This is a genomic window from Micromonospora sp. GCM10011541, from assembly GCF_042650725.1.
Lineage (GTDB): Bacteria > Actinomycetota > Actinomycetes > Mycobacteriales > Micromonosporaceae > Micromonospora > Micromonospora sicca.
In genome coordinates, this window is record NZ_JBHSBP010000072.1 from 1 (window position 1) to 57671 (window position 57671).

Annotated in this window: 35 protein-coding genes (1 of these 35 running past the window's edge); 20 read left to right on the forward strand and 15 right to left on the reverse strand. The window is 67.2% G+C overall.

Annotation, left to right across the window (positions count from 1 at the left end):
* Both ACFOYX_RS28070 and ACFOYX_RS28075 read left to right on the forward strand, forming a co-directional pair.
* Positions 1-1388, forward strand: a 1388-nt coding sequence (locus ACFOYX_RS28070) for a hypothetical protein (RefSeq protein ID WP_377534541.1), incomplete at its 5' end; no start/stop codon positions are given.
* Positions 1385-4027, forward strand: a complete 2643-nt coding sequence (locus ACFOYX_RS28075; protein WP_322443732.1) for a DEAD/DEAH box helicase — start codon at positions 1385-1387, stop codon at positions 4025-4027. The genes ACFOYX_RS28070 and ACFOYX_RS28075, both read left to right, overlap by 4 nt.
* Here ACFOYX_RS28075 and ACFOYX_RS28080 read toward each other — a convergent pair.
* The gene (locus ACFOYX_RS28080; RefSeq protein WP_322443733.1) at positions 4004-5110 is read right to left on the reverse strand and encodes an IS630 family transposase; all 1107 of its coding nucleotides are present in this window, start codon (positions 5108-5110) and stop codon (positions 4004-4006) included. The genes ACFOYX_RS28075 and ACFOYX_RS28080 overlap by 24 nt on opposite strands.
* A 155-nt stretch (positions 5111-5265) precedes the next feature.
* Here ACFOYX_RS28080 and ACFOYX_RS28085 point away from each other — a divergent pair, with 155 nt between their 5' ends.
* From ACFOYX_RS28085 to ACFOYX_RS28110, 6 genes are all read left to right on the forward strand, one after another.
* A complete protein-coding gene (locus ACFOYX_RS28085) occupies positions 5266-7485 on the forward strand; it encodes a Zn-binding domain-containing protein (RefSeq protein WP_322443735.1) in 2220 nt (739 codons plus the stop codon).
* A gap of 162 nt (positions 7486-7647) precedes the next feature.
* On the forward strand, positions 7648-8016 hold the full coding sequence (locus ACFOYX_RS28090; protein ID WP_322443754.1) for a hypothetical protein: 369 nt from the start codon (positions 7648-7650) through the stop codon (positions 8014-8016).
* A 43-nt stretch (positions 8017-8059) separates the two neighbouring features.
* On the forward strand, positions 8060-13231 hold the full coding sequence (locus ACFOYX_RS28095; protein ID WP_322443736.1) for a DEAD/DEAH box helicase: 5172 nt from the start codon (positions 8060-8062) through the stop codon (positions 13229-13231).
* On the forward strand, positions 13231-16077 hold the full coding sequence (locus ACFOYX_RS28100) for a helicase-related protein (protein WP_322443737.1): 2847 nt from the start codon (positions 13231-13233) through the stop codon (positions 16075-16077). The genes ACFOYX_RS28095 and ACFOYX_RS28100 overlap by 1 nt, the downstream gene beginning before the upstream one ends.
* A gap of 134 nt (positions 16078-16211) precedes the next feature.
* A complete protein-coding gene (locus ACFOYX_RS28105) occupies positions 16212-20078 on the forward strand; it encodes an Eco57I restriction-modification methylase domain-containing protein (protein WP_322443739.1) in 3867 nt (1288 codons plus the stop codon).
* 294 nt (positions 20079-20372) lie between these two features.
* On the forward strand, positions 20373-20717 hold the full coding sequence (locus ACFOYX_RS28110) for a hypothetical protein (protein WP_322443740.1): 345 nt from the start codon (positions 20373-20375) through the stop codon (positions 20715-20717).
* A gap of 147 nt (positions 20718-20864) precedes the next feature.
* On the opposite strand, the gene ACFOYX_RS28115 is transcribed toward ACFOYX_RS28110, so the two are convergent.
* Genes ACFOYX_RS28115 through ACFOYX_RS28125 form a run of 3 tightly spaced genes read right to left on the reverse strand, consistent with a single transcriptional unit; the run spans position 20865 to position 23084 of the window.
* A complete protein-coding gene (locus ACFOYX_RS28115) occupies positions 20865-21245 on the reverse strand; it encodes an isochorismatase family cysteine hydrolase (protein WP_322443741.1) in 381 nt (126 codons plus the stop codon).
* Between the two features lie 58 nt (positions 21246-21303).
* The gene (locus ACFOYX_RS28120) at positions 21304-21825 is read right to left on the reverse strand and encodes a flavoprotein (protein WP_377534542.1); all 522 of its coding nucleotides are present in this window, start codon (positions 21823-21825) and stop codon (positions 21304-21306) included.
* Between the two features lie 11 nt (positions 21826-21836).
* Positions 21837-23084 carry a helix-turn-helix transcriptional regulator gene (locus ACFOYX_RS28125; protein ID WP_322443743.1) on the reverse strand — a complete coding sequence of 416 codons (1248 nt, stop codon included), beginning with the start codon at positions 23082-23084 and terminating at the stop codon, positions 21837-21839.
* 244 nt (positions 23085-23328) lie between these two features.
* On the opposite strand from ACFOYX_RS28125, the gene ACFOYX_RS28130 reads away from it, so the two are divergent.
* Genes ACFOYX_RS28130 through ACFOYX_RS28145 form a run of 4 tightly spaced genes read left to right on the forward strand, consistent with a single transcriptional unit; the run spans position 23329 to position 25149 of the window.
* Entirely contained in the window at positions 23329-23583 is a 255-nt protein-coding gene (locus ACFOYX_RS28130; protein ID WP_322443744.1) for a hypothetical protein, read from the forward strand.
* Positions 23580-23819, forward strand: coding sequence for a hypothetical protein (locus ACFOYX_RS28135; RefSeq protein WP_322443745.1), 240 nt, complete (start codon positions 23580-23582; stop codon positions 23817-23819). The genes ACFOYX_RS28130 and ACFOYX_RS28135 overlap by 4 nt, the downstream gene beginning before the upstream one ends.
* Positions 23816-24901, forward strand: coding sequence for an FAD-binding oxidoreductase (locus ACFOYX_RS28140; protein WP_322443746.1), 1086 nt, complete (start codon positions 23816-23818; stop codon positions 24899-24901). The genes ACFOYX_RS28135 and ACFOYX_RS28140 overlap by 4 nt, the downstream gene beginning before the upstream one ends.
* Positions 24901-25149, forward strand: a complete 249-nt coding sequence (locus tag ACFOYX_RS28145; RefSeq protein ID WP_322443748.1) for a DivIVA domain-containing protein — start codon at positions 24901-24903, stop codon at positions 25147-25149. Before ACFOYX_RS28140 ends, ACFOYX_RS28145 begins: the two co-directional genes overlap by 1 nt.
* A 21-nt stretch (positions 25150-25170) precedes the next feature.
* Here ACFOYX_RS28145 and ACFOYX_RS28150 read toward each other — a convergent pair whose 3' ends face one another.
* Complete coding sequence (locus ACFOYX_RS28150) at positions 25171-25842, reverse strand: exonuclease domain-containing protein (RefSeq protein ID WP_322443749.1); 672 nt, start codon at positions 25840-25842, stop codon at positions 25171-25173.
* Between the two features lie 482 nt (positions 25843-26324).
* On the opposite strand from ACFOYX_RS28150, the gene ACFOYX_RS28155 reads away from it, so the two are divergent.
* Positions 26325-30335, forward strand: a complete 4011-nt coding sequence (locus ACFOYX_RS28155; RefSeq protein WP_322443750.1) for an Eco57I restriction-modification methylase domain-containing protein — start codon at positions 26325-26327, stop codon at positions 30333-30335.
* A 19-nt stretch (positions 30336-30354) separates the two neighbouring features.
* On the opposite strand, the gene ACFOYX_RS28160 is transcribed toward ACFOYX_RS28155, so the two are convergent.
* From ACFOYX_RS28160 to ACFOYX_RS28175, 4 genes are all read right to left on the reverse strand, one after another.
* Positions 30355-30906: a hypothetical protein gene (locus ACFOYX_RS28160; protein ID WP_322443751.1), complete on the reverse strand. Its 552-nt coding sequence runs from the start codon at positions 30904-30906 to the stop codon at positions 30355-30357.
* Positions 30903-31997, reverse strand: coding sequence for an XRE family transcriptional regulator (locus tag ACFOYX_RS28165; protein ID WP_322443752.1), 1095 nt, complete (start codon positions 31995-31997; stop codon positions 30903-30905). The genes ACFOYX_RS28160 and ACFOYX_RS28165 overlap by 4 nt, the downstream gene beginning before the upstream one ends.
* A 47-nt stretch (positions 31998-32044) precedes the next feature.
* A complete protein-coding gene (locus ACFOYX_RS28170) occupies positions 32045-35626 on the reverse strand; it encodes an AAA family ATPase (RefSeq protein WP_377534543.1) in 3582 nt (1193 codons plus the stop codon).
* A 374-nt stretch (positions 35627-36000) separates the two neighbouring features.
* Positions 36001-36684 (reverse strand): DUF429 domain-containing protein, encoded by a 684-nt coding sequence (locus tag ACFOYX_RS28175; protein ID WP_322443798.1) that lies wholly within the window; start codon positions 36682-36684, stop codon positions 36001-36003.
* A 56-nt stretch (positions 36685-36740) separates the two neighbouring features.
* Here ACFOYX_RS28175 and ACFOYX_RS28180 point away from each other — a divergent pair, with 56 nt between their 5' ends.
* Genes ACFOYX_RS28180 through ACFOYX_RS28195 form a run of 4 tightly spaced genes read left to right on the forward strand, consistent with a single transcriptional unit; the run spans position 36741 to position 42282 of the window.
* Positions 36741-38813, forward strand: a complete 2073-nt coding sequence (locus tag ACFOYX_RS28180; RefSeq protein WP_322443799.1) for an AAA family ATPase — start codon at positions 36741-36743, stop codon at positions 38811-38813.
* Positions 38804-39997, forward strand: a complete 1194-nt coding sequence (locus ACFOYX_RS28185; RefSeq protein WP_322443800.1) for a restriction endonuclease — start codon at positions 38804-38806, stop codon at positions 39995-39997. The genes ACFOYX_RS28180 and ACFOYX_RS28185 overlap by 10 nt, the downstream gene beginning before the upstream one ends.
* 41 nt (positions 39998-40038) lie before the next feature.
* Complete coding sequence (locus ACFOYX_RS28190) at positions 40039-41766, forward strand: AIPR family protein (protein ID WP_322443801.1); 1728 nt, start codon at positions 40039-40041, stop codon at positions 41764-41766.
* 9 nt (positions 41767-41775) lie between these two features.
* Positions 41776-42282, forward strand: coding sequence for a hypothetical protein (locus tag ACFOYX_RS28195; RefSeq protein ID WP_322443802.1), 507 nt, complete (start codon positions 41776-41778; stop codon positions 42280-42282).
* Here ACFOYX_RS28195 and ACFOYX_RS28200 read toward each other — a convergent pair.
* Complete coding sequence (locus ACFOYX_RS28200) at positions 42221-44422, reverse strand: UvrD-helicase domain-containing protein (RefSeq protein WP_322443803.1); 2202 nt, start codon at positions 44420-44422, stop codon at positions 42221-42223. The two genes, ACFOYX_RS28195 and ACFOYX_RS28200, sit on opposite strands and share 62 nt — an antisense overlap.
* A 470-nt stretch (positions 44423-44892) precedes the next feature.
* Between ACFOYX_RS28200 and ACFOYX_RS28205 the strand changes: the two genes are divergently transcribed.
* Together ACFOYX_RS28205 and ACFOYX_RS28210 are read left to right on the forward strand one after the other, a co-directional pair.
* Complete coding sequence (locus ACFOYX_RS28205) at positions 44893-47961, forward strand: SNF2-related protein (protein WP_322443804.1); 3069 nt, start codon at positions 44893-44895, stop codon at positions 47959-47961.
* Positions 47951-51055 (forward strand): sacsin N-terminal ATP-binding-like domain-containing protein, encoded by a 3105-nt coding sequence (locus ACFOYX_RS28210; protein WP_322443806.1) that lies wholly within the window; start codon positions 47951-47953, stop codon positions 51053-51055. Before ACFOYX_RS28205 ends, ACFOYX_RS28210 begins: the two co-directional genes overlap by 11 nt.
* Before the next feature lie 315 nt (positions 51056-51370).
* Here the strand turns inward: ACFOYX_RS28210 and ACFOYX_RS28215 are convergent, their stop codons facing one another.
* The gene (locus tag ACFOYX_RS28215; RefSeq protein WP_322443807.1) at positions 51371-53605 is read right to left on the reverse strand and encodes a UvrD-helicase domain-containing protein; all 2235 of its coding nucleotides are present in this window, start codon (positions 53603-53605) and stop codon (positions 51371-51373) included.
* A 664-nt stretch (positions 53606-54269) separates the two neighbouring features.
* Between ACFOYX_RS28215 and ACFOYX_RS28220 the strand changes: the two genes are divergently transcribed.
* A complete protein-coding gene (locus ACFOYX_RS28220) occupies positions 54270-55103 on the forward strand; it encodes a helix-hairpin-helix domain-containing protein (RefSeq protein WP_322443808.1) in 834 nt (277 codons plus the stop codon).
* Between the two features lie 327 nt (positions 55104-55430).
* Here the strand turns inward: ACFOYX_RS28220 and ACFOYX_RS28225 are convergent, their stop codons facing one another.
* The 4 genes from ACFOYX_RS28225 to ACFOYX_RS28240 form a co-directional block, all read right to left on the reverse strand.
* The gene (locus ACFOYX_RS28225; RefSeq protein ID WP_322443809.1) at positions 55431-55568 is read right to left on the reverse strand and encodes a hypothetical protein; all 138 of its coding nucleotides are present in this window, start codon (positions 55566-55568) and stop codon (positions 55431-55433) included.
* A complete protein-coding gene (locus tag ACFOYX_RS28230) occupies positions 55510-55743 on the reverse strand; it encodes a fumarylacetoacetate hydrolase family protein (RefSeq protein WP_369292990.1) in 234 nt (77 codons plus the stop codon). Before ACFOYX_RS28230 ends, ACFOYX_RS28225 begins: the two co-directional genes overlap by 59 nt.
* Before the next feature lie 142 nt (positions 55744-55885).
* Complete coding sequence (locus tag ACFOYX_RS28235) at positions 55886-56692, reverse strand: inositol monophosphatase family protein (RefSeq protein WP_322443810.1); 807 nt, start codon at positions 56690-56692, stop codon at positions 55886-55888.
* Positions 56689-57671, reverse strand: partial view of a DUF5919 domain-containing protein gene (locus ACFOYX_RS28240; RefSeq protein ID WP_322443811.1) — the 3' portion only. Its footprint extends 37 nt past the window's final position; the window shows 983 of its 1020 coding nt (coding positions 38-1020); its start codon lies beyond the right edge, outside the window; it ends in the stop codon at positions 56689-56691. Before ACFOYX_RS28240 ends, ACFOYX_RS28235 begins: the two co-directional genes overlap by 4 nt.

The window sequence follows — 57671 nt, forward strand, 5'->3', positions numbered from 1 at the left end:
CAGCGGAACATCCTGTCCCACCCAACCGCCAAGATCAAATGTTACGACCGGCTGAACCTGCCGCGCGCATCGCCGAAACGGTCCAGCATCTCGGCACGGCGCAACTCAGAGTCGACCTTGAAGGCCTGCAGTTTCCGGTGGCGAGGTGTGTACCTCGTAGCCTCGCCAACGGCGTGAGCGTCGACGATGAGAGTGGCTGCCTTGTGGTGGAGGGCGGCGTCGTTGCCGAGGGCTTGACGGCCGGCATCTATCTGCCGTCCGCCCCATGGCGGGAGCCCCACGTTGTTGCGGTGGGCGATGGCTTTCGTACGCCTCCGTTGCCGGACGTCGTCACATCGGCAGGGAATCTCGTCGTTCATCTGCGGATCGAGGACCCGTGGATCCCGCAGGAGTGGCCCCGGTGGCCCGAGGCGTCCAACACGTTCATCATTCGCGGCCGAGAGTGGCGGGACATCGGCGGCGACAGCGACGAGGCTGCGCTGTCGCGATACCTTGCGAGCGCTGGGCCGCTGCCTAACTCGTCGGGCGTTATCAAGCTGGCGTTCGACCTCTATCAACGCGCGGACGACGTCAAGGGATTCGGAATCCACGGAGACCTCCGCGCCGTTGCCGCGACGCTTCTCACCGCAGATCCTCGTGCCGCCTTAACCTCCATACTTCAAGAGCGCCTGTCACCGTCGGTGACGGTAGCGCCGCTTGTGAGCTCCGGTCTCATCATGCTCGCGCCGCAGCGCTACCTCTCTGACGACGACGAGATCGTGTTGTGGGGCCACAGCCCGGTCGCGGCTGCCATCGCCTCCGCACATCAGCTCGGGACGATGACGGTCCGCTCAGCGCTGTACGAGCGGATCGCAGCGGTGTGCGGCGCCCAGATGGTCGATACCTTGCTCATGGCCGACCAGGATCCGTACGCCGGTGTCGGCGCGTTCGGTGCCGAGGCCGAGCAGCTTGCTGCGATGGAACCGGAGCGGTTGGATGCGCTCTGGTTGGCCGCTCCGGTCGTGCCGGGTGGAATTCTCGACGGTGACGAGCGCTGGAGTGCGGCGCGCGAGCTGTTCGACGGTCGACTTCGGCCCGGCCTGGTCAGCCTCGCAGGTAAGACGGAACGACACCTGCGGCTGCTCGTGCGCTCTCTCGAGCGCGTCGGCGGACCCGAACTCGCGGCGGCCGTACGCGCTCGTGAACAGGGCCCGGGATGGCGTTCGCTGCCCGCGCTGTCGATCGCGCTGTGTCTCGCGTCGAGGCTTGCCGCGCGAGGGCACGAGCCGCTGGCGAGCGACATGCCGCGGCTAGTCAAGGCCCACGGCGTACTCGCCCGACGCGCGCCCCGGCTTACCACTGTCGATGTCGTACTGGCCGAACTCCTCGTGACGGGATTGGACCTATGAGCAAGCTCGACCCCATCGCGACGACCAAAGCCATGGTGGACGCGTACCAGCGGTACCTGCACACCCTGATCGAACCTCGCGACCCAAAGCTCGCCCGGGCGCTGGACGCGGCGATCGCCGCAGCGATCCAGGACGGCGTCACGAAAGGGCCGATCCTGGAGGTAACCCCGCCGTACGCGCAGGGGCGGTCGCTCCGTGAGCTGATCGGGGAAGGGGTGCTCCATCCGGAGTTCGCCAGCTTGGCCGGGGGGCTTCCGCTGGATCGGCCGCTCTACGTCCACCAGGAGCAGGCCCTTCGGAAGGCGACCCAAGGCCGTAACCTCGTCGTGGCAACTGGTACCGGCTCGGGCAAGACCGAGAGCTTCCTGATCCCAATCCTCAATCAGCTCATCGCTGAACGGGCAGCGGGCACCCTCGGGCCCGAAGTTCGCGCGCTGCTGCTCTACCCGATGAACGCCCTGGCGAATGACCAGATGAAACGCCTCCGGGTGCTGCTCCGCGACATGCCCGACATCACCTTCGGCCGTTATACGGGGGAAACGAAGCACACCATCCGGGCTGCCACCAGTGTCTTCGAGCAGCAGAACCCAGGAGAGCCACGGGTCCCGAACGAGTTGCTCAGCCGCGAGGAGATGCGGGCAAAGCCGCCCCACATCCTGCTGACCAACTACGCGATGCTGGAGTACCTGCTGCTGCGCCCGCTGGACATGGACCTGTTCGAGGGGGACTTCGCCGGTAAGTGGCGGTTCATCGTTGTGGACGAGGCGCACGTATACGACGGTGCCCGGGGCGCCGAGCTCGCCATGCTGCTGCGCCGCCTTCGAGATCGGGTGGCACGAGATGGCGTAATGCAATGCATCGCAACCAGCGCCACGGTCGGAGGCGATCCGGGTGCAGCGGCTCATTTCGCCTCGTCGCTGTTCAACGTCCCGTTTGAGTACGACGCCATGGACGCCTCTCGCCAGGACGTCGTCGGCGCCACCAGAATCGACCACCCCCGAGGCCAAGAGTGGGGGCCGATGCCAAGCGTCGCGTACGCACGTCTACTCGATGCCGACGATCCAGCGGCCGGGATTCTCGCCCATGCAGCCAAGGCCGGCTTCACTACCAGCGATGCTGGCGAAGCACTGGCGCACGAGCAGCGGGTCATGCGCCTACGCAGCCTGTTGGCTCGAGGGCCGGTGCCGCTGCCTGACGTTGCGCGGGAACTGCTGCCCGCAGATGAGCAGGCCCTCCCCGTGACGGCCGCCCTCGTCGCGCTAGCGAACTCAACACGAGACAAGACCGAGACGCCGGTGTTGTCCGCCCGGTACCACCTCTTTGCCCGTGCGACAGAAGGAGCATTTGGCTGCCTGGGGGGCAACGGCCCTCACGTCAGCTTGAACCGACGTGAACGCTGCGACTGCGGCGACGCCAGCTTTGAATTTGGATGCTGCCGCCGCTGCGGCACGGTCTACCTCTCGGGGGCGCTGGAGCGAGTAGGCGCGAATAGCATCTTCAGGTCCCGACGCACTTTTGATGAGCGCCGGGTGTGGCTGGCCCTGGCCGACGTGCTGAGTGCGGGAGCCGACGAGGACGACCTCACCCTGAACCCGCTCAAGGCAGTCGCCGGGAACGAAGGTGGGCTTTGCGCACGATGCGGCACCTTCAAGGTGGGACCGGCGGGCACGTGTCCGGCCGAGGGCTGCACCGGAGCCGAGATGCGGTCCGTGCGATTCATTAAGGACGTACAGGAAGAGCTGACGTCCTGCCTCACCTGCGGCGGCCGGGCCTCATCGCTGGTTCGGCTGTTCCAGACCGGCAACGAGGCGGCGGTCTCCGTCCTGGCCACCGCCCTTTACCAACTGTTGCCACCAGCGCCCGAGATGGAACAGGCGAATCGGCCAGGTGGTGGTCGGAAGCTACTGCTGTTCAGCGACAGCCGACAAGCGGCGGCGTACTTCGCGCCTTATCTCGACCAGTCCTACGGCCGCCTGCAACGACGGCGGCTGCTGTACCGCGGCATCCTCAACAGCCTCGCCATTGACGGCGACGTGCGGCTCACCGACGTGGTGACGCATGCCGCTGTTGAGGCCAACCAGTTCGGCGTCTTTGAGACGTACGACTCCAAGCAGGCTCGGGAACGGCGGGTTGCGCTCTGGGCCCAACAGGAGGTCGTTGGCCTTGATGAGCGGTTGAGCCTTGAAGGGTCCGGTCTTGTCCGCTGGAGGATGTGGCGTGATCCGGCTTGGCAAGCCCCGCCACCTCTGCGGGCGCTTGGTTTGTCAGAGGACGAAGTCTGGGACTTGCTGAACGAGTTGGTGCGCTCTGTCCGCACGCAGGGCGTCGTGGCGCCCCTTGAAGGCGTAGATCCACGTGACGAGGCTTTCGACCCACGGCGGGGACCGATCTACATCCGTGAGACGGGGGCGGAAGCCAAGCGGAAGGTGATCAGCTGGAGTCCGACCAGCGGCGTGAATAGGCGACTCAACTACCTGACCCGGCTGCTCAACCGGCTCGGCTCAACCACCGATCCAGCCGTCCTGCTCACGAACATCTGGAGGTTCCTCACGCTGGCGTCTCCCAAGGCATGGTTCCGCACGACCAACGACGCCAAGCTTGGTGTGGTGCACCAACTAGTGCTCCGAGTCGTTGGTTAGTTGATTAATTCTTGTGCAGTAGTTGGCGAGGCTGTCCAGGATCTCGTCGGCGGTCTTGGTCCAGACGAAGGGCTTCGGATCGGCGTTCCACGCCTCGATCCAGGTGTTGACGTCGGTTTCGAGGTCTTTGACGCTGCGGTGGCTGCTGCGGCGTAGCTTGCGGCGGGTCAGTTCGGCGAACCAGCGTTCGACGAGGTTGAGCCAGCTGCCCGAGGTGGGGGTGAAGTGCAGGTGGAAACGGGGGTGCGCGGCGAGCCAGGTCTTGATCGCTGGGGTCTTGTGGGTGGCGTAGTTGTCGCAGATCAGGTGCAGGTCCACATCGGGCGGGGTGTTCGCGTCGATGGTCTTGAGGAACCGCAGGAACTCCTGGTGGCGGTGGCGGCGCTGGTGCTGGCTGATCACCTGGCCGGTGGCGACGTCCAAGGCGGCGAACAGGCTGGTGGTGCCGTAGCGGACGTAGTCGTGGGTCTGCCGGCCGGGCACCCCTGGCATCATCGGCAGCACCGGGGCGCTGCGGTCGAGGGCCTGCATCTGCGACTTCTCATCCACCGCGAGGACCATCGCCTTGTCCGGCGGGTCCAAGTACAACCCGACCACGTCGCGGACCTTCTCGATGAACTGTGGGTCCTTCGACAGCTTCCACGTGTCCACCACATGCGGTTTGAGGCCGAACGCCCGCCAGATCCGCGAGACCGCGGTCTGGTTCAACCCGACCGCCTTGGCCATCGACCGGGTCGACCAGTGCGTGTCGTTGTTGATCGGCGCCTCTTCCAGGGTCTTCACGATCACCGCCTCGACCTGCTCATCGGTGATCTTGCGGGCGGCGCCCGGACGAGGCTCGTCCGACAGTCCCTCCAGGCGGTCACGCACGAACCGGGCCCGCCACTTGTTCACCGTCTGCGGCCACACCCCCAACGCCGCGGCCACGTCCTTGTTCGTCGCGCCTTCCGCACACGCCAACACGATCCGCGCCCGCAACGCCAACGCCTGCGCGGTCTTCGCCCGACGCGACCAGGACACCAGGGTCTGACGCTCCACATCGGACAAAACCAGCTCGGCCTTCGGGCGCCCTGTTCGTGGCATACCACGAAGCCTACTCGAATTCAGCAGCTAATCAACGACTCAGGACACTAGAGCCGCGTTTGCTGATGTGTGAGTCGGCGGAGGGCACAACCCTGTGGCAGTGCACGGTGTGTCGGAAACTCGTACCCGTCGGGGTGCGTGGGGTGTGTCCGACGATGAACTGCACCGGGGAGTTGCTGCCCTGGACGTTGCCGGCTGTCGAGGCGGACGGCGACCATTACCGGGCCATCTACCGGTCGATGAAGCCGATCCCGCTCGCAGTACGTGAGCACACCGCTCAGTGGAGGGGTGAGCAGGCGGCGGAGATCCAGCAGCAGTTTGTCCGCGGCGAGATCAACGCGCTGTCGTGCTCGACGACATTCGAGCTCGGCGTGGACGTCGGTGAGCTTCAGGCCGTCCTCCTCCGAAACGTCCCGCCAGCTACCGCCAACTACGTACAGCGTGCTGGGCGCGCTGGGCGACGAACCGACTCGGCCGCGCTGGTGGCCACCTACGCCCAGCGAAGGTCCCACGACCTGTCGAGGTTCGCGGAGCCTAGCCAGATGATCGCCGGGCAGGTGCGGGCTCCCTACATCCCCTCGGGGAACGTGCGCATCGACCGCCGGCACGCGCACTCAGTGGCCCTGGCGGCGTTCTTCCGGGACCAGTTCCGGGTGTTCGGGACCGTCTGGCGCCAGGTCGGGGAGTTCTTCCTACCCTCTGACGGGCAGCCTGCGCCGGTCGGCGTGGTCGCCGATTACCTACGACCAGTCCCTGATGCGGTGACCGAAGCACTCGCCAACGTCCTGCCGCTGACAGTGCAGCGGGAAATCGGCCTGGACTCCGGGGCGTGGGTTGACCACCTCGTGGACCTGCTCGAGACCGTCCGCGTCGAGGTGGAACATGACTTCGCGATTTACGCCGACAAGCGCGACGAGGCGGTCGAAGCCCGGAATTATCGTCAGGCAGATCTTTTCACGCGGTTGATGAACACGATCACGTCCCGTGAGCTCCTCGGCTTCCTCGGTAACCGGAACGTGCTTCCGAAGTACGGCTTCCCCGTCGACACGGTCGAGCTCAAGCTCGGCTTCGCCGATCCAGAGGAGGCCAAGAAACTCGAGTTGTCGAGAGACCTCAGCAGCGCGATCTACGAGTACGCGCCGGGTTCGGAGATTGTCGCCGGCGGCCGGCTCTGGCGCTCGGGAGGCATCTACCGCCTCCCGGAGCGGGAGCCCGAGCGCCGGTACTACGCGGTCTGTGGAACCTGCAACTACTACCGGGAAGACCTCGACCGACTCGACTCGGTGTGTCCCTCGTGTGGGGCGCAGCTGACCGGTGCACCCCGCCGCTACATGGTGCCGCTCTTCGGCTTTGTGGCAAGTCGCGAGGCGTCACGCGCCCCTGGTGGCAAGCCCCCGGTGCGTTCCTGGCACGGTGGCACCTATGTCGTCTCTCCAGGTGCGGAGGTCGAGGAGAGCATCCACGACTTGCCAGGAGGGAAGATTACTGCTCGAAGCGGCACCCGAGGTGAACTGATTGCCATCAGCGACGGCCGGGGTGGGAGCGGGTTCCTCATCTGCAGCTGGTGCGGCTTTGGCCTGCCGAACGGGAACAGGGCCCCGAGCAAGCACGAGAAGCCCGTCAATGGCAAGCCTTGCACGGGGCCATTTGAAAGTCTGTCGCTTGCACATAAGTACCAGACCGACGTACTGGAGCTGAGAACTGAGGGAGCCGCTGTTGTCGGACTAGACACCGACGCCTGGCGGTCGGTCCTGTACGCGATCGTCCAGGGCAGCAGCGAGGAGCTGGAGATCTCCCGGGATGACATCGATGGCACAGTCTTTGTGACTGACACCGGCGGCACCGCCCTGATGCTCTTCGACACCGTGCCCGGCGGCGCTGGGCACGTCCGCAAGATCGCGCAGAACCTCACGGCTGCTCTGGCGCGGGCGCTGAAGACCGTCAGTGACTGCGAGTGCGGGCCCGAAACGAGTTGCTACCGGTGTCTTCGCGTGTTCCGCAACGAGAAGCACCACGAGCGGTTACGTCGCGGCGCCGCGGCCGATGTTCTCGCCCGGCTCATCGGCAGAGCCCCCACCGCCACAGCTGGCCTGCTGCGGCTGAGCCTGGCTGAGCTGCCCCAAGCCGGCGCCATCGAGACGCGGTTTCTGCTCGATGAGGCCCCGGGGGAGGTGTTCGAGCCCGTGCCCAACAACCATCTCGACCTCTATGACGGCCGAGTGGTTATCGCGTCCATCTCCGGGGTGCCGGACGTTGGCAGGCTGTGGCTCCGCTACGACGACGCTGGCATCGCTGAGGCCGGTGTCCACCCACTCGATCGAGAGCCCCAGCAGGCGAAGGCTGAGGCAGTAGAGGTGATGGCGGTCTCGGTATAGCGGCGGCGTGGACGCCGTGAACTGCCCGCAATGACGGGCGCCCCTGACCGCGCAATCGTCGTGGGGTCAGCGGGAATCGCGGAAAGGCTGAGCGCTTGGGGGTCCCGCTGATAGGACTCCTGCCTGTAGTGTCCGGGGACGCCTTGTGGGGAGGTGGGGACGATGCTTGCTGGGCTGGAAGTGCCGCCCGCGGTCGAAGCGGAGCGGGTGATCACGGCCGTGCCGGCCGACCTGCGCTCCGGTGACCACCGCGGCGTCGTGGTCGACTCGCTGCTCAGGGTTGGCAAGTCAACCCTGGTGGCGCGAGCGGGGATCGCCGAGCTGCTGGACGCCCACCCGTCAACCGAGACGGTGCACCTCAACGTCCCGGTCAAGTTCCCGGACGGCTGGGAAGCCAATCAGTCGGGTGGTTGCGCTTCCGGCAAGACAAAGGGCGCGAATATGACCACTGCTGCCAGGCGCGGCCTAAGCAGCCGAAGAGGCGATTCCGGTCATCGGCACTCGCGTGCTTACCTGGCGGAAGTCAAGTGATTGAATCGTTCCTGCAGGTCGTCAGTGGTGTCGGGGAGAACAAGTGGATGTCTTCGATGTACGTGATCGGCTCATCGGAGACTACCGAGAGTTCACCTCAAGCTTCGTTGACCCGCGCGATGAGTGGGTCCGCGCCCACGTCCAGCGCCTGACCGCATCCGGCTACCAGTGGCCGGCGCCGTACCTATCGCTGAACCCGAACTTCGCGTCCGGCGGCACGGTCGACGGCCTGGTCGCCGAAGGGCTGCTGCATCCGGACAATGAGCGGATCTTCCGCATCAAGCACGACAAGTCGGATCCGGGTAGCCAGGTGCTCCGGCTGCATCAGCACCAGCGGGATGCGATCGCGACGGCGCGTGACGGTCACAGCTACGTCCTGACCACGGGCACCGGGTCGGGTAAGAGCCTGTCGTACATCGTGCCGATCGTCGACCGCGTGCTGCGAGCGAAGGCGGATGGGACGTACCGGCCAGGGGTGAAGGCGATCATCGTCTATCCGATGAACGCGTTGGCGAACAGTCAACTGCACGAGCTGGAGAAGTTCCTGTGCTGGGGCTTCCCGGACAACCGGCCGCTTGTCACCTTCGACCGCTACACCGGCCAGGAGAACGCCGAGGCCCGGCGCCGCATTCTCGCCGACCCGCCGGACATCCTGCTCACCAACTACGTGATGCTCGAACTGGTGCTGACCCGGCGCCGGGAACGGGACCGCCTGATCCGCGCCGCACGCGGACTGTGGTTCCTGGTCCTCGACGAGCTGCACACCTACCGGGGGCGGCAGGGCGCCGATGTGGCGTTCCTCGTGCGACGAACGAAGAACGCCTGCGAGGCGCCAGACCTCCAGTGCATCGGCACGTCGGCCACCATGACCACCGAGGGTGACGCGGCACACCAGAGGGCTGCAGTCGCGACGGTGGCCACCCGTCTGTTCGGCCAGCCGGTCCATGCCGAGCACGTCATCGGCGAGTCGTTGCGGCGGGCGACCACCGGCAGCGGCACAGTCGGGAACGCGCTCGCCGAACGGGTACGACACTGGCATCGGGACGGGCACGCGCCCGACCTCGAAGACTTCCGTCGAGACCCACTGGCCCACTGGGTGGAGAGCGCGTTCGGTGTGGAGCCGGAGGAGGGCACCGGCCGGCTGCTCCGCAAACGGGTCCCGCTCACCGTGCCGAAAGCGGCCGACGACCTGGCGGAGCTCACCGGCGAGTCAGCCGGGCACTGTCAGGCCGCCATCCAGGCGGTGCTCCAGGCGGGTGCGCAGATCATCGACCCGGAGACGGACCGGCCGGTCTTCGCCTTCCGGCTGCACCAGTTCCTCTCCAAGGGTGACAACGTCTACGTCACCATCGAGTCGCCCGCGCAGCGGCACATCACCAGCCGCTACCAGACCGTCTCGCCGGCGGGCGGCGAAACAGAGCGGAAGATCCTCGTCCCACTGGCGTTCTGCCGTGAGTGCGGCCAGGAATACCTCAGCGTGCGGCGCTCGGTGAACGGCTTCGAGGCACGGCAGGACTCGGATACCGGCGAGGACGGCGGCTACCTCTATCTCAGTGACGACCAGCCCTGGCCAGAGAGCCTGGAGATCGCCGTACAGGACGGCCGGCTGCCGTACTCGTGGACGGTGCTGGCCGACGACGGCACCACCGTGCCCGCGCAGGACAAGCTCAAATACCTGCCCGAGGTGGTGCACGTGGATACCGCCGGTAGCGAGGTCCAGGCGGGCAAGGGTATCGCTGCCGCCTGGGTCAGCACGCCCTTCCGGTTTTGCCTGCGCTGCCGGGTCTCCTACGAGCGCAGCCGGGGCAAGGACTTCGCCCAGTTGGCCAAGCTCTCGGCGGAGGGGCGCAGTTCCGCGCTCTCCGTCATCGGCGCCAGCGTGGTCCGCGCCCTCCGGGCCACGCCAAGCCTCGAGAAGCCGGCCCGCAAACTGCTGTCCTTCGTGGACAACCGCCAGGACGCCTCGCTGCAGGCCGGGCATTTCAACGACTTCGTCCAGGTGGTGCAGCTCCGGGGAGCGCTTTACCGGGCGGCCGAAAAGGAGCCGGAAGGCCTGACTCACGAGCGGGTCGCTCAGCGGGTCACCGAGGCCCTCGGCCTAGAGCTGAGAGAGTTTGCCCGCCGACCCGACGTGCGCTACGGCAAGGAAGAGATCTGGCGGGCGCTGCGCGAGGTGGTCAACTACCGCCTCTACCTCGACCTGGAGCGCGGTTGGCGGGTGACCATGCCCAACCTGGAGCAGACCGGCCTGCTGCGCATGGGCTACCGCTACCTGCACGAGGTCGCCGCCGACCAGGAGATCTGGGACCGCAGCCACCACCTGCTGCGCGACGACAACCCCGAGCACCGGTACGAGATCGCCGCCACCCTCCTCGACGAGTTGCGGCGCAACCTTGCCATCGATGTCCGCTGTCTCACCGAGGAGGGCTTCGACGAGATCCGCCGACTGTCGGCGCAGCACCTTGCTGAACCCTGGGCGCTGGGCATTCGTGAGCGGGCCATCGTCGCCGGGATCGCCTTCCCCAAGCCGAGCAGCAAGGGCCGGCCGCGCTCCTACCTGCACCTGTCTGGGCGGGGCGCGCTCGGCAAGTACCTCAAGCGGCAATACGACCGGCCGGGCCAGTCGTGCGGCGTCGCCGACGCGCAGGACATCATCCGTGATCTGATGGCGGTGCTGACGGAGGCCGGCCTGGTCATCGAGGCCATGCCCGGTGACGGTGACGACCTGATCGGCGGGTACCGGCTCCGGTCCGACGCGCTGCTGTGGCAGACCGGCGACGGCGAGGTGGGTGCGGAGGACCGGGTTCGTAAGCAGCTCTCTGGCGAGACGGGAGCCCGGGTCAACACCTTCTTCCGCGACCTCTACCGCGACACCTCGCACCTGCTGGCCGGCTTGCAGGCCAAGGAACACACAGCCCAGGTGACCCCGGCCGAGCGGCAGCAGCGGGAGGAGGAGTTCCGAGAGGGGGACCTGCCGTTGCTGTTCTGCTCGCCGACGATGGAGCTGGGCGTCGACATCAACGCGCTTAACGCGGTGGCGTTGCGCAACGTGCCACCAACGCCGGCGAACTACGCCCAGCGCGCCGGCCGAGCCGGCCGGTCCGGGCAGCCGGCCCTGGTGGTTACCTACTGTTCCACCGGCAGCGCCCACGACCAGTACTACTTCAAGCGGCCGACGCTAATGGTCGGCGGAGCGGTGCAGCCGCCCCGGCTCGACCTGGCCAACGAGGATCTCGTCCTGTCTCACCTGCAAGCGATCTGGCTCGCCGAGACGGGCGAGGAACTGCCCAGCTCGTTGGCAGGTGTGATGGAGACGGGGGGCGAGAGCCCGTCCCTGGAACTGCTGCCGAAACTGAAAAGGTCGATCGAGGATCCGGAACCCCGCCGCCGGGCCCTGGCCCGGGCCGAGGCGACGCTCGCCGCAGACCTGGCCGGCGAGCTGCCCGACGCGCCGTGGTGGCGGCCCAGCTGGGTGGCCGAGGCCATCGAGCGGGCGCCGCGCAGCTTCGAGGACGCCCTGGAACGGTGGCGCAGGCTCTACCGGGCGGCCCTCAGGGAGTACGAGGTGCAGGGTCGCCGCGCGGTGGACACGAACGTCTCGCACAAGGCTCGGGAGGAAGCGCGCCGCCGTGCCGACGACGCCCGCGTGCAGCTCAATCTGCTGCGCAACGAGGACTCCGACGAGCCCCAGACCGACTTCTACACCTACCGCTATCTCGCCTCCGAGGGATTCCTGCCCGGCTACTCGTTCCCCCGGCTGCCGCTGGCGGCGTACATCCCGGGGTTGAACGGGCAGCGGCAGGGCGACTACATCCACCGGCCGCGGTTTATCGGCATCAGCGAGTTCGGCCCGGGGGCGCTGATCTATCACGAGGGCGCCCGGTACATGGTGCGCAGCGTGCAGTTGCAGCAGGCGGCCACGCCCGGCCAGGAAGGCGTCCTCACCACGTCGGCCCGGCGCTGCCGTGCCTGCGGACACCAGCACGACGACGCCGTCGGCGTGGATCTCTGCGAGAGCTGTGGCCAACAGTTGGGTGCGGCGGACAGCAACCTGCTGCGCCTCTACACCGTCCGCACCCAGCGTCGGGAGCGGATCTCCTCCGACGAGGAAGAACGGCGCCGGTCCGGCTTCCAGATCGAGACGTCGTACCGCTTCCAGCACCACGGGGGCCGGCCGGGCAAGCTGACCGCCACCGTGGCCCCAGCTGGCGGCGGCCCGACCGTGGCAACCCTCGTCTACGGGGACGCGGCCACGGTACGCAGGGCAAACCTGGGCCTGAGCCGGCGCAAGGACGAGAACATCCGTGGCTTCTGGCTGGACACCACCAGTGGAGAGTGGCTGTCGGAGTCGAAGGCCGCCGAGAAGACCACCGACGAGGAGGATCTCCACACCGCCGACGAGACCAGGCGCAAGCAGCGGGTAATCCCTTACGTCGAGGACCGGCGCAACATCCTGGTGCTGCGGCTCGCCCGCAAGGCCAAGCGGGAGGAGGCGGTGTCGCTGCTCTACGCGCTGGAACGTGGCATCGAGGCGACCTTCCAGTTGGAAGACTCGGAGCTGACCGGCGAGCTGCTGCCCGACCCGGATGACCAGGGTCGGATGCTGTTCATCGAGAGCGCCGAGGGCGGCGCCGGGGTGCTGCGCCGGCTGATCGAGGAGCCGGACGCTCTGCCCACGGTGGCCGCGAAGGCGCTGGAGATCGCGCACTTCAACCCGGAGACCGGTGACGAGGCGGACCAGGCGGTCGCCGACGACGAGGACCGCTGCGTGCAGGGCTGCTACGACTGCCTGCTGTCGTACTCGAATCAGCCCCTTCACAAGCTGATCGACCGGCACCTGATCGTGGACCTGCTGCTCGACCTTGCGGACGCGGCGACCACGAAGACGGGCAGCCGGCGGGCCGCCGGCGGGCTGAGCGCAGACGGCCCGGCCGGGGAGTTCATGGCCTGGCTCGCGCAGGCTGGCTACCGTGCGCCAGACGGCGCCGGAGAGCGGGTCGCCGACGCGGTCGCCGACCTGGTTTACCGGGAGGACCGGGTGGCTGTGTTCGTCGACAGGCCAGGCGAGCCGTTTGGCGAGGGGCGTGACGTCGACGCCGAGGAAAGCCTCTACGACGCCGGTTGGACACCCATCCGGGTGACCGTCGGTGACTGGCAGAAAACCGTTGAGCGGTATCCGAGCGTGTTCGGACAGCACAGGGCAGGGAGCAACTGATGACGGTGACCGCGGAGCGGTTCGAGCCGGGCACGCTGGTCAAGGCGCGGGGCCGGGAGTGGGTGGTGCTGCCGGAGTCGGAGCCGGACCTGCTGGTGCTGCGCCCACTGGGCGGCTCGGACGACGAGCGGGCGGCCGTCCTGCCGGAGCTGGAGTCGGTCACCTCGGCGACTTTCACCTACCCCGATCCTGGCGATGCCGGCAACGCCAGTCGGGCCAGCTTGCTGCGTACCGCACTGCGGATCGGCTTCCGGTCGACCGGCGGCCCCTTCCGGTCCCTCGGTGGACTGGCTGTCGAGCCCCGGCCCTACCAGCTGGTGCCGCTGCTGATGGCGCTGCGGCAGGACACCGTCCGACTGCTGATCGCCGACGATGTGGGTATCGGTAAGACCGTCGAGTCCGGCCTGATCGCCACCGAGCTGCTGGCGCAGGGCGACGCGGACGGCCTGGCTGTGCTGTGCAGTCCGGCGCTGGCCGAGCAGTGGCAGCGGGAGCTGGCCGAAAAGTTCGGCATCGCCGCCGAGCTGGTGCTGCCCGGCACCGTACGCCGGCTGGAGCGGGACCTGGTCGGCGCGCAGTCGATCTTCGACCGGTACCGGCACGTGGTGGTCTCCACCGACTACATCAAGCGGCCGGAGCTGCGCGACCAGTTCCTGCGCGGCGCCCCCAACCTAGTCATCGTCGACGAGGCGCACTCCTGCGTGGTGGACGACAGCAACCGCGGCGGCCGCTCCCGGATGCTCCGCCACGAGCTGGTCCGCAAGCTCGCCGCCCGCGACGACCGGCATCTGATCCTGGTCACCGCCACCCCGCACAGCGGCAAGGAGGCCGGCTTCCGTAACCTGGTTGGCCTGCTCGACCCGCGGCTCGAGACCGTCGACCTGGAGCGCGTCGACGGCCGGGAGCTGCTTGCCCGGCATTTCGTGCAGCGCCGCCGGGTCGACATCCGCCGGTTCCTGGAGGACACCCCCTTCCCCGAGGACCGCGAGTCGACCGAACGCGCCTACCGGCTGAAGGACGACTACCGCAGCCTCTTCGACGACGTGGTCGCCTACGCCCGGCAGACCGTACGGGACCCGATCGGCGGGCAGGTGCGCCAGCGGGTCCGCTACTGGTCGGCGCTGGCGTTGCTGCGGGCGATGGCCTCCTCGCCGCAGGCCGCCGCCGCCACCCTGCGTACCCGGGCGGCGAACGCCGACGCCACCGACGCCGACGAGGCCGACGCGCTGGGCCGGGCGGCCGTGCTGGACCTGCCGGACGACGAGACCCAGGAGTCGGTGGACCTGGTGCCCGGCGCCGAGATCGAGGCGGATTCGGGCAGCCCGGAGCGGCGCAAGCTGCTCGCCTTCGCCCGCCGCGCCGAGGCGCTCGCCGCCAAGGGCGACGCCAAGCTCGACCTGCTGGTCAAGGAGGTCAAGACGCTGCTCGGCGACGGGTTCAACCCCGTCGTCTTCTGCCGCTACATCGACACCGCGGAGTACGTCGCGGACCGGCTGACCGCCGCGCTCGGCAAGAACTTTGCCGTGGGCTGCGTGACCGGAGCGCTGCCTCCCGAGGAGCGGATGGACCGGATCAAGGAGCTGGCCGCCGACGCGAAGCGTCGTCCGGTGCTGGTCGCCACCGATTGCCTCTCCGAGGGCGTTAACCTCCAGGAGCAATTCCAGGCGGTGGTGCACTACGACCTGGCCTGGAACCCGACCCGGCACGAGCAGCGGGAGGGGCGCGTCGACCGGTTCGGCCAGCGGGCGCCGAAGGTTCGCGCCGTGATGATCTACGGTACGGACAACCGCATCGACGAGATCGTGCTCAAGGTGCTGCTGCGCAAGCACGAGCAGATCCGCAAGGCGCTCGGCGTGTCCGTGCCGGTGCCGGACCGGAGCGACGACGTGTTGCAGACCATCGCCCAGGAGCTGCTGATCGCCCCCGACGCCCCGGAGCAGCTCACCATCGAGGGCCTGGGCACCGAGTCGCGCGAGGACCTGCACCGGGAGTGGGACAGTGCGGCGGCCCGGGAGAAGGAGTCCCGCACCAAGTACGCCCAGCGGGGCATCCAGCCCGCCGAGGTGGCCGCCGAACTGGCCGAGATCCGCGCCAGCCTCGGCTCGCCCGACGAGGTCGCCGACTTCGCCAAGGCCGGCTTCGCCGCGCTCGGCGCCGACGTCGTCCCGAAGGGCTACGGCTTCGACGCCACCACCAGCGGGCTGCCGCTGCCGGTCCGGGACGCCTTCCCGGCCGGCTACCCGGCGACCCTCGCCCTGCACAAGGATCTGCCCACTCCGCCGCGCGCCGCTCACCTGGACCGCACCGACCCGTACGTCTCCGCGCTGGCCCGCCACATCCTGGAGAGCGCGCTGGACCGGACGGTCGACGCCGACCAGCGGCCGGCCCGCCGGGCCGGGGTGATGCGCACCTCGGCGGTGACCAAGCGGACGACGCTGCTGCTGGTCCGGTTCCGGCTGCACCTGACCCTGCCCACCCGCACCGCGGACGCCGAGCCGCGCCGAATGGTCGCCGAGGAGGCGCGGATGCTGGCGTTTCGGGGCGCACCGGCCGCCGCCGAGTGGCTGCCCGACGAGGAGGTCGCCGCGCTGCTGTCGGCCGCCCCGACGGGCAACGTGCTGCCGGAGGCCGCCACGCCGCTGCTAGAGCGGGTGATCGGCAAGCTCGATGAGGTCACCGCCCACCTGGACGTCACCGCCGACGGCCTGGCCGAGGCGCTGCGTACCTCGCACATCCGGGTGCGGGAGGCGGCCGGGCAGCGGGTCCGCCGCCACATCACCGTCACCGCCCAGAAGCCCGCCGACGTGCTCGGCGTCTACGTCTACCTCCCGGAGGCCACCTCATGACGGCCGTGACCTATCCCGCCGTCCGGGTCGAGGGCGGGCTGCTCCCCGCCGGCCTGGCGCAGCGAGTCGGGGACGGCGCGGCCGACCTGCCCGGTGCGGAAGCCGCCAGCTACGGCCTCCAGTCCGGCGAGTCGGTGCGCCGCTACGCCAACCGCTCCTTCGCCTACCTCCAGGACGTGTGGCGGGACTTCACGCGGCAGCGTGAGCGCGCCGGTGACAACGCCCCGGCCCGGCTGACCCGGGAGCGGTGGCTGCTGATCCTGCTGCGCGAGCTGGGCTACGACGGCATCGAGTCGCTGCCCGGCGGCATCACCGTGGACGAGAAGGCGTTCCCGGTCACCCACCGCTTCGAGGCCGTACCGATGCATCTGCTCGGCTGGGGCACGGACCTGGACCGGCGGACGGCAGGGATGCGCGGCGCGGCCGCCGCCGCCCCGCACTCGCTGATGCAGCAGCTGCTCAACCGCTCCGACAAGCACCTGTGGGGGGTCGTCTCCAACGGTCAGCGGCTGCGGCTGCTGCGCGACTCGACCAGCCTGGTCGGCAGCGCGTACCTCGAATTCGACCTGGAGGCGATCTTCGAGGGTGACCTGTTCCCTGACTTCGTGCTGCTCTACCGGGTGGCGCACGCCAGCCGGCTCGCGGTCCGCGACGCGGCCGGCGGGCCGTCGTCCTGTCTGCTGGAGCAGTGGCGGGCGTACGGCGCGAAGCAGGGCGAGCGGGCCCTGGAGCAGCTGCGCGACGGGGTGGAGGCGGCGCTGGAGATCCTCGGCACCGGCTTCCTCGACCACCCCGACAACGCCGGGCTGCGGGAGCGGATCGAGGTCAGCCTGTCGCTGGAGGACTACAAGCGCTCCCTGCTGCGGCTGGTCTACAGGCTGCTGTTCTGGCTCGTCGCCGAGGACCGGGACGCGCTGCTCGACCCTGCGGCGGGACCCGAGGCGCGGCGGCGCTACGACACCTACTTCTCCGCGCGACGGCTGCGGGAGCTGGCGTTGCGCCGCCGGCACTCCGGCCACGGCGACCTGTGGGAGTCGGTGCGGCTGGTCTTCGACATCCTCGGCAAGGAGTCTGGGCAGCCGAGCTTGGCGCTGCCCGGCATCGGCGGCCTCTACGAGCCCGGCCCGCTGGACACCCCCATCGCCGAGGCCAGCCTGAGCAACACCGCGCTGCTGCGCGCGGTCGAGGCCCTGGCGGTGCTGCCGGGGCGCAAGGGCGCCGGCCGGCAGCGAGTCGACTTCCAGCACCTCGGCGCCGAGGAGCTGGGCAGCGTTTACGAGTCGCTGCTGGAGCTGCGCCCCCGCTGGGACGCAGCGGCCCGCCGCTTCCACGCCGAGCGGCTGGCCGGCAACGAGCGCAAGACCACCGGCTCTTACTACACCCCGTCGTCGCTGGTGGAGTGCCTGCTCGACTCGGCGCTCGACCCGCTGCTGGACGAGGCGACCGCACTGCCCACCCCGGAGGAGCGGGTCAAGGCGCTGCTGGACCTGACGGTCTGCGACCCGGCCTGTGGGTCGGGGCACTTCCTGATCGCGGCTTCGCGCCGGATCGCCAAACGGGTCGCCGCCGAGGAGACCGACGAACTGGAGCCGTCGCCGGCCGCGGTCCGCTCGGCGATGCGCCGGGTCGTCGCCCGCTGCATCTACGGCGTGGACGTCAACGAGATGGCCGCCGAACTGGCCAAGGTGTCGCTCTGGCTGGAGGCCATGGAGCCGGGCCGGCCGCTCGGCTACCTCGACGCCAACATCCGGGTCGGCAACTCCCTGCTCGGCGTAACGCCGCGCCTGCTGAAGGACGGCATCCCGGACGCCGCCTTCGCCGCCCTTACCGGCGACGACAAGAAGGTCGCCACCGAGTTGAAGAAGCAGAACGCCAAGGAGTTGGGTGGGCAGGACACCCTCTTCCGCGTTTCAGGTTTTGACGTCGGCAATACCGGGCTCGCAGAGCAGGCAAAGAAGATCGTCTACGCCGAGCCTCGCTCGCTGGCAGACGTGCATGTGCAGGGGCAGCGTGCCCGGTTGTTGGAGCAGGACCGCAAGCGCGTCAAGCTGATAGCTGACGCCTGGTGCGCTGCTTTCGTGCAGCCAAAGACTCCGGCGACCCGACTGACCGCAGTCACTCAAGGCGCCTTGGAGAGCCTGGCCAAGGGTGAAGCAACTCTGGAGATGCACAGGCTCGAGTCCACGGTGGAGGAGTTGACGCGGCAGTACCGCTTTTTTCATTGGCACATCGAGTTCCCGCACATCTTTCGAGTGCCGGAGTACGGCCCGGTGGACGAGGCCACCGGCTGGCAGGGCGGCTTCTCCTGTGTCCTCGGCAACCCGCCCTGGGAGCGGGTCAAGCTCCAGGAGCAGGAGTTCTTCGCCGCCAGAGACCCGGAGATCGCGGGAGCGAAGAACGCCGCCGCCCGCAAGAAGGCCATCGCCGCCCTCGCCGACAGCGAGGAGCCGAGCAAGCAGATGTTGTACGCGGAGTGGATTGCCGCCCTGCACGGGGCGGACGGGTTCAGCCACCTGCTGCGGTCGTCGGGGCGCCATCCGCTGACCGGCAAGGGTGACATCAACACGTACTCGGTGTTCACCGAGACGGCCCGGGTGGTGCTGCACCCGCGCGGCGCGCTCGGCATCATCGTGCCGACCGGCATCGCCACGGACGCGACCACCCAGGACTTCTTCAAGGACCTAGTGGTCACCAAGAGCCTGGTGTCGCTGTACGACTTCGAGAACGAGGAGAAGATCTTCCCGAATGTCCACCACGCATTCCGCTTCGCTCTGCTCTCGGTTAGCGGCCGTCACCGCGTGGCCGAGCGCGTCTCGCTGGTGTTCCGCGTCCGCCAAGCGAACCAGATTGCGGCCCGGGCCTACTCACTGACTCCCGACGAGATCACCCTGCTCAACCCGAACACGGGTACCTGTCCAGTGTTCCTGGCCCGCCGTGATGCCGAGGTCACGCTCGGGATCTATCGCCGAGTGCCGGTTCTGTGGCGTGAGGGGGCGCGCGATGGCAACCCCTGGGGTCTCTCCTTCATGTCCATGTTCCACATGGCCAATGACTCCGGCCTGTTCCGGACCGCTGGCGAACTGTCGGAAGAGGGTTGGCAACTCGTCGGCAATGTCTTCGTTCGGGGGGATAGTCGAATGCTGCCGCTCTACGAAGCGAAAATGATCGGTCATTGGGATCATCGTGCAGCCGACGTCGTTCATAACGCTGGTGCAACTCAGCGGCAGAATGTCCCCGCATATTTGTCTGATAGTGACCATCGAGACACGCTTCGCTCGCCGATCCCGATGTATTGGATCGCAGAAGATTCCGTTGAGCAGAGACTCGAAGTTCATGGAGACGTCCCCTGGCTTCTGACTTGGCGGGACGTAACCGCTTCAACAAATGAACGGACCCTGATTTCGACGGTGATCCCCCGTATGGGAGTGGGGCACACTAGCCCCATCGCTCTGCTTGCTGGTGGAAAGGCGTTCGCTGCTGGTCTGATTGCAAACCTTGGTGCATTTATTATGGACTATGCGGTGAGGCAAAAAGTGTCGGGCTTGCATCTAACCTATAGCTACATGAAGCAATTTCCGGTGCTACCCCCGGAGTGCTACGAGAGTTCAGTGCCGTGGGGCCGGAACGATGAGACACTGGGTTCCTGGGTCGAGGCGCGGGTGTTGGAGCTGACTTTTACGTCGAACGATCTGGCGCCCTACGCTCGCGATTTCGGCTACGACGGCCCGCCGTTCCGCTGGGATCCAGCACGACGCGAGTGGCTCCGCGCCGAGCTGGATGCGGCGTACTTCCACCTCTACGGCATCGACCGTGACGACGTGGACTACATCATGGACACCTTCAAGGTCGTCCGCCAGAAGGACGAGGCCGCCCACCGCGAATACCGAACCAAGCGCCTCATCCTCGACCGCTACGACGCCATGAGTTTGGCTGTTCGTGCCGAAGGGGGCTACGAGACCCCTCTGCAGCCCCCGCCCGGCGGCCGACAGGCGGCGACCTAAGTGGGGCGGCATTGGGTCCGCGGCCATTACGTCCGGGGCCATTTCCGAAATGGCTTCTGGGTAGAAGGCCACTGGCGTGGTGATCATTCAAGGCTGTCGACTGATAGTGACATGCCCCCGCCCCCACCGTCGCCCAGACCGATTCCGCCGCAGCGGCGGAAAGCAAGGGTCACTGCAAGTGTTGACCGTGCCCCGATGTCACCGCGCCCTGTTTGGCGTACTCCGCAGCCGGGCGAGTTGCCCTACAGACCGCCAGTCAGCCGGAAGCAATCCGGCGGTGCCGGTCGGGTAGTCATGTCTTTGTCGCTGGCCGTACTGCTGGGAAGTTTCCTGAGTTGGTGCGGCTCTTCTGAGGATGAAACGCTGGCTGCCAAAGAAGAGCGGCAGGAGCGTGCTCTAGCGATTCTCGAAGAGCAGTCTCGTTCCACTCCGCCTCCGTCGTCTTCTCCTATCACCGGGTGGGCTGATCCCTCTGCCAGCAGTTCTTGCCGCATCGAGAAAAATGCTTATGACGCCTGGCATCAGGGTCTCGATCCGATCACGAGCGGCTTTGACTCGCCTTCTCCCGTAGAACTTCGAAAGCTAAAGCGCGAGGCTGAGGCCTATAGCCTCGCGGTTGCGCCGTTGACGGAACGCTGATCAGTTGATCCTCGCTATCGCGTCGTACCGGGCGGCGGTGGCAACCGCGATTTCCGAACCCGACGGAATCCAATCGCTGGCGTCGATGGTCACGGCTGGTCTTGCCGTCAACGGCGAACATCGGTCATTTCAGGCCGCCTGTGCAGGTTAGCGTGGCGAGGGTTGATAGGAGTTGGCCCCGCCACAAAAGACGAGGTCGGTCCAACCCTCCCGAGCGGCGATGTTGGCTCCTTCGCTCGTGAAGTACGAGTAGATGCGTTTGTCGATCACTGCGTGTGCCCTTGTGGCATGTGGGACGAGTTCGGGCACCATCTCCGTCTCAGGTGGGTGCTGCACCGCCGGCCAGTGGATCAACCTTTCGAACGGGCTGCCTGGGTAGTTGTGGTAGTGAGTGAATAACACCGGCTGTCCTGTCGCCTCCCACCGCTCGACCAGTTCTACGACCTTGGGGATAACGTGTCGGCTCTTGTCATTGATGTAACCGTTCTGCATATCGATGACGACCAGTGCCGCCCGCGTGCTGCTCACATCAGCTGATTCTGCCACTCACCGGCTCTGCTTCGCGAAGCGCGGCTGAGGCAGCCCATCAAGCGGACTTCGGACTCGACAACAGCAATCCTTCCGCTCTTTCCGTGAGGCCGCGCCAGTGGAATGTCTCGCTCGCGGAGGAAGAGCTCAAAGCCTCACCATCAATCTCAACGCCGGCTGCCCTCAGGCGTTGAGTATGATCGCCGTACGCAGGGTGAGAAGCGAGGGTGTGCTTGGCGTATGGGAAGGCGAGGACTGGTAAGTCCGAGCCGATCACCTCGTTGAGAATACCGAGGGCTAGGCAATCGCTGATTCCTAGTGCCCACTTGTTGATGGTGTTGAAGGTGGCCGGGGCGACCATTACCACGTCGGCCTTTGGATGCAAGTCCGGCTCACCCGGCAGTCGCCATTGGGCGCGCACCGGGTAGCCGGTCTGATCAGCCAGCGCGTCCCGGTCGATCCACGTCGCGGCCGTCGGTGTAGCGATCACGCAAACCGTCCAGCCGTCCGTCATCAGCAGGTCGACGAGTTCGCCGATGTGGAGTGCCGGGGGAGCGGCGCAGACGACGAGGTGCAGCACTGGCCGATTCGTCATGCCAGCAGCCCTGCCCGCTCAGCCAACGGTCGAAGCCCTGGCGTCGCGGCCCGGCGGTCCTTCGACAGTAGGTCCAGCAGCAGTGTTTGTGCCTGGGCGTTGACGCGTACAACCTCGGGTGCGACGCGTTCGGCCTCCAGGATGTGCAGCACGGCCAGTGATCTCCCGTCCGAAGCCATCGCGGCGGCGACGGCCAAGTCCAGATGCACCTGTGCCCGTCGACCGACGAGCGCGGTTGGTAACCGCGACAGGTCGACGCCGCCCGCGATTCCGATGGCCCGGTCCGCGTCATGTCGCTCAACCGCAGCCGAGACGCCGTGAATGGCGACGTTGGTGGGGCCGAAGCCGGTCCACAGCCGGTTTTGGTCAGACCCCAGCTCGGTCGCAAGCCTCTCAGCCTGGGTCAGGAGTTGGTCGGTGTCCTTTGTCCTCCCCTGCCGAGCGGCGATCACAGCAGCCAGCAGCAACAGCGCACCGTGCGCGGAGAGCAGGTCCGGGTCCCTCATTCGCTTGCCGCGCACCAACTGTTTGATGCTGTTCTGCGTCACCTGCGCCGCCTCGGTGACGCGCCCTGGTAGCCGCAGTAAGCCGCATGCAGCCTGGTAAGCGGCGACGGCTGTCAGTGCATGATGGTCGGTGAGTCGGGCCGCGGTGGATGCTCGGTCGGCGGTCAACAAGGCGCTGTGGCCGTCCCCCACTTTGGTGGCGAGCTTCGACGCCGCGATGTAGGCGGCGGCGAGCAGTTGAAAGGCACTGGCGCGATGCATACCCGTTGTCCTGCTCGCCAGCTCTGTTGCTTGACGCAGCGCCTCCGGCAGCAGCCGAGCGGCAGAACTGTAGCTGGCTCGCTGGTAGAGGTTGTGCACCCGGACCACGTTCCGGCGGACGTCGAGCAGGGGTGGCACTGGCTGAGCGAGCGGGTCGGGCACGTAGCTGGTAAGGAACGCACGCAGGCCGGACAGGAGTGGGGATCGAACCGCGGATGAGAGGTTGCGGGTGTCTTCGCCCATAGCCTGTCCTCGACGCGTCGCTACCGAGATATCGACGAGCATGTCGTCTAGTTGTTCGAGCGTAACCTGCAATGCCGAAGCGATTCGGGTCCGATGCCACGGATGCGGATCCGTCTCCGCGCTCTCCCAACGGACGACCGTCGATCGTTCCACCCCAAGGACTTCGGCCAAGCGTTCCTGACTGAACCCGAGCGCCTTTCGTCGCTGGCAGAGCCGGTGTCGCTTCAGGGCCACGGCACCCTCCCTCCGATATGCCGCCACTTTAGTCACCCTCCGTCGATCAGATGGGCGCGCAGATGCCTCAACTGTGCCTCACTTCGGCTTCTCGAACGCTGTAGTTCCTGCTCCGCTTCGCCCTGAGGGTGGACGCATGGCCCGGGGCGGGTGCTGGGCTCCGGTGGGGCGTGCCCGAACGCATCCGCCCTCCCCGCCCGCTCCGGTGCCACTTCAACTCTCGATCTTGGCGGAAGGGCTATCCATGGCTGCGGTGCTGGACGACTTCCCGGTGCTCACGCCGGTCAGCGACGACGACGTGGCGCTGGCCGTACGGGCGGTGTTGGCGCATGCGCCGGAGCAGTGGCCGGCGGGCCCGCTGTGCCGCAGCGAGCGGATGCCGCATCCGTGCCGGCTGGCCCGCTGGGGCCGAGGCACGCTGCGGGCGGCCGGGACCACCGAAGCGCGGGTCCATGAGCTGCTCGACGGCGGCGACTCGGACGCCTGGCTGTGGGCGTGAGCGGGCTCAGGGCGTACCCGATGGCGGGCTGGCTCGACCCGGCGGGCGTGCGGGACGCGGTCGCGCGGTGGCTGCGGCTGGTGGCGGCGGACGCCGAGCTGGCGCCGTACCTCATCTGGGTTGATCGGGCCCGGCTCGCCGGGCACCTGGCGCTGACCCTCACCGCGGCGCTCGACGTGCCGGCCGACGCGGTGGCCGCGGCCCGGCGGGCCTTCGCAAACGAGGCCGGCTCGTGACCGCCGGCCTGGCCGCGTCGTGGGCGGCCACCATGCGGTACGCCCGCGCCGCGGCCGAACACTTCTGGTGTGCGGTCGAGGAGCGCTGTCCGGGGCTGCTGCCGGAGCGGGAGGCAAGCGTGTTCCTCGCCGCGCTGGGGCGGCTGGCCAGCGGCGGCGACGATGCGGCCGGGCGGGCGGCACTGCTGACCGTGCTCGGCCGGGCGTACCGCCGCTACCGGCTGCTGCCGCACCAGCCGACCATCGGGGACGGGTTGACCGCCATCGTCGCCCGCTACTCCGGCGCACAGTGGACGCCCGAGCTGGCGGCGGCGTGGAAGCGGGCCTGCTGGCGTGCGTCGGCGGCAGTGGCCCGCTGCGCCGAGCGGGTCGGTGACGGCCCGGCCTGGTGGCCGGCCCAGGTCATCGGCCACGACCGGGCCGCCGACGGCATCGCCATCCTGACCGTACGCCCCTGGCGGCGCCTGCACTTCCGGCCTGGCCAGGCGGTGCCTGTCACCACCGAGCGCTGGCCCGGCCGGTGGCGCTGGTACTCACCGGCCAACGTCCCGCGCCCGGACGGCACGCTGGAGTTCCACGTCCGTGCCGTCGCCGCCGGCACGGTTTCCCGCGCCCTGGTCGACGCGGTACGCCCCGGCGACCAGCTCTGGCTCGGCCCGCCCTGTGGCACCAGCCTGACCCTCGACCCAGCGTCGCGGGCGGACCTGCTGCTGGTCGCCGGGGGCACTGGACTGGCGCCGCTGCGCGCCCTGGTCGAGCAGGTCGCCGGGTCGCGGGCCGGCCGGCGGGTGACCCTGGTCGTCGGCGCCCGCACCTTCACCGACGTCTACGACTCCATCAGCCTGGACAAGCTGCAGTGCGCCCACGACTGGCTGACCATCGTGCCCGCGTTCTCCCACGATGTCGCCGCCGAGCCGGGCGAGCGAGGCGACGCGCTCACCGTGGCGCTGGACTATCACCGGCCCGGCCAGGAGGTCTACCTGTGCGGGCCGCCCGCGATGGTCGCCGGGTCGCGGCTGCGGCTGCTCGCCGCCGGCATCCCGGCCGAACGGATCCACCTGCCCGAAGAGTTCGCCAGCTGATGGCCACCTACCGCAGCCGCAACGCGCTCGCCGGCCCGCTCACCCCGGACCGGCTCACCGCCGTCGATTTGCCCCGCACGTCACTTGGCAGGCGCGGCTACCGGCCGGACGAAGTCGACGCGCTGCTGCACCGGCTCGCCTACGAGCTGAACGAGCGGACCCGCCAGCTCGACCACGCCCTCGCGGAAAACGACCGCATCAAGCGGGCCCTGCGCAGCTGGCAGGCTGATATGCGAAAAGCTGTGTAGAGCCACAGATGGGAACTTCGCCTATCGGCGTCGCCTGGTTTCCAGCGGCCATTCCAGGCTCACTGTCTCGTCACGGCCCTGCCGGTCGAAATACGCCTGAAGATCCCGCCCCTGCTCGGCGTACCAGGTGACTTGCGCCTGATGGAGGTCATCGGGGCGCATCCGGGCGATCCGTTCATGGCGGGCCGCGATCGACACCGCCATGTCGACCGCCGCACGCGCGTCGCTTGCTGCGTCATGCGCGGCCGCCAGCTTGACCTCGTAGTACTTGCACAGGTCGCCGAGCTGCCGGCCGCCGTACCAACGGGGCTCGACCTGCTTATGCAGGATCGAGGGGTCGATGATGACGGCACGGTCCCAGTCCAGCGGCGGAAGACCGTGGCGAGCCAGCTCGGTGTGCAGTGCCGTGACGTCGTAGTGGGCGCAGAAAGCGACGAGCGGCGTGTCGTCCGCGATCAGCTTCGCGATCGCCGTTCCCAGTTCGGCCAGCGCCTCCCGAGGTGACCTTCCGGCGCTGCTCACCATCTCGTTGGTGATCCCGTGGATGGCGGTGGCGTCGGCCGGGATCGGCACGCCGGGGTTGATGAGCCACTTCGCCGTCGTGCCGTCGGCGTACACCAGCGCTGCCGACAGAATGCGGGTTTCCGTGGGCTCGTCCACCGTGCCCTCAATGTCGAAGCCCACAACCGGCATGTCGTGCCACCCGCGATTCGTCCCCGCCGGTGGAGCCGCTCTGACCGGTACGCACTCATGGTGGAACGGATTCCAGCGGCCACCGACGTTCTCCGCCTGTCCGGCCCCGGCCTCCACCCATTTCCGGCACTCTCCACAGCTCCCGGCGTACCTGTTGATCACGACGACGGGCCTCCTGTGCTGGTTTCTGGTGCGGTGGTTCGTGCGGGCGCAAGGGGGATGAGGCGCGAAGATCCACGCGCCTGAAAGATCTTGGATCGCTGGTCAGGCCGCTGCCACCCTCGGTGCGGGTCAGTTATCGACCTGTGTGGACGATCAAGACTGCCCAGTCGTCGGGGATTGGCGGCTTCGCGACAGACGGCCGACCAATGCGGGCCTTGTAGGCATGGGAATAGATCTATACGCTCGGCCTCAACACCGATAGTGATCAATCCACTACTTGGTGCCAGCTCTGGGTTCTGCCGACCTGGGGGAGGGCGGACATGGCGTTGTCGTATCCCGCCGTGCAGGTGGTCGGGGGTCTGTTGCCCGGTGGAGTGGTGCAGCGGATCGGCGAGGGTGATCCGGAAGTCCCCGGGATCGACCCCGTCTCCTATGACCTCGGCGCCAGCGAATCGGTGCGCCGCCTGGCCAACGCGAAGTACCTCTACCTGCGCGACACGTACACCGACTTCGCGAAGCGGCGGGCGCGCGGCGCGGCGTCCATCGCGCGCCTGACGCGGGACGAGTGGCTCGGCCCGCTGCTGCGCGAACTGCAATACGGCGACTATGAGCCGTTGCCCGGCGGCATCCCCATCGATGACCGATCCTTCCCGGTCAGCCATCGGTGGCGACAAACCGTGCCGCTACACCTGCTGCCCTGGCACGCCGACCTCGACCAGCGGGTCGGCCGCGCCGGCGGACCCGCGGGCGCCGCACCGCACGCCATGGTCCAGCAACTGCTGAACCAGAGCGATCGGCATCTCTGGGGGGTGCTGTCAAACGGTCAGCGCCTGCGATTGCTGCGCGACTCGACGAGTCTCGTTGGCTCGTCGTACATCGAGTTCGACCTTCAGTCGATCTTCGAGGGGGAGCTTTTCGCGGATTTCGTGCTGTTGTTCCGGATGGCGCACGCCAGCCGGCTCAAGGTCCGCGACGAGGAAATCGGTCCGCCGTCCTGCCTGCTAGAGCAGTGGCGGGCGTACGGCGCCAAGCAGGGCGAGCGGGCGCTCACCCGGCTGCGCGGCGGGGTCGAGGCCGCGCTGGAGATCCTGGGTACGGGCTTCCTCGACCACCCGGCCAACCAGCACCTCCGCGAGGTCATCGGGACGGACCTGTCGCTGGCCGACTTCAAGCGCTCGCTGTTGAGGCTCGTCTACAAGCTCCTCTTCTGGATGGTCGTCGAAGACCGGGAGCTGCTGCTCGACCCGGCAGCCGACCAGGCCGCGCGCCAGCGCTACGACGCGTACCTGTCGTCGCAGCGATTGCGCAAGCTCGCGGTCGTTCGCCGCTACTCCCGACACGGTGACCTCTGGCAGGGTGTCAAGCTGGTCTTCCGCATCCTCGGCTCGGAAACCGGCTCCCGTACGGTCGGTCTGCCCGCCATCGGCGGGATCTTCGAGCAGAGCGTCCTCGACGAGCCGCTCTGCGGCGCGGAGTTGACGAATGCTGCCCTCCTCCAAGCAGTCGAGGCGTTGAGCGTGCTGGCGAAGCGCCACGGCGGGCGGCAGCTGGTCGACTTCCGGCATCTCGGTGCCGAGGAGTTGGGCAGCGTGTACGAGGCCCTCTTGGAGCTGCACCCGCACTGGGACGCGACGCGTAGGCGATTCCACTTCTCCCGGCTCAACGGCAACGACCGCAAGAAGAGCGGCAGCTACTACACCCCCGCCACTCTGGTCGACAGTCTCCTCGACTCCACGCTGGAGCCGCTGCTCGAAGAGGCATGCGACAAGCCGACCCGCGACGCGCGCGAAGCAGCACTGCTCGACATCACCGTCTGCGATCCGGCGGTTGGGTCCGGGCACTTCCTCATCGCCGCGGCCCGACGTATCGCCAAGCGGCTTGCGGCCGAGCGAAGCGATGAGGCGGAACCAAGCATCGATGCCGTCCGGATCGCGTTGCGCACCGTCGTTAGCCGTTGCTGCTACGGGGTCGACCTGAACGAGATGGCAGCGGAGCTGGCGAAGGTTTCGCTCTGGCTGGAGGCATTTGAACCCGGCAAGCCCCTGGGCTATCTCGACGCCAACATCCGGGTCGGCAACTCGCTGCTGGGAGCGACGCCCGCGATGCTACGCCGTGGCATCCCTGACGCCGCCTTCGTCGCGCTCGACGGCGACGACCGGGCCGTGGTCAACGCGCTGCGCAAGCAGAACGCCGCCGAGCGGCGGGGTCAGCGGCCGCTCGGCGACGCGGTCGGCGTGAACCTCGACCTCGCCGAGGAAGCGCGGGCGATCGCGCACCTGGCGCCGTGTGAGTCGCTGGCCGACGTGCACGTCCAAGCTAAGCGGGCCGAGTTGCTGGACGAGGACCGCAGGTGCGCCCGGCTGATCGCCGACGCCTGGTGCACGGCGTTCGTCGGCCCGAAGACCGAGCGCACGCGTGAATACGCGATCACCCACGGCACCCTGGAACGGCTGGCGGAGGGGAAGCGCGGCAGCACGATCCAGGCGGCCCGCCAAGTCGTCGAGACCATGAGCCGGCAGTACCGCTTCTTCCACTGGCACATCGAGTTCCCGCACATCTTCCGAGTCCCGCCGGACGGCGCTGGCGTCGACTCGGCGACCGGCTGGACGGGCGGCTTCTCCTGCATCCTCACCAACCCGCCGTGGGAGAAGATCGAGCTGAAGCAGGAGGAGTTTTTCGCCAGCCGTGATCAGGCGATTGCCGGTGCCGAGCACGCCGCCGCGCGGCGAGAGCTGATCAAAGCGCTGCGGACGAGGGGACACCAGAGCGGGCAGGACCTCTACGGCGAACTGCTCACCGCGCAACGGGAGGTGGGCGGGGTAAGCCATATGGTCCGTGCCTCGGGCAGGTACCCGCTCACCGGGGCCGGAAGGCTCAACACGTACGCCGTCTTCGCCGAGGCCGCGCGAGGCATCGCAGCCCCGCGGAGCCTGCTCGGGATGATCCTGCCCACCGGTATCGCGACCGACGCGACCACACAGGCCCTCTTCAAGAACGTGGTGACCAGCGAAAGCCTGGTGTCGCTCCACGACTTCGAGAACGAGGAGAAACTGTTCTCAAACGTGCATCACTCACTTCGCTTTTCCCTGCTTACGATCGCTGGGCGTGAGCGAACTGCGCCAGCGGCCTCTCTGGCATTCCGGGCTCGAAGGGTCTCTGACATAGAGGTGCGGGCCTACCGGCTGACGCCGGACGAGATCGGCCTACTCAACCCCAACACGGGTACCTGCCCGGTCTTCCTGTCACGACGTGATGCCGAGATCGCGCTGGGGATTTACAGCCGGGTGCCGGTGCTCTGGCGGGAGGATGATCCCGGTGGCAATCCGTGGCGGCTCTGGCTCCGTCAGGGCCTGTTCAACATGGCGACCGACTCCGGTCTCTTCCACACCTTTGATCGACTCGTCGATGCGGGCTGGAAGCTCGTACGCAACGTCTTCGTGCGGGGCGGGGAGCGGATGTTGCCGCTGTACGAGGCGAAAATGGCGCACCATTTCGACCATCGGCTCGGCACGTATGAGGGTGCGACCGAGGCGCAGCTCAACGTGGGCACCCTGCCGAGGCTCGACGACGACGCCCACCGGGACCCGGCAGAGACCGTCATGCCTCGCTACTGGGTGGCTGAGCCGGAGGTGGAGGCCCGGCTCGGGAACCGCTGGTCGCGCGGCTGGCTGCTCGGCTGGCGCGACATCTGCCGCAGCACCGACGAGCGCACGCTAATCTCAGCCGTCGCGAGCCGATCCGCGGTTGGCGACAAGTTCCTGCTTGCCCTGCCCGGAGGGCATCCAGCTTGCCTACAGGGCAACCTCAGTTCTCTCTGTCTCGACTACGTGGTGCGGCAGAAGTTCGCAGGCACATCGCTGAAGTTCTACGTACTCAAACAGTTGCCGGTGTTGCCGCCCGAGAGCTATGAGCGGCGGGTGCCGTGGGATCCGGAAGCGCTGGACCTGGCGGCGTGGATCACTGCTCGCGTGCTTGAGCTGACCTACACCGCCGACGACCTCGCGCCGTACGCCCGCGACCTGGGAGACGACGGACCGCCGTTCGTCTGGGATCCGCAGCGGCGGGAGCTGATCCGCGCGGAGCTGGACGCCGCCTACTTCCAGCTCTACGGCCTCAGCCGAGACGAGGTCGACTACGTGCTCGACACCTTCACCGTCTTCCGTCAGCGGGAGGAACGGACGTACGGCGAGTATCGAATGAAGCGTCTGATCCTTGAGCGCTACGACGCGATGACTCGCGCCGCTCATCTGAACCAGCCCTTCCCTCCTGTCCTCGACCCGATGCCCGGGCACGGACGACGTCACGTGGCGGGATGGAGTCGGGCGCAATGACCTGGCGATGCGGGAGGACCTACAGCAGGCCGTAGCGGTGTGCGAACGCGGGAAACTCCGTCCCGGTGCAGGGCAGCCGGTGGCCGGTCTGCCGCAGGGCGTCGATGATCGCACCGGCGCCAATTTCCGTCAGCTTGCCCGCGCCACACCCACCCGCCAGAAGCCAGATCGTCCCGTGCACGGACAGCCCGTGGGCACGACCCACCCTGGTGGCATCACGGTCGTCGGTGATCGCGATCCCGCCGTGGATGTCGGCGGCGGCAAAGACGCTGGCCTCGCCCATGTCTCTGGCACCAGCGCCGATCCTGCGGACCCAGTCCGCGAAACACTGGAGTTCGGCGGGCTGGTCAAGGGCAATGACTCGCATCCAGTCAAGTTCCAGTGCGGAGCTGAGGGCGGGATGCTGCTGCACGCCGGAGCGAAGTTCGTCGAGGACCACGGGGGTGGTGGCGCATGGGTGGCCAATGACCATGCTTGCCAGAACATCGAGGCGGTCGGCGCGCGCGAAATGGTTCAGCACGGTGGTGTCGAAGACCAACGCCGGCTTGTCGACCAGTCCTTGGCTGCTCACAGGGCCAGATCTGCCTCATCGCGCGGGGGCAGGTCGTTGCGGGTGATTTGCCCGTGCATGAGTTCGACAGCACGAGAACTCGTCACCAGGTCACGCCGCCATGCCTCCATGACCGCATGCGAATAGCCGGGCGGGACGCGCACGGCATTGAGATCGGGCTGCGGTGACCATCCAACCGCATCCATGAATTCCGCTTGGGTGGGAGTGACCTGGCTCAGCCCCCGTCGCATTGCGGCGTCGAGCCAGCCCCCCTGCTCCGCCTGCCGGAGCGCAAGCGACCACGAGGTGCGATAGCGAGCGGCCAACCGAATGACCTCCTCGCGGAGGTTGCCTTCGGCGTTGCGGATTGGAAAGGCGGCGACCGGCAGCAGGAGTTCGGCGGCGAAGGCATTGATGAGAACCTCGCGGTCCGCCCGCGACATGTGCACTGCCAGGTCGCTGGAGTACTCATCGCCGAGCACCAGATGACCGAGTTCGTGGGCTGCCGTTGCCCGCCGCCGTCCGGGATGCCCGTTGGCGCTGACCACTGCCACCGCCAGCTCACCCTCGATCAGCGAGGCGCCGTCTCCGGGGAGGTCGCTTACTAGGACGTACTGTCCGCTGCGTTCGCTGAACTCCATCAGCGTGTCGATTGGCGCATCGCCCACCCCATGTGCTCGGCGCAGCCATCGTGCCGCCAACCGGGCATCGGCTTCCGATTCGACTCGACCGTCGTAGCGCATCGGGGCGCTAGCGCGCAGCGTCCCCGCGTCGATCATTTGGCGTACGTCGCCGAGCCACGCGGACAGCGTGATGTCAAGGCGCTGGGATCTGCGCGCGACCTCCGTGTCATTGTCCTCTGCGAGCAGCTCCGCGCGATGAGAGATGACAGCTAGTCGTCGCTGCAGGAGGTAGTCGATCGGTACGTCGAGCGCGGTGGCCAGGCGGATGAGTTCCAAGGCATCTACGCGACGCCCACCGGCCTCGACCTTCGCAATCATCGTCCGGTCAAGCCCGACGCGCGCAGCCAACTCGGCCTGCGACATGCCGGCGCCGAGGCGTGCCTGACGGATCTGCTCGCCAACGGTCGTCCAGTCGCTGTCTTCGACCATGGTGCGATAATCGCACACCTTCGCTGATTGTGGGCCCGAAACTGTCGTCAGTTCGGGGTACGGGCCGCTGCCGGTGCTGCCTTCTTGGCTGCCCGCCTGGCCGGCACCCGTACCCCACTCGAGCCCGACCCGAGCACTGACCTGGCCAGCTCGGTCCAGGCCGGTACGTCGACCCCGTCTCGGTCGTCGGTCCAGATCAGCGTGCCCTTTGGGCCGCCCCCTTCCCCATGTGGCAGCACACCCTGTTCGCGGTACCAGGCCAGCTTGCGTTCCCAGGCTGCCTCGTACTGCGGGTTGTCCAACATGCCGAGGTGCTCCCAGTAGACCGGCCGACCATCCGAGCCGGCGATGGTGAAGTCGGGGAGGCGGGTCACCTCGCCGGCGCTCAAGGGCTTCTCGTACTCCCAGCAACCCGGCACCAGGTCCTCAAGGATGCCAGCGATGATCACCTCATTCTTGCTGCGGACCAAAATGCCGGTCGATGTGACATGGATGAGATTGGTGTCGAGCACGCCAGCCGCGGTGCCATCTGGCAGCAGCACCTCGCGGGGCGCAGGAGCCGCGAACAGGTCCGTGAGCCGGCGGGCCGTCTCGGAACCGGTTGACCGCGTCAGCTCGAACAGCTCGTCGATCGGCCGCTCATGCAGCAGGACGACCTTCTCCTTCTGGCGGGTGAGCGCGGTGTAGAGCAACTCCCGGGACAGCCGCCGCGAAGACCCAGGCAGCAGTACGAAAACCTTGCCGAACTCCGAACCCTGGGCCTTGTGCACCGTGATCGCCCAGGCGAGTTCGAGCGCCGGGTCGTCCTCATTGCTGGAGGCGTAGCTGTACCGCGACCCGACCTGGGACGAGAACTCGATATGGGTGTACTTGGGGGGAGAACCTTTCTTGCTGATCTGCCCAACCACTACTCCGATCTCGCCGTTCGCCACGTAGTTCAGCGCATCGGGGACGACAGGCCAGGCCTTCTTGGTCTTGTTCTGATTGTTGAGGACCTTGTCGCCGAGCACGATCTGCTCCGCTCCGATCGGCGGCGGCACCGTGCGTTCGTACGATGGGCGCAGCGCGTCTTTCAATGCCTTGCCGCGATACTTGCGCTTCAGGCGTCGGTTCACCTCGATGGTGCCCCACGGGCTGGTCCGAGTGGGGGAGAGAATCTGCCATGCCTCCGACCGCTCGCCGGCCCCATCCTTGCCCGTGGGGAAGTTGACCCACGGCCCGTTCTCCTGGCCGCCATAGGACAGCTCGAACTTCGCAAAGGCCTTCGGCCCGGCTATGTCCAGCTCCTCCGCGAGGGCCGCGTCGATAGCCTGCTCCGGACGCGCCCCCTGCCACGCGCGAGCCGCCAGCGTGTCCATCTCGGCCCCGTTGCGGAGCCGATGCCACACCTCTTCGAATCCCTCGGGGATCTCGTCACCGGCGAACCAGCCAGCCAGCATCAGGTCGTCGCGCACATGGCCGGACTGCCGCCGCAGCACTGTCAGCTCCGCGTACCCGGGAGCTACCCGGGGGAATGCCGGCACCTTCGTTTCACGGGTGAGCCGTGCGATGAGGTCGACGAACGGGCGGCCGGCGCCGATCGGTGGTAGCTGGCGCGGGTCGCCCACCAGGATGAGGCGGTCCGGGGGCCGCAGCGCGTCGAAAAGAGACGCGAGCTGCTCCTCCGTCAGCATGGACGACTCATCCACGATTACCGTCCCGAACCGTGGCGCCTTCGGCCGGCTGCTGTCGATCAAGTAGGCGCCCGTGTCCTTGTCGTACCGGCCGTACTTGCCGAGGAACTGGGCAAGAGTCTGGGCGGGCAATTTCACTTTCTTCGTGAGCTGCACCCGCGCCTTGCCGGTCGGGGCGAGCAGCAAAACGCCGGCGCTGTTGACAGCCGGGTGGTTGGCGAGGGCGTGGATCAGGGTCGTCTTGCCAGTGCCGGCGCGGCCGTCGAGCACGCTCAGCGGCGCGGCAAACAACTCGGTGAGGGCGGCGGTCTTTTCTGCGCGTGCACGGTCCTCGGCCGCGATGTCATCGGCTTGTGGGCTGTAGGCGGGCAGCGCACTATCGAGGACCACGCGCACGTCGCCCGGCGCCTGGTGACGCATTCTGGCCAGCTGCTCCTCGACGGTGGCGCGGATCACTCGGCTCGTCGTTTCCAACCGGGTCAGCTTGAACGCCGGCGACCCGTCGGTTAGCGCCGTCCCGCACACCGGCGGCCAGTACGGCGACTCCTCGTCGTAGCTGAGATCCGAGGGGTGGAGTTCGTGGGCCTCCAGCACATCCTCGGTGAGCGGACAGGGCTCGACCAGCGGCCGCTCCTGGATGGCATCGAGCATCCGGCCGAGCGGCACGACTGTGTCGCCGTAGGCTGCGGCCTCTTCCGCCACGGCCGTCAGCAGCGCCTGCACCCGGCGTTCGTCCGCGGCGTCGACCATCGCGGACGGTTCCTCGAGCGGGAAGGCTGCCCTCACCGACGCTTCAGGGAAGCAGCCCCGGTCAATCACATCGAAGGCAACCTCTGCTGGGCCGCCCAACAGGCAGGTGAATGCGTGGTAGGGGTCTTCCAGCAGCTCCTCGTGGCTCAGGTCGATCTCGGTTCCGCCTGTCAACAGAGCGTCAGCCTGTGCGACGGTGAGGTTGAAGCGGGTCAGCAGCTTCAGGAACCGCAGTTTCTCGTCGGGCAGTTTGCGCCACACCTTGCGCGGTGTGCCGCTCAGCTTCTTGGCCAGTTCGGGACCCAGCTTCGCCGGCTCCTCCATGGCCTGGCCGAGAAAGTCCCAGGGGTCGACGCCCTCGGGGGTCTGCCGGGCGATCGCGCGGGCGACCACCGGACCGTGCGGCACGGACAGGGCCTCGAGGACGGCACCGAGGCCGGGAGCGGGACCGCGCATGGTCCACAGTTCGGCGATGCGCTCCGAGAGCCAGTCCATCGATACCCGCGGCATGTCCAAGCCGAGGTCCAGGCACCGCTCCGCTGCACGGTAGAGCCGCTCAAGCGCCGCGATGGCGGTGTCGTCCGAGACGTGCTCGGTGACGTACATGAACTCCCGGCTGCCGTACTCCGGGGCCCAGGCCAGAGCGTCGCCGAGCTCGTCCGGATCCAGGTCGAGGGCGGCCAGCCCTGCCATCGGCAGCAGCACCCCCTCCTTGCCGTCCGGGCGGAGCGAGTGCCGGACGTTGGTCTCCCACATGTGGTTGGGGAACGGCGTCGATCCCGCCGTCTTCCAGGCACTGGGCAGATCTATGTCGGTGATCCGGGCAGCGCCGACCAGGAGGCTGCGTCCACCGCTCGTGCCAGCCGCGGTGAATGGTGAGTGCTTCAGGTAGAAGAAGACGAGGCCGTTGCCCGGCTCGACGTCGGCGAAGAAACGGGTGATCAGGGCGCGCTGGTTCTCGCCGTGAATGACCCATTGTGGCTTGAACTTGAGCGTGTCGTTGACGAGCTCTTCCAGCTCCTCACGATATTCGACGTCAGTGGCCCGGAGCACTTCCGCGACATTGTCCCGGTGCAGCCAGAAGTACGGCGTGGCATGCACGCCGTAGGCGGGCACGGTCACCGGCGTCGGTTGGAGCCGACCCTTCAGCGCCGAGGTGAATCGGTACGGGTGCTCCTTGATCAGCTGATAGCTGTGCGGACTCATGAAGGAGCCGCGCTCGCTGACGCACGGGACCCGATTTGGATTGACCAGGTCGAGCGGCTTGTCGGCGTGGGTGGCTTCGTACTCGTCGTCTCGGTGCTCGCCAATGTTCTTGAAGCAGCACGCAGGACGTGTTGTCCAGTGGTCTGTTACAGACCGTGCCTGCCCAACCGCTGTCGTGCCACGGCACCCGTACCGACAGATGCAGTCCACCGCTCATTGCAAACTACCCTTCGCGAGGAGACCCGACGACGGTGCGTGTCGAGCCTGCGAGCACCCTGTATATCGCACGGCGATGGTGGACGATGTCCCAAATGAACGGGCAACGCGTCGGTTGAGACTTTTTGTCGCTCAAGCATGCCGACCCGCCAGAATCCTCAGCACCAGATGGCGATGGTGCCTCCAGCCGCACACGCCTCGGCTGGGTCGGGGTAGCTGGTCGCCTGGCCCGTCGCGATGCGGTGAGCGCTCCAGGCGCCGGCAGCGGCGTCCAGCACGTCGTCCGGGCCTGCTCGTCCCGCCGCGCCAAGCTCCGCCGGCAGTGCGATGCCGACCTCCAGGAGCAGGTCGCGTCGTTGCATCTGGCCCTGCCATGTCTTCTTGGATGGCAGACTGCGGCCTTGAGCGATCCCGCGGAAAGACACCTCGGGATGCACCTCGAAGAGCCGGTGCGGGGCGATATTCCGGTAGGCGTTGGCTTCCAGCAGCTTGTTGCGCAGCGCCCACGCCTGCCGGCTGAAGCCCTGCCCAGTGATCTCCCGGCAGCGCTTGACCGCCGGCTCGTACTCCTCTTCGAGCCAGACCGGTCGCGGCGGCACCCGGAACACCGTGCTCCTTGCTGCACCGAGAGCGGCAGCCGCTGCGACGTCGGCCTGGCGCCACCCCGCCTCGGCCAGCCCCAGCGGCATGTCGAGGCCCACCACATCGACGTCCGCGCGCTCCGCCAGCAACGCCGGCAGGGTGGCCGCGATGTGTGCTCCCGCGAAGGCGCCGTCATGCAGCTCGATGGCTACCCAGCCGTCCTTGCAGCCGTCTACCCCGAGCACGCGTAGCTTCGTCATGCCGACTGACCGTAGGCTGTTCAGACCACGATCGCTTCGTCCGAAAGGCCGGGACCATGGCTGAAGGTATCCGGTACGGATTACTCGTGCGGACCTGCCTGGAAGTGCTGCGCGACGCCGGCGATCGAATGCCCGGCAAGGCGGTGCTGGAGAAGGTCGCGCAGCGCGTCGCCCTGACGGAGCCGGAGCTGCGCGCGCAGAAGAGCGGAGCTCCCGCATGGATGGTCGCTGCGCATTTCCATACCGGCGATGCCGCCACAGTCGGCTGGATGGTCAAGCGAGACGCCCTCTGGTGGATCACCGATGAGGGCCGTGCGGCGCTCGGCACCTACCCAAGCTCGGAGGAGCTGTACGCCGAGATCAGCCGGCGATACCGTGAGATCGTCCGCAGTCGGAAGCAGGCCCGTAAGAAGTACGAGAGCAAGTTGAGCACCATCGCGGCCGCTCTGGACAATGTGCCCGCCGGGTCTTGGACCGCGTACGACGACCTGGCGGAGCTGGTGGACGGTTCCTCCGAGGAGATCGCCCACCTGCTCGCGGAAACCTACGTCGAGAATTCACATCGCGTGTTGTGGGCTGACGGTCGGGTGCCTGTCGCTGCTTACCAGCACTCAAGACACCGGGGCGATGACCTTCGTAAGCGGTTGATCGAGGAAGGCGTCGAGTTCGAGGGCCGGCAAGCCAGCCGAGAGCAACGGGTGACCATCGACCTGGTAGTGGACCGAGTATCCGTGGCGGAGCCGGCCGCGCGTCGGGCCTGGCTCGTACGCGGTTCGAACGTTGACGGCATCGACCTTGTGCCGGAGTGGCTGGCCCAGGGTTGGGTGTCACTAGCGGCATCGCAGTTGCCGGAGCTAGACGACGAGGTTGAGCCCCAGCGGCTCCAACAGATCGTGGACGAGGAGTATCGGCACAAAAGCTACTCGGTACGGGAGAAGCTCTACAGCTACTTCAGCGCGTTCTTCCGCAAGATGCGGCCCGGCGACTACCTGATGACCGTCCACCGCGGCGACGTCTACCTGGGCTTGGTCGAAGGTGCCGCCTATTTCGTGGATTCACCGGACCGGCGGTCCAACCTGCGTCGGCCGGCGCGCTGGCTCAACACGAAGCAACCGCAGGATCTGACAAACCTGACCGGGTCGCTGCCCACGCTGACCCAGAGCCAGGACGACCTGATCGACCTGACTGACGCGCTCGACGCCCTCGAGCGGCTTTACGCCGACTTGGTCTCGGTGCAGCCGACAGTGGAGCCGATCCCAGAGGCTCAGCTCGCCGACTTGACCGAAGAGACGGCGACCGACCTGCTGACGGATCAGGAATGGTTGGGGGAGTTGCGCGAGCTGCTCGCTGAGCGCCGGCAGGTGATCCTGTACGGCCCGCCGGGCACCGGCAAGACGTACCTGGCGCAGAAGCTGGCAGCCCGCCTGACCGAGCCGCACGCCGTCAAGCTGATCCAGTTCCACCCGTCCTACACGTACGAGGACTTCTTCGAAGGCTTCCGCCCGGAGAGTGGCGAAGACGGGACCCTTCGGTTCAAGCTGACCTCGGGCCCGCTGCGAAAGCTCGCTGACGACGCCCGGGAGCACCCCTCCACCGCGTACGTCCTGGTTATTGACGAGATCAACCGCGGCAACCTGGCGAAGATCTTCGGTGAGCTGTACTTCCTGCTCGAGTACCGCGACCAGCGGATCCGGTTGCAGTACTCCGCGGAGGACTTCACCCTGTCGACAAACCTCTACTTCATCGGCACGATGAATACGGCCGATCGGTCGATCGCCCTGGTCGATGCCGCGATGCGGCGCCGGTTCGCCTTCGTCGAGATGCACCCTGCCAAGCCGCCGGTCTCCGGGCTGCTGCGCCGCTGGCTGAACCGAGAGGGATTGAACTCCGACTCGCCCGATCTGCTTGACGCGCTCAACGGGCGGCTTGTCGACGCGGACTACGCGATAGGCCCGTCGTACTTGATGCGGCAGTCAATCTATGCCAAGCCGGACGGGCTCGAGCGAGTGTGGCGCCACGACATCATGCCGTTGCTCGTCGAGCACCACTACGCCGACGACATTGACGTCGAGCGGCGCTACGCGCTCGACGTCCTGCGGCAATCGCTGCCGCACCAGCCATGGCCCTGATCCAAGTACGTGAGGCTGGCCCGGCGGTGCAGGTACACCTCAGCGCCGAGGATGCACGCCGGCTCGCTGCCTCGGAGATTGTCGAGGTACGCCCCGGCCCGACAGGCGGCATGTGGATTGTGCGCGCCGGGAACAAGGTCGGTGCAGCTCGCATTGGCGAGGTGGAACTGCACATCGAGCCCAAGGTGCCAGTCGCCAGGCTGCTCTTTCTCGTCGGTTACGCACGTAACCCGAAGGGGTGGCGCAACGAAAACGTCGCGCTGACCGACGAGAAGGGGCTGGTGCCAGCGCTTGCCGCCGCGCTGTGGCGGCAGACCGATCGGGCGCTCCGTCCTGGTCTGTTGCAGGGTTATCAGGTCATCGACGAGACGTCACCGATATTGCGAGGGCGCCTGCGCGAGACGGCGCAACTGAGCCGCAGGGCAGGTCTAGCTTTGCCGCTCGAGATCCGTCACGACGAGTACACCGTCGACATCCCGGAGAACCGCATCCTCGCCACGGCAGTCGATCGGATGCTGGCCGTACCGGGGATCGGTGCCGAGTCACGGCGGATGCTGCGCCACCTTGCGGGACGCTTCGTCGGAGTTGTCCGGCTACGGGCCGGCTTGCCGGCACCGATGTGGCGTCCAAGTCGGCTCAACGATCGGCTGGTTGTCGCACTGCGGCTGGCTGAACTGGTCCTTGCAGGCGCGTCGGTAGAGGCCGGCCGAGGCGGGGTGGTGTCCAACGCGTTCCTGCTCGACATGTGGCGGGTTTACGAGGATTTCCTCTCGGTGGCGCTCCGCGAGGCGATCGAGCCGGTAGACGGCGGCACGGTGTCCTTTCAGGCCCACCAGCATCTCGACGAAGCTCGGCAACTGGACCTGAGGCCGGACATCCTTTGGCGTGACGCCAGCGGCGGGGTGGGCGCGGTGGTGGACGCGAAGTACAAGGCTGACGCCGCACGCGGGGACGCATACCAGATGCTTGCCTACTGCATCGCTTACCAGCTGTCGCGCGGACACCTGGTCTACGTGTCCGGCGACCATCCGCCGGTCCGGCATCTCGTCCGCAATGCCGGCATCGAGATCGTCTGCCACGCCCTTGACCTTGAAGCCGCCCCCGTGGACCTCCTCGCCCAGGTTCGGGTCCTGTCAGAAACGATCATCGATTCGAAAGCTGCATCAACGGTCGCGCTTCGCTAGGGTTGCCTCGCAGCCTGTCACCGAGGCATCCGGAGGTCGGCGTGGACTTCATCCTCGAAGAATGGACCAAGCAGTTCCAGAAGGATCAAGAGCTGACTGCGTTGAACGACGCCGAGGCATTCGAGGCGTTCGCCGGGTACTGCGTGCTCAGCGCCTACCACGAGGATGACTTCAACCCCGACCAGTTCCGCATGGGCGGTGGGGATGATCTCGGCATGGATGTCGCCGCGGTCGTCGTCAACGGCGACCTGCTCCGTGACGCCGACGAGGTGCGGGACGCGGTGGGGAAGGCCAAGCAACTGGATGTTCGTTTTGTGATCATCCAGGCGAAGCGCAGCGAGAAGTTCGAGACCAAGGTCTTTACCGATCTTGCTGACAATCTCGTTCAGGTGTTCAGCCGCGGGTCGATGACGTACAAGCGGTCTCAGGATGTCGCCAATCTGCGCGCATGCGTAGACGCTGTGTACAAAGACGTGAGCAAGTTCAAGAAGGGCCTGCCGAAGCTGTCGATCCACTACGTCTCCACAGGCCGGCCCGGCGACGGCCTCCTTGAGGAGAAGCGGATCGCCGCGGCGAAGCGGCTGCGGGAGCTTGACATCTTCGAGGACGTGGATGTTGTCGCGGTCGGCGCCAGCCAGCTGCGGGAGCTCTACAAGAAGGCGTCGGAGGCGGTTGGTGCGAGCTTTACCATGCCGAAGAAGCTGCCACTGCCCAAGATTCCGGGCGTTGAGCAGGCGTTCCTTGGCGTGCTCCCCGCAAGGAAGCTGGTTGAGAGGATCTTGACCGATCCCAACGGCGGGATTCGCAAGGTTCTGTTCTACGAAAACGTCCGCGACTTTCAGGGCTACAACTCAGTTAACGCCGAGATCCGTCGCACCCTTCAAGACCCGGATCGTCGTGGGCGCTTCGCGGTCCTCAACAACGGGATCACGATCGTCGCGAGAGAGCTGACGACGACCGGCGAAGAGGTCCACATCCGCGACTTTCAGATTGTCAACGGCTGTCAAACCTGTCACGTGCTGTTCGACCAGCGAGAGAGCCTCTCCGACGGCGTGCACGTCAACGTCAGGCTGATCCAGTCCAACGACGAGGACGTCATCGGCGGGATCATCGCAGCGACCAACCGGCAGACGGCCGTCACCGAGGACGACCTCGCAGCACGAGAGTCGTTCCACAAGAAACTGGAGGACTTCTTCGCCGCCCAGCCGGAATCGCGCAGGCTGTACTACGAGCGGCGGTCCCGCCAGTACAGCGGGGAAGCCAGCGTCGAGCGGACCCGGGTCATCACCCGGCCTCAGCTGACGAAGGCTTACGCGGCGATGATCCTGAACGAGCCCGCCGGCACAGGCCGTTACGCGCGTTTGAAGAGCAAGCACGAGAAGATGCTTTTCCAGCCTAACCATGATCCCCTCGTCTACTACACGACTGCGGCGGCTTTCTACCGGCTCGAGTGGCTCTTCCGTAACAAGAGGGCATTCTGGGGTTACCGGGCCGCGCGTCATCATCTGCTGGCCGCGCTGAAAGTCCGGCTGGTGGGGACCGGGTCCCTGCCTCCTGGGGCCGGCGGGAAGAACATCTGCGACAAGATCCTTCGGGTGGTGTGGCACCCCTTGGAGTCGGAGCATCACTTCGCTCAGCTACTCACCGTGGTCGTCACGGCTCAAGTGGAAGAGGAGAAGGAGCGGGCGGGCGTCCAGCTGAGCGACCTGGTTCGTACGGAGCGCTTTGCCGAGCGCGTGCGTCGTGGGGCGCTCGAGCTTGCGTCGTAGGCTTATGCGGTGTCTCGCTCATACCTGTTGATCCTCGGCGACCGAGACGCCATCGGCTGGGTGCTTCGCGAACAGCGGATGGCCTTTCCCGCCACCCCGCGGGCCGAGGTGGCGGCGCTGGCCGCAGGCGACCGACTGTTTCTCTACGCGACGCGGGGCGCGTGGCGGAGCCCGACGCGAGACAGGGGCCGGATCATCGGGACTGCGGTGGCACTGAACGCGGCACGGTCCCTCGACGCGCCGGTGGAAATTGCCGGACGCCGGTTCTCCTCCGGCTGCAACTTGGATATAGATGGGCTGGTGCCGTATCCGGGCGGCTTGGAGTTACAGCCGCTAATCGAGCAGATGGCAGCCTTCCCCAAGCCGCAGGCGTGGAGCGTGTACCTCCGCCGCGCATTGTTGCCTCTACCGACAGCAGATGCCGCGCTGCTGGACCGCACGCTTAGACCGCAGCTCACCTCTCGCGAGAAAGCTTTGTCGAGCTACCCGTCAGCGACGGCGGCAGAAGTGAGCTAGGTGCTCCCACCCAGCCAAGCCAGAGACCATCACGGGCACGGGTCATGGCGACGAACAATTGCCGGCGCAGCAGAGCCGTCCGCTCCGCGTGCGACTCGGCGTCCTCGCCGCGGCCGGGACGCTCCCGGAGGCCGTCGGCGTCGAGCCGCGGCAGGAAGATTCTCTTGAACTCCAAACCCTTGGCCCGTTGGTACGTGCCGACCTTGACGAGAGTCGTGGGGGTGCCGTCGTAGTCCTCTAGCCGTTGGGCCGGCAGGCCCAACGAATCGATCAGATCGGTGTAGTGCTGGGCGAGTGCGTGGGTCGGTACCAGCACGGCGAGGTCCCCGATCCCGGTTCCCTCCCCGATCGCCGACTCGACGGCCTCGGCAAGGGCCAGATCATGCTCCTCAGCTGATGCGTTGGTGGAGAGCACCGGAGGAGCTCCGGTGCGGGATAGCTCTACCGATCGTAGACCTGTCTCTGGCCGCTCGCCGCCGTCGTCGAAGTGGTGGCCGGCCATGAGTGCTTGGGCTGCCTCGTAGACCTGACGCGTATTGCGGTAGTTGTGGGTCAGGACATGAGAGCGCCCACGTACCTGGACGCCCACCGCTGACAGATTGAATCCGCCCGGATAGATCGACTGCTGGCCGTCGCCGACTAGCAGAAGCCCGTTGGGGCGGTCCCCGACCAGTGCGTAGAGGAGACGCAGGGCAGCGTCGGTCAGGTCCTGGGCTTCGTCGATGATGACCGCGTCGTACTCGGAAGGATTGCACCGCGCCACTTCGTGTGCCTTGAGAAGTACGTCGGTGAAGTCAGCCGCTCCCCGGTTCGCCAGCTCCGACGCGTACTCGTCGGCCAGCCGCCACACATCGGTGCGGAGCTCCCTGGAAAGCGGAGTCCCTCGCCCGTTGCGTTCGAGTGCGAGATACGAGTCCAGGTCCGGCAGCGCACGGCCACGGATTACCCAGTCGACCTCCTCTCGCAGGTAGGCGGAGCTCAGACCAGCTCTCTTGAGAGGGCTGGCGGCAGTGACAACACGAGACTGCGCTGCTCGCCAGGCGTTGTTGGCGGCCTGCTGGTCGACCCTGATCGGCTTGTCGTGCCGGTGCAGGTACTGAAGTGCCCAACGGTGCACATTGGCGAACTCCACCAGGTCCCGCTCGGGCTTGGCGAACCGGGCGAAGATCTGTTGGTACACCTCGGGCAGGTTACGGACGTAGGTGGTCACCAGCACCCGCTTGCCGAGCCGCGCTAGCGCTCGGGCGCGGTGCAGAGCCACGACCGTCTTTCCCGTTCCCGCAGCACCCCTGATCCGTGCGGGTCCGCTGTATGTCCGCTCCACCAGGTCCTGCTGAGCCGGATCGAGGTAGACCATCCAGTCCTCGATCGGCTTAGCCAGCCAGTCCGCAAGCCGGTCAGCGGGCACCGGCACGAACTCTGGGCTGGTCTTCGGGGTGCTGAGCGCGTCGGAAAGTCGCTCGTCCACCGGAGCGGGTGGGTCGGCCACGAGGGCGGGCTCTTCGTCGACGACCGGGGAGGGCGTCTCTCCATGTGGATCGCCGTACATGGCCAGGTTCATCGCCATTTGCCAAGCGTGCGGCCGCATGTGCGAGTCGAGCGATGTCAGGTCAGTGTCGACGTTCAGCCGTCGAAGAACCTTGATTTCCTGGGGCGCGAAGCCGAAGGCGGCAAGCTCGGCGTCGTTCCAGGCCATGAAGAGTCGCCCCTCGTCGGCTCGGCGCTGGGTGTACGGCACCTGCTGCCCGGTCTCAGGGTCTTCATCGATAACCCGAAGCACGTTTTGCGTGTCGTCGATTTCGAGCCGGAGGCGCTCGGCGCGTCGGTAGACGGCATCATGCTCGCCGAAGAGCAGGAGCACGATGACGTTCCCGACCCGACGCCAGATGAGCCGGTGCCCCTGGTTCGTCACATAGGAGGTGAACGTGTCCTGCTGGGCCTTCTTGACGGCGTGCGTTTGGAGGCGCGGGTTACCGAAGGGCTGCATCGCCAGCTCGGTGAGAGTCTGGGACAGCGCGGCGAGAACCTCCGAGCGGTTTTGGTAGCGCTGGACGCAATCCTTGAAGGTCGGCGTGTATCGGTGGTCGTACATCGCGCTCCCCGTGATGTCGGATTCCGTCTTGGACTGCAGCCTACCCAAGCGTTGATCCTCGGCGTACTCCCGAATTGATCAAGGCCGCATAAGATGATCACGCTTCCGTAGGTCGCAGCGAGCGCAGTCCCCACCCGCCTTCGGCACCGGCCTGCTGCTCGACCCGTCACCACCGCCGGCGGACCTGCTGCTGGTAGCCGGGGGAACCGGTCGGTGCGAGGTCCGCTGGCAGGAGATTGACAACCCGGAGGGTACGAAGGAAGCGCTGGTCGTCGCCCTCAAGCCGCGCTCGAACGGGCAGGTGCCGAAGCCACGTCACGCGGACGGTGGTGAATAACCGAGCGGCGGGTGGGTGACTGCCTCAAGCCGAAACGGCTCTGGCCTACGACCTTCGGCGCAGATCGATCTCCATACGGTTGAACGGCCCCGTCGAGACCGTCGAAGCGTGCCTATGCTCTGGGCACCGGGCGAGGCGGCGGTTGAGGGCCAAAAGCGTGGGGCGAGTTCGAGGGGCGCGCGTGGGATTCAACGTCGGTGACATCGTTGCCGTTCAAGCCGACCCCAGTCGAGTCGGACCGGTCATCCAGATTCTTCAAAGCGTCGATGGGTTCGGCCGCTATCGCGTCTTCCACGAAGCGGGGAGCATGCGCGAGTACGCAGAGGACCAGCTGGTGCTCGCAGCGGCGCAACAGGACGCAACGACTGGCGGCCTGTCTCCCAAGGAGTTCCGGGCCCGCCTGGTCGCCGCCCGGCTCAGTCACCCGCTCACCGATCACGTCTATTCGCTGCGGGCAGCGCGGATCAAGTACGTGCCGTTTCAGTTCCGGCCGCTCCTGCGCCTCGCCCGCGCCGACGAGCCGCGGCTGCTCATCGCCGACGACGTCGGCGTCGGAAAGACGATCGAAGCCGGCTTGATCATGAAGGAGTTGGCAGCCCGACAGCCGCTGGACCACGTGCTCGTCCTCTGCCCCAAGGCGCTCACGGTCAAGTGGCGCGAAGAAATGCGCCGCTTCGACCAGGACTTCCGGGTGCTCGACTCGTCGAGCTTGCGCTACTGCCTCAACGAGGCTCACCTGGACGGCGCCTGGCCTGAGGAGTACCGACGGGCGATCGTGCACTATGAGCTCTTCGCCCGCACGGCGTACCTGAAGGGGGATACCAAGCGGAAGAAGGACAAGGGCCTGCGCGAGCTGGACCCGCCGCCCACCTTCGACCTGGTGATCGCCGACGAGGCACACCACCTGCGTACGCCGGGCACCAACTCGCACGATCTCGCCGAGTACCTCAGCGAGATCAGCACTGCCCTCGTCCTGCTCTCGGCCACACCGGTGCAGACGCACGCCCGGGACCTGTTCACCCTGCTCAACCTGCTACGCCCGGACCTGTTCCCGGATCGGCAGACGTTCTTCGAGGTCGTCGAGCCCAATCGACACCTCAACGCCGCCGTGCGGGCACTGCGCAGCGGTGCGCCCGAGGCCGCCAAGGAGGCGCTCAAGGCGTTGGACACCGCGGCGTACACCAGCTGGGGCCGGCAGGCGATCGCGATCGATCCCCGGTATGACGACGTGCGCAGGCGTCTGGCCGCGGCAATCTTGACGACCGACGACAGGGTCCGGTGCGTGCGCGAAATCGAGGAGCTGAACACTCTCGCGCCACTGGTGAACCGCACCCGCCGACGGGACATCGGAGGGTTTACCATCCGTGAGCCGCACACCGTGTCGGTGCCGTTCACACCGGTGCAGCGCCAGTTCTACGACCGCCTTCTGGAAGCCCGCCGCGACCAGCTGCTCACCCGCTACAACCCGGTCGTGGTCCGCCTGATTCTCGACACCCTCGAGCGGCAGGCGTCGAGCTGCCTTCCCGCACTCGCTCGACGCATCGTGGCGGCCGGCGAGCCGGCCATCACGGATCTGACCGACGCCCCCGAGGCCCAACCCGACAACGATCCGCCCAGGCTTCCCCTTCCGACGGATCCGGACCTGCGTGAGATGGCCCGTCAACTGCCGCTGGACGATCCCAAACTCGAGCGGCTTCTCCAGGCCGTCAGCGACGCCCGCGCCGTCGACGGTCCCGGAAAGCTCCTCGTCTTCTCGTTCTTCCTCGGCACCCTCGACTACCTCGCCGAGCACCTGACGGCGGCCGGCGTCCGCGTCGGGGTCGTCACCGGACGCGTGGCCGAGCCCGACCGGCAGCGCCTGCGGGACCGGTTCCGCCTCGACCGGGAGAACGCGGAGGCCCTCGACGTCCTGCTCTCCAGCGAGGTCGGCTGCGAGGGCCTCGACTACGAGTTCTGTGATCGGCTCGTCAACTACGACATCCCCTGGAACCCGATGCGGATCGAGCAGCGCATCGGCCGCATCGACCGGTTTGGGCAGCGCAGCCCCAAGGTACTGATCCTCAACTTCGTGACCCCCGAGACCGTCGAGGAGCGGGTCTTCTATCGCTGTTGGGAACGGCTGGACCTTTTCCGAGACACCGTCGGTGACCTTGAAGGCGTGCTCGGCGAGATGACGCAGGACCTGGCCGCCATCGCGACCAGCCCGGACCTGACGCCGGAGCAGATGGAGGAACGGGCTTGGCAGCTCGCTGACAACGCCGTCCGGCTGGTCGCCGAGACCCGGGGCGTCGAGGACGCGAGCCAGGACCTGCTTGGCTTGGACGACAGTCTCACCCAGGACCTCGACGCCCTCGTTGAAGAGGGTCGGGCGGTCACCGAGCAGCAGTTGGAGGAACTGGTCCGCGCGTACCTGACGCGGCCCCCTCTCTCCGGACAACTGGATCGGCTCTCCGAGGACGAGCTGCGGCTCCGACTGCCTCAGTCCGCTCGGTCAGAACTACTCGCCGCCATCAATCGAAACGAAGCGAGGCTCGGCGGCGGCCGGCCCGTCCAGCAGCTGCGCCAGTGGCTCAATGAAAAGGACAGCGGCCTGCGGCTGACCTTCTCCGACGAGGCAGCCAGCCGGGATCGGTCGATCACCTTCTTGACCGCCACCCATCCGCTCGTTCGCCTCGCGGTGTCGGCCCTCGCGCCAGCTCAGGACCAGCAGCTTCGCGCGCAGCTTCGCGTCGTCGATCCGGATCTGCCGGAAGGCCGCTATGTCTTTGCCTGCGACACCTGGGAGACCATCGCCGTGCGGCCGGAGTTCCGCACCGTGTCGTTCGTCGTGGACGCAGCCCGGCTGACGGCCAGCAAGATCGTGGAGCGTCGCCTCTTCGCGCTGCTCGCCAACGCGCTGACAGGGGATGGCGGACCCGCCGCTGACCTGCAGGAGGTCAGAGCGGCACTTGACAGCTACGCAGAGCAGCGCCGCCGAGACGCCGCGAGGGATGCCCGCGCCCTCAACCACGTAATGCTGGCCCGCCGAACCGGAAGCCTCGAAGCTCACCACCAACGAGCCCAGCAGCGCCTCGACGACCGCCTCACCAACGAGACGGAGCCTCGAATGCGGACCATGCTCGCGGCACAACGAGCACGCGCCGTGCGGAAATTCGAGCAGCGCCGTGAGCAACTGGAAGAACGACGTCGCGTCGACATCGTCAGCCATCGTCTCGCAGAGGGAGTGCTGACGATCAGCCATGCCAACTGACTACACACGCATCCGCGAGGACAACATCCGGGAGTACGGGGAAGGCACCCGCCACCTGGACTTCCTACAACGGCTGTACGCCGACCGCACCCACTTCATCTTCGAGCTCCTCCAGAACGCCGAGGACGCTGGGGCATCGCGGGTCGCCTTCGCGCTGCACGCGGATCGCCTCGTCGTCGAGCATGACGGCCGCCCGTTCAACGAGCAGGACGTGCGAGGCATCTGCGGAGTCGACGCCTCCACCAAGACCGGCGAGCTGACAAGCATCGGCAAGTTTGGCATCGGCTTCAAGTCCGTCTACGCCTACACCCGGGCACCCGAGGTGCACTCCGAATCGGAGCATTTCCGCATCCAGCATTACGTCCGGCCGGAGCCTGCCGAGTGTCCGGCAGACCTGGACCCCGACCTCACCAGGTTCGTCTTTCCGTTCGATCGCGACGACGCGCCTCCGCATGCCGCGCGCAGCGAGATCGGTAGTGGCCTTGAGCGCCTCGACCCCGTCGCACTGATCTTCCTCGGGCACGTTGGGGAAGTTGCGATACGAGGGGAAAGTGGCGTGACCACGCTTTCCCGCAACGCGCGCGGCGGGCAGTCACCCGACGTGGAGCTGAAAGTCCACGAGAACGGGCGGGTGACCAAGCACCAGTACTGGCGCGTGTACCGCCGCCCTCTCGACCACATCGGGCACCCGGGTCAGCGGGTCGAGGTCGCGTTCAAACTGACCGGTCCCGGGCCGGATGCCCTGGTCGAACGCGTTCCCCGCGCGCCGTTGGTCGTCTACTTCCCGACCGACAAGCCGACCGGGCTCGGATTCCTGCTGCAGGCGCCGCTGCGCACCACTCCGGCGCGGGACAACGTACCCGAACACGAGCCGGACAACGCGACGATCGTGGCGGAAGCCGCGCAGCTCATGGTCGACGCTCTTGAGGAGATGCGTCGCGACGGTCGGCTCGGTCTCGACGTGTTCGAGGTGCTCCCCGTCACGCCGGAAGCATTCCCCGAAGGCTCGCTGCTACGACCGCTCTTCGACGCTCTTCGCGATGCCGTGCAGACCCGAGCCCTCCTGCCGGTCGCGGGCCCGATGCGTCATGCGCCCGCCTCGCGCGTACGCCTCGCGCGGGCGCGCAGTATGCAGGAACTGTTGACGCCAACGCAGCTAGGCGCCCTGACCGGCATGGCCGAGAAGCTGTACTGGCAGCCGGAGCAGTTGACCGAAAGCCGAAGCCCCGCCCTGTGGAGCTACCTGCGTAACACCCTCGGAGTCGCCGAGATCACTCCTGAGTGGGTCGTCTCTCAGCTCAGCACCGGGTTCCTGGCGTCGGCCGAGGACGAATGGCTGATCCGTCTGTACCGCTTCCTCGCCCAGAGCCCCGCCCTGTGGCGTGAGCCACGGGGACACTGGGACCGCCCCGGACCGGCCCGCACCATGCCCCTGATCCGTCTAGAAGACGGCCGCCATGTCGTGCCGTTCGGCTCGGACAAACGCCCGCATGCCTATCTACCCAGGACGACGCCCTCGAGTTTTCCGACTGTCCGGCGAGCGATCGTCGCGGACCCGGATGCCCGATCCTTCCTCCAACGTCTCGGTCTTACCGAGCCGAACGCGGTGGACGAGGTCATCATGCACGTCCTGCCGCGGTACGGTGGCTGGACCGCGTCGGTTGACGACGATCAGCATGACGGCGACCTCCCAGCCATCCTTCACGCCCTGCAAACCGCCAGCGGATCGCGAAGGACCGACCTGCTGAAGGAGTTGCGGGAGACGGCCTTCCTGCTGTGCCGGTGGGCGGGTGGGACGACGTACTCGTATCAGCGCCCGTCCGTTGCCTACTGGCCGGACCCCGACCTCGAACACTACTTCCTGCCGAGCGAACACGGCTGGTTTCTCCATCAGCGTTATCAGCGGTATCGCCGCCAGCTCAGCGAATTGGGCGTGGCGGACCGCGTTCGGTTTTCCCTGCGTGAGTCCAACCCGCAGGGCCATGTCGTCATCTGGAGCTTTCACGGCAGCCACCGGCGCGGCCTGCACGGATTTGATCCCGACCTGGCCATCGCCGGCCTGGACCCCGCCCTGGCCAGTCCGGACCATGAGCGATCGGCGTATGTCTGGAACCAGCTGTTGTTACCGCACGCGAACCGGCTGCGTGGGGTCGTGGAGTCATCGACTCGGCGGGACTACGTCAACAGCGAGCGGGCTGACACGACCTCTACGGCGCTGGAGGTGGCCGCCGCACACGCGTGGCTGCCAACGGAGGACGGCTCCTTCGTCGAGCCTGCGATGGTGTCGCTCGACGACCTACCGAACGATTTCACACCCAACCAGGCCCTTGCCGATGCTCTTGGCCTGCGCACTTCCAACATCGAGCAGGCGAGTGCTGAGTTCCATCTGCCAGTGGACTTCCTGCAATTCGTTCGCAAGCACCCGGAGAAGGCCGCTGAGATGATGCAGCGCCTCCGCTACGAGTGGCGAGGCGTCGACGACACCGACCAGGAGGTTGGTGCTGGCCTCACTCCCGAGGGTTTTGCCGACGCGCTGCAGGGTTCCTTCGACAAGGCCCAGGTACCCGCAGAATCCCGGGTCGACCTGCCGTCCACCTCCGGGACGGTCCAAGCCCCTGCCATTCGACGGCAGCGGACCGCGGAGGCGATCAGGCAGGACTTGACGGATGAGCCGGCGCCACGAGATCGGTTCCGCGCCCTCGGCCGCAAGGTCTGGGACGACAAGGATCCTGCGGTACGCCAGTTTCTGCTCGAGCAGTACGGTGGCCGCTGCCAGATTTGTGCCGCCACTTTTCCCAAGCGGGACGGAACTCCGTACTTCGAGGTCCTTCACCTCGTCTCACACACAGCGGCCGCTTGGATCGACCGCCAGGGCAACGCATTGTGTCTCTGCCCGACCTGCACGAGCAAGTTCCTGCATGGCCACGTCGCATCTGAGGACCTGCTGGAGCAGCTCCTGCAGTGGCGCACAAGCGCCGAGGGCGGTTCGGACAACGGCCTGCGGATCGAGCTTTGTGGTCAGCCAGTCGCTATCTGCTACACGGAGAAGCACTTGCTCGATCTGCAGGCGATGGCCACCGTCGCGGGATCGTAGGCGGCGGCAATCGGGCCGGCTCCAGGGCCGGGAGTACGGGTCGGACCGATGTGTGGTCCCAGGGGCAGCAGGCCGGTTGACGGTATTGAGTACCCGTGGTCGGGTCGCTGGCCCATCGGCCGGCGGAGGTTCTGCTCGGCGGGCAGGCAGTTGAGCTGCTGCGTAACACCCGTCGCCGTGGGTTCAGCCTTCTGCGTCGAGGATCTCGCCCGCTCTGGCCAGTACGGATTTCCACAGATTCGGCGCGACAGTTCCGCGGAGTAGTGCAACTACCTCCTCCGCCGCCAGGTCGACGAACCGCTGGGAAACGTGTCCTCAGGGTGGCGGGGCGTTGGAAGGCTCCACCGCTGCGCGAGGACCAACGTGCGGGCCCTCCTTGGCTTCGGCCGCATCTGACCCAGCGGCTGCGTCCGAATTCGAATTGAGCAACTCGTCGAGGAGTTCTCCCCACGGGTCCGGTTCGAACTCCGAACCCTCCTCCGCGTCGACCGCATCGCCGGTCCCCGCATCGGAGGGTTCATCGGCGCCGTCCGTCGTCGGTTCGCCCGCTCCGCGCTCGTCGTCGTTCATAGCGAGCGGGTCCCCGACGCAGACGATGTCGAGATACCGCGTGGTTCTCGTCAGTGCGACATACAGTAAGCGGTGGCCCCGGTCGTCCTCGGCGACGATGTCTTCCGGCTCCATGACGACGACCGCGTCGAACTCGAGGCCCTTGGCTTCCTGAGGACCGACCAGGTTGATTCCTGGGCCGAGCTCACCAGCGGAGGCGGCACGCCAGGCCACGTCTTTGGCCTTCAGCTCTCGTTCGGTGTCCGGGCGGCAGGAAGCGGGGCAGATGACGGCCACGGAGCGGCCGTGGGCCGCGTGCCCCATCGCGACGCGGACGGCCTGAGCCGCACGCCCGTCCCCGTCGATTCGGTGAATGAGAGGCTCGGCCGGTCCGTCCCGCACGATCTGCGGTGCCTGCACAGTAGGAGCGGCGAGAGGCAGGAGCTGGGCCGCAAGCTCGAAGACCTGTCGAGGTACGCGGTAGCCGTAACGCAGCTCTTCGCGGACTTGGGAAAGATCGGCAGGTAGGTGATCGAGAAGCTCGTCCCAGTCGTCACGCGCCCAGTGGCCGGTCGACTGAGCGATGTCCCCGACGACGGTCATGGACCCGTTGGCGGAGCGGCGGGCGATGGCTCGCAGTTGCATGGGGGAGAGGTCCTGCGCCTCGTCGACGACGATGTGCGTAAAAGGGGCCTCCACGCTGTTGATGAGGTGCTCCGCCTCGTCGAGCACCGCAAGGTCAGCATCGCTCCACGTCTCTTCCGAGAGCCGATCGGCGGGCCGCCGGTGCAACAGTGAAACCTCCCGGGCCGTGAATTCGTCGCCCGCTGCTCCCATCAGCCGGTCGCGGGATCCGTAGAGGTCACGCAGGAACGATGCGGCGGTGAACGACGGCCAGAGCCTGTCCATGACGGGATCGAGTGCCGTCCGCAGTCGTTGCGGGTTCACGTGGACCCGGGGGGAGACCAGATCGGTCAGCAGATCCCGGAACAAGTGCCGCTGCTCGGCGTATGTGCCGGCGCTGGCACGGCACCGCATTATCAGCGGCTTGAGCTCCTCCGCGGCAATCGGCACGGGGCGGCCCTCGATCTGCGCCTCAACCCAATGCTGTCCCTCGGGCGGCCCGACCCGAGCGTAGAGCGCCCGCCGCACGAGACCAGCCATCCTGCCATCGCCCTTCAGCCTCACGACCTCGGGATCCTCTTGGCGACCACGTTTCACCGGTGGATGCAGCTGGTTGATGTCACGTTGCTCGATGCTCGTGTCACCCAGGCTGGGCAGCACCGTGCGGGTGTAGCGCGTGAAGGTGGGGCTCGGGCCGATGATGAGCACATCCTCGGCCGAAAGTCGACCCTGACTGTTGAACAGCAGCCACGAGACTCTGTGCAGCGCAACTGCTGTCTTGCCGGTGCCCGGTCCGCCCTGGATGATCAACAGCTGGTCGATCGGGGCGCGGATGAGATCGAACTGCGCCGCCTGGATCGTCCGGACGATATCCTGCATCGTGCCGGTGCGGTTGCTGTTGAGGTCTGCGAGGAGCGCGTCGTCGACGTACTCGTGCGCCTCCAACTCGGCGACATCAGCGGCGAGTTGGGCGAACACTGTGTCGTTGAACGACTCGATCGTGTTGCTCGAGCACTCGAAACTGCGCCTGAGCCGGAGGCCAAAGGGCTCGGTGTGACTTGCCTCGTAGTAGCGGGCGGCGGCAGGCGCCTGCCAGTTCATGACGAGCAGCTCGGAGTGGTCATCAAAGATCGCGTGGTGGCCGATGTAGAAGACCTCGCCGTCCTCGTAATCCATCCGGCCGAAGGCGACGGGCTCGTCCGATCCGCCTATGCGGGCCAGCCGCGCTTGCGTGTCCTGCCTGATCCTCGCGGCGGCGCCGCTGTTGGCGGCAGCGCCTGCGGCGAGGCCCAGAGTCCGGCGCATGCGCTCCCGGTGGTCCCAAGCCGCGTCGAAGTACTTCTGCTCGCGACTCAACTCTTCCGAGACCGCATCCATCTGGACCTCCCGCTGAAATGGCGCACACCGTAGCGCCTTGCTGCGACGAAATCGGCCCTCCTCGTGCAGAGCCGAGGAGGCTGAGGCCGATTCAGCAAGTCCGCTCAGGATCCCCTGACCGTACGGTCGGTCAACGATCTTGTCGCTCGGTCGAGTGTGTGTTCGCCCGCTCAACCTTTCGGCGCCCGGGACGACCGGTCGGGGGACGAGCGCGATCAGCGCGGGTCACAGGCAACGGGTCTTGAGCGGCGACACGACGGCTGGGAGCGCTTGCCGTGGTCCCTCCATATTTGATGTCGGGGCGAGCGAGCCTACAAAGACGGGTGGCCGGCCACAAGATCAGATCCTTCGGTTGGAGCGCCGGCAACGCCGAGATCGGACCCGGTGGCTGTCCCGGACCCACCGGTCCGTTCACCTGGTGCTATCCACCCCGACGATGCGTCGCTGCGCGCCCTGGTGGAAGATCATCAAGTTCTGAAGGGGCGGCATGATCTAGGGGGCGCGGTGAGTGTTTCGCTGATACTCCTACCGCTGGCCGTAGCGGCCGTGACGGCGGTGCAGAGCCCGCTGGACGATCGAGACGCGAGGACCAACGTGAACGTGCAGCGCCTGCAGGAGGAACGAGATGTCGAGCGTGCCTAACGGAGGATGGCAGCCTCCACCCGTGCCCCAGAATCCGGGAGCGAGCCTCGGCTGGCGGATCCGGCACAGCCTCTGGCTGCTGCTGCCCATCGCCGGCTGCGGCTTCCTCGCTGGGGCCGGATTCCTCTACATCGGGCTGCGCGCCCGACGCCCGACCTGGTGGATTGCGGGCATCGTCTACCTGGTGATCGGTTGGACGTCCTTCGCCACTGTCGGCGAGGCGGACAAGACAAGCACCCTAAGCACTGTGGCAACGGTCGTGCTGCTGGCGATGTGGGTGGCGAGTATCGTGCACGGCTGCCTGATCAACTCGTCGTGGCTGCGCTGGCGGGCCGGCCACGTTCCCTGGTACGCCCGCCCCCAGGCGCCGCCGCCCACCTGGCCCGGCAGCCCGTATCCACCGGCGCAGACAGGACTACCGTCACTGCCCACATCGGCGCCGCCCGCCGTCGCCGAGATAATGCCGCAGCCCGCCCTCTACGCCGGTGACGGGGCCGCGGCGGCGCTCGTGCCCACTCAGCCGTCACCGCCACCGGCGCCGCAACCGCCGTCGGCGCCGGTGGCCGCGCATCCAGGGGCCTTGGATGTCAACGCGGCGACGTTTGAACAGCTCGCCGCTCTTGCTCATTTTCAGCCGGAGCGTGCGCAGCGGGTGGTGGCCGAACGGCAGGTGCGCCGCGGGTTCGGCAGCGTGGAGGAGTTCGCGGCGGTCGCGAACCTCGCGCCCCACGAGTTCGCTCACCTCCGAAACCTGGTGACCTGTGTACCGCAGCAAGGGCTGCCCGTCGGCCAGCCGCCGCCACCGGGCCGCGTACTCGATGTGGCCCCGACCCCGCCGAGGCGTACGCCTACCTGAGCAGAGCCGCCAGACGTATCGGCTCGGCTGAGGCTGCCCCGGACCCGGGTCGACGAACAGGACCGACTCGAGGATCGGCCCAGCACGTGGTCCTTGGCAGTCCTGGTCCTGAAGCCGCGCTTCAACCGGCAGGTGCCGAAGCCCCGGCACGGGCCCGGCCGTGGCGAATAGGTCTGGTTACTTCCGCCCGGCATCCGGCAACTCGTCTCCTTCGGGGCAGTGGGCATAGCCGGAACGGGCAGTCGTCGATGCAGGTGGAGCCGGGTTGGGACGTCGTGGGGCTCCACTTGTAGCAGTCGCGCAGCGGATCGGTGGGGCGCGATGCGATCACCAGGGGGAGCCGTCCCGGATGGCCTCGCGCAGCAGGCGGTACCGGTCGGCGGGCTGGGCGGTGTCGGCGAGGACTTCATCCAGGCCGTCGGCGAGCACGACGACGCGGCCCTCCAGCCAGAGCCGCCACCACACCTTGTCCGCCTCGCCGGCGGCGTGCAGGGGTGTCGATGGTGCGCTGCTCGTCGGCGGCGCGCGCGGTCTTGTCGATGACGACGGCCAGTTCGGCCTCCCCGTCGACTGTTGAACTGGGGCGCAGCTCGATATCGTCGCTCGCGCCGACGAGCGCGTCGGCCAACTTGGCGAACAGCGTTGGGTATTAGGGCAGGTCGCGGCCCATCTCCAGCATGTGGTTGCGGTAGCTCATGCCGACGCAGAGCAGCTATTAGTTATCAACGGTTTAAGCGCGTGAGCAGGGCGCTGTCGGAGCCGGTCGTGCCGCGGCCGCCGGATCATCGATTGTCCGTCGCCGCCGAGGCGGCCCTGTGGTAAGTCGCGAGGACAGCCTCCGCGAGCAACGGCGCGACCGCGAGTGTGACGGTCGAGTCGACGTCATGAATCGCACCGTTCTGGTCGATGACGACAGCTCCCGCTTCCCGCGCGATGACAACTCCTGCCGCCATGTCCCAGGCATGGTTCGACAAGGTCAACGCGGCGTCCAGCCTGCCCTCGGCGAGCCATGCCAGGTCGAGTGCAGCGCTGCCGGTCATGCGCACCCGCTGTACCTCAGCGGCGAGTTGAGCGGCCAGGGCGAGTCGCAACCGATTTCTGGCCTCGGCGTCCATGCCTACCGCGTAGTCGCCAACGGCGACGATGGCTTCACTCATGCGCATGGTGCTACTTGCCCTGATCCTTTGGCCGTTCGCGTAGGCGCCATCGGCCTTGGCGGCGGTGAATCGAGATCCGAGGAAGGGCAGCTCGATGATGCCGAGGACGGCCTCCCTCTCGTGCACGAGAGCGAGCGAGACGGCGCACAGGGGCAAACCGCGTACGAAGTTTGCCGTGCCGTCGATCGGATCAAGGACCCACTGCATCTCGGCCGAGCCGACCCGTCCCTCTTCCTCGCCGAGGAACCCGATCTCAGGTGTCTCCGTGACCAGAAACGCCCGGAGTTCGCGTTCGATCGCGTAGTCCAGTTCCGAGGCGACGTCGCGGTCGCCCTTCACGGTGAGCGTGCCTGGTGGCCGCCGTCGCATCGTCTCGGACGCGCGCCTCGCCGCTTCCTCTGCGACCGGCAGCAGGTCACGGTAGGCGCTCACAGCACCCGCCGTCGCTGCCACTGCGACTCGAAGACCTGCTCAAACAGCGGATACAGACCGGTTCCCGCCTGATCCCGGGCCATTACGAAGGCGGGGGAGTCGATGCCGCGGCTGTCTGCAAGGTAGGGCTGCGCCACACACAGATCGTCCACCAAGACGATGTTGAAGCGAAGCGTCTCGTCGTAGGTCGCGAGGTTCATGCTGTCTCGCAGTTCGGCAGGAAGACGGTCACGCACCCGTAGCAACGTTTCCATGTTGAGCTTCGTCAGTGCCGAGAGCTGACCAGTGGGGAACCCCTCCTCCATCTCACGAGCCCGGATCGCAGAGCCGGATGGATCGAGGAAGAGGCATCGGACTCGGGCGCTGTTCGCGAGTAGTGCCTGCCAGTGGCGGTCGGCGTAGCCCTGGCAGAGCATGTTGAGCGACAGGCCGACCGCGCGAATGTCCTGGGCGCCGTCGAGAAGCTGGTCCGGCGGTAGGTGCGCCGAGAGCTGCGACCGGCTCGGGTAGACGGCCGTCAAACCGGCAAGCGCAGCGGACGGCTGTGGCGCAGCTTGTCGCTCCAGCATGTTGAGAGCCAGCAGGACGTCCGCTGGCGGGGTCTCGCTGCTCTCCCAGCGCAGTACCGCCTCGCTGTTCGGACGCCAGCCGAGGGCAGCAGCCAGCCGTTCGGCGAATTCGGCGGCGCTCAGGGCGGCAGCGGCACGGGCGGCGGCCACCCGCTGACGCGCAACCGTGCCGAGATCTGACTGGGCAGCACCAGCGACGGGGCGCGGCTCGTTTGCGTGGAGCACTACCCTGAACCGGTCGCGGACATCCTCACCCGCCTTGCTCAGCGCCGTATCGAGGGCGGCCTGCATCTCAGGTCGCGGGCAAACCGCCTCCTGCCCGGCTTCCCATTTCGACACTGTCCGTTCAGCAACGCCGAGGTGCGCCGAGAAGTCCCGGATGCTCATCCGTAGGGCTTGGCGCAGCGCTC

What these genes read in the sequence shown, in the direction of transcription:
- ACFOYX_RS28175 (WP_322443798.1), bottom strand. Translation starts at nt 36,684, where the DNA reads ATGACGAAGCTACGCGTGCTCGGGGTAGACGGCTGCAAGGACGGCTGG.
- ACFOYX_RS28075 (WP_322443732.1), top strand. Translation starts at nt 1,385, where the DNA reads ATGAGCAAGCTCGACCCCATCGCGACGACCAAAGCCATGGTGGACGCG.
- ACFOYX_RS28170 (WP_377534543.1), bottom strand. Translation starts at nt 35,626, where the DNA reads ATGAGTCCGCACAGCTATCAGCTGATCAAGGAGCACCCGTACCGATTC.
- ACFOYX_RS28080 (WP_322443733.1), bottom strand. Translation starts at nt 5,110, where the DNA reads ATGCCACGAACAGGGCGCCCGAAGGCCGAGCTGGTTTTGTCCGATGTG.
- ACFOYX_RS28150 (WP_322443749.1), bottom strand. Translation starts at nt 25,842, where the DNA reads ATGCCGGTTGTGGGCTTCGACATTGAGGGCACGGTGGACGAGCCCACG.
- ACFOYX_RS28215 (WP_322443807.1), bottom strand. Translation starts at nt 53,605, where the DNA reads ATGGATGCGGTCTCGGAAGAGTTGAGTCGCGAGCAGAAGTACTTCGAC.
- ACFOYX_RS28155 (WP_322443750.1), top strand. Translation starts at nt 26,325, where the DNA reads ATGGCGTTGTCGTATCCCGCCGTGCAGGTGGTCGGGGGTCTGTTGCCC.
- ACFOYX_RS28130 (WP_322443744.1), top strand. Translation starts at nt 23,329, where the DNA reads ATGGCTGCGGTGCTGGACGACTTCCCGGTGCTCACGCCGGTCAGCGAC.
- ACFOYX_RS28085 (WP_322443735.1), top strand. Translation starts at nt 5,266, where the DNA reads ATGAACTGCACCGGGGAGTTGCTGCCCTGGACGTTGCCGGCTGTCGAG.
- ACFOYX_RS28165 (WP_322443752.1), bottom strand. Translation starts at nt 31,997, where the DNA reads ATGGTCGAAGACAGCGACTGGACGACCGTTGGCGAGCAGATCCGTCAG.
- ACFOYX_RS28100 (WP_322443737.1), top strand. Translation starts at nt 13,231, where the DNA reads ATGACGGTGACCGCGGAGCGGTTCGAGCCGGGCACGCTGGTCAAGGCG.
- ACFOYX_RS28090 (WP_322443754.1), top strand. Translation starts at nt 7,648, where the DNA reads ATGCTTGCTGGGCTGGAAGTGCCGCCCGCGGTCGAAGCGGAGCGGGTG.
- ACFOYX_RS28145 (WP_322443748.1), top strand. Translation starts at nt 24,901, where the DNA reads ATGGCCACCTACCGCAGCCGCAACGCGCTCGCCGGCCCGCTCACCCCG.
- ACFOYX_RS28180 (WP_322443799.1), top strand. Translation starts at nt 36,741, where the DNA reads ATGGCTGAAGGTATCCGGTACGGATTACTCGTGCGGACCTGCCTGGAA.
- ACFOYX_RS28185 (WP_322443800.1), top strand. Translation starts at nt 38,804, where the DNA reads ATGGCCCTGATCCAAGTACGTGAGGCTGGCCCGGCGGTGCAGGTACAC.
- ACFOYX_RS28210 (WP_322443806.1), top strand. Translation starts at nt 47,951, where the DNA reads ATGCCAACTGACTACACACGCATCCGCGAGGACAACATCCGGGAGTAC.
- ACFOYX_RS28110 (WP_322443740.1), top strand. Translation starts at nt 20,373, where the DNA reads ATGTCTTTGTCGCTGGCCGTACTGCTGGGAAGTTTCCTGAGTTGGTGC.